The 56834-nt window shown below is 70.1% G+C and carries 53 protein-coding genes (2 of these 53 only partly in view); 34 read left to right on the top strand and 19 right to left on the bottom strand.

Translation table 11 applies throughout. The features are described 5' to 3' along the window. On the bottom strand, nt 1-171 hold the beginning of the coding sequence (locus HKK74_RS24310; RefSeq protein WP_187245636.1) for a 2-thiouracil desulfurase family protein. The gene continues 378 nt to the left of window position 1, outside the view; 171 of the gene's 549 nt are visible here — the first part of the coding sequence; its start codon is at nt 169-171; its stop codon lies off the left edge, out of view. Between the two features lie 208 nt (nt 172-379). Here HKK74_RS24310 and ctaD point away from each other — a divergent pair, with 208 nt between their 5' ends. After that, complete coding sequence (gene ctaD / locus HKK74_RS24305) at nt 380-2026, top strand: aa3-type cytochrome oxidase subunit I (RefSeq protein ID WP_187245635.1); 1647 nt, start codon at nt 380-382, stop codon at nt 2024-2026. A gap of 13 nt (nt 2027-2039) precedes the next feature. Here the strand turns inward: ctaD and HKK74_RS24300 are convergent, their stop codons facing one another. Genes HKK74_RS24300 through HKK74_RS24290 form a run of 3 tightly spaced genes read right to left on the bottom strand, consistent with a single transcriptional unit; the run spans nt 2040 to nt 4545 of the window. Next, nucleotides 2040-2861 (bottom strand): SDR family NAD(P)-dependent oxidoreductase, encoded by an 822-nt coding sequence (locus tag HKK74_RS24300; RefSeq protein ID WP_187245634.1) that lies wholly within the window; start codon nt 2859-2861, stop codon nt 2040-2042. Continuing rightward, nucleotides 2858-3880, bottom strand: coding sequence for an AurF N-oxygenase family protein (locus HKK74_RS24295; protein WP_187245633.1), 1023 nt, complete (start codon nt 3878-3880; stop codon nt 2858-2860). Before HKK74_RS24295 ends, HKK74_RS24300 begins: the two co-directional genes overlap by 4 nt. Beyond that, on the bottom strand, nt 3877-4545 hold the full coding sequence (locus HKK74_RS24290; protein WP_187245632.1) for a TetR/AcrR family transcriptional regulator: 669 nt from the start codon (nt 4543-4545) through the stop codon (nt 3877-3879). Before HKK74_RS24290 ends, HKK74_RS24295 begins: the two co-directional genes overlap by 4 nt. Before the next feature lie 143 nt (nt 4546-4688). Here HKK74_RS24290 and HKK74_RS24285 point away from each other — a divergent pair, with 143 nt between their 5' ends. Further along, complete coding sequence (locus HKK74_RS24285; RefSeq protein WP_187245631.1) at nt 4689-5900, top strand: pyridoxal phosphate-dependent aminotransferase; 1212 nt, start codon at nt 4689-4691, stop codon at nt 5898-5900. A 65-nt stretch (nt 5901-5965) separates the two neighbouring features. Here HKK74_RS24285 and HKK74_RS24280 read toward each other — a convergent pair whose 3' ends face one another. Then, nucleotides 5966-8134, bottom strand: coding sequence for an ATP-dependent DNA helicase (locus HKK74_RS24280; RefSeq protein ID WP_312881712.1), 2169 nt, complete (start codon nt 8132-8134; stop codon nt 5966-5968). A 198-nt stretch (nt 8135-8332) separates the two neighbouring features. Beyond that, complete coding sequence (locus tag HKK74_RS24270; RefSeq protein ID WP_187245629.1) at nt 8333-9538, bottom strand: PucR family transcriptional regulator; 1206 nt, start codon at nt 9536-9538, stop codon at nt 8333-8335. 1004 nt (nt 9539-10542) lie between these two features. Here HKK74_RS24270 and HKK74_RS24265 point away from each other — a divergent pair. From HKK74_RS24265 to HKK74_RS24185, 17 genes are all read left to right on the top strand, one after another. Beyond that, complete coding sequence (locus HKK74_RS24265) at nt 10543-11202, top strand: hypothetical protein (RefSeq protein ID WP_187245628.1); 660 nt, start codon at nt 10543-10545, stop codon at nt 11200-11202. Between the two features lie 469 nt (nt 11203-11671). Further along, nucleotides 11672-13156, top strand: coding sequence for a DUF6801 domain-containing protein (locus HKK74_RS24260; RefSeq protein WP_187245627.1), 1485 nt, complete (start codon nt 11672-11674; stop codon nt 13154-13156). 59 nt (nt 13157-13215) lie between these two features. After that, nucleotides 13216-14151 carry a hypothetical protein gene (locus tag HKK74_RS24255; protein WP_222722656.1) on the top strand — a complete coding sequence of 312 codons (936 nt, stop codon included), beginning with the start codon at nt 13216-13218 and terminating at the stop codon, nt 14149-14151. A gap of 37 nt (nt 14152-14188) precedes the next feature. Then, nucleotides 14189-15307: an ABC transporter ATP-binding protein gene (locus tag HKK74_RS24250; RefSeq protein ID WP_187245626.1), complete on the top strand. Its 1119-nt coding sequence runs from the start codon at nt 14189-14191 to the stop codon at nt 15305-15307. Next, nucleotides 15304-16092 (top strand): MlaE family ABC transporter permease, encoded by a 789-nt coding sequence (locus tag HKK74_RS24245; protein ID WP_187245625.1) that lies wholly within the window; start codon nt 15304-15306, stop codon nt 16090-16092. The genes HKK74_RS24250 and HKK74_RS24245 overlap by 4 nt, the downstream gene beginning before the upstream one ends. 4 nt (nt 16093-16096) lie before the next feature. After that, nucleotides 16097-16939, top strand: a complete 843-nt coding sequence (locus tag HKK74_RS24240; protein WP_187245624.1) for an MlaE family ABC transporter permease — start codon at nt 16097-16099, stop codon at nt 16937-16939. 49 nt (nt 16940-16988) lie between these two features. Further along, nucleotides 16989-18296 carry an MCE family protein gene (locus tag HKK74_RS24235; protein ID WP_187245623.1) on the top strand — a complete coding sequence of 436 codons (1308 nt, stop codon included), beginning with the start codon at nt 16989-16991 and terminating at the stop codon, nt 18294-18296. After that, on the top strand, nt 18293-19324 hold the full coding sequence (locus HKK74_RS24230) for an MCE family protein (protein WP_187245622.1): 1032 nt from the start codon (nt 18293-18295) through the stop codon (nt 19322-19324). Before HKK74_RS24235 ends, HKK74_RS24230 begins: the two co-directional genes overlap by 4 nt. Further along, the gene (locus HKK74_RS24225) at nt 19321-20331 is read left to right on the top strand and encodes an MCE family protein (RefSeq protein ID WP_187245621.1); all 1011 of its coding nucleotides are present in this window, start codon (nt 19321-19323) and stop codon (nt 20329-20331) included. The genes HKK74_RS24230 and HKK74_RS24225 overlap by 4 nt, the downstream gene beginning before the upstream one ends. After that, entirely contained in the window at nt 20331-21410 is a 1080-nt protein-coding gene (locus tag HKK74_RS24220; RefSeq protein WP_187245620.1) for an MCE family protein, read from the top strand. The genes HKK74_RS24225 and HKK74_RS24220 overlap by 1 nt, the downstream gene beginning before the upstream one ends. Further along, complete coding sequence (locus HKK74_RS24215; RefSeq protein WP_187245619.1) at nt 21410-22573, top strand: MCE family protein; 1164 nt, start codon at nt 21410-21412, stop codon at nt 22571-22573. Before HKK74_RS24220 ends, HKK74_RS24215 begins: the two co-directional genes overlap by 1 nt. Next, complete coding sequence (locus tag HKK74_RS24210) at nt 22573-23847, top strand: MCE family protein (RefSeq protein ID WP_187245618.1); 1275 nt, start codon at nt 22573-22575, stop codon at nt 23845-23847. The genes HKK74_RS24215 and HKK74_RS24210 overlap by 1 nt, the downstream gene beginning before the upstream one ends. Further along, complete coding sequence (locus HKK74_RS24205; RefSeq protein ID WP_187245617.1) at nt 23844-24377, top strand: Rv1363c family protein; 534 nt, start codon at nt 23844-23846, stop codon at nt 24375-24377. The genes HKK74_RS24210 and HKK74_RS24205 overlap by 4 nt, the downstream gene beginning before the upstream one ends. A 2-nt stretch (nt 24378-24379) precedes the next feature. Then, complete coding sequence (locus HKK74_RS24200; RefSeq protein WP_222722654.1) at nt 24380-25099, top strand: hypothetical protein; 720 nt, start codon at nt 24380-24382, stop codon at nt 25097-25099. A gap of 33 nt (nt 25100-25132) precedes the next feature. Further along, the gene (locus HKK74_RS24195) at nt 25133-25903 is read left to right on the top strand and encodes an Rv1363c family protein (RefSeq protein ID WP_222722653.1); all 771 of its coding nucleotides are present in this window, start codon (nt 25133-25135) and stop codon (nt 25901-25903) included. Nucleotides 25904-25921: 18 nt separating this feature from the next. After that, nucleotides 25922-26686, top strand: coding sequence for a hypothetical protein (locus HKK74_RS24190; protein WP_187245616.1), 765 nt, complete (start codon nt 25922-25924; stop codon nt 26684-26686). Between the two features lie 80 nt (nt 26687-26766). Further along, nucleotides 26767-27318 (top strand): DinB family protein, encoded by a 552-nt coding sequence (locus tag HKK74_RS24185; RefSeq protein WP_187245615.1) that lies wholly within the window; start codon nt 26767-26769, stop codon nt 27316-27318. Between the two features lie 39 nt (nt 27319-27357). On the opposite strand, the gene HKK74_RS24180 is transcribed toward HKK74_RS24185, so the two are convergent. Next, nucleotides 27358-28395, bottom strand: coding sequence for an aminotransferase class V-fold PLP-dependent enzyme (locus HKK74_RS24180; protein ID WP_187245614.1), 1038 nt, complete (start codon nt 28393-28395; stop codon nt 27358-27360). A 104-nt stretch (nt 28396-28499) separates the two neighbouring features. Here HKK74_RS24180 and HKK74_RS24175 point away from each other — a divergent pair, with 104 nt between their 5' ends. Together HKK74_RS24175 and HKK74_RS24170 are read left to right on the top strand one after the other, a co-directional pair. Continuing rightward, nucleotides 28500-31010 carry a penicillin acylase family protein gene (locus tag HKK74_RS24175; RefSeq protein WP_187245613.1) on the top strand — a complete coding sequence of 837 codons (2511 nt, stop codon included), beginning with the start codon at nt 28500-28502 and terminating at the stop codon, nt 31008-31010. Between the two features lie 91 nt (nt 31011-31101). Beyond that, nucleotides 31102-32205: a DUF4192 domain-containing protein gene (locus tag HKK74_RS24170; protein ID WP_187245612.1), complete on the top strand. Its 1104-nt coding sequence runs from the start codon at nt 31102-31104 to the stop codon at nt 32203-32205. Nucleotides 32206-32468: 263 nt separating this feature from the next. Here the strand turns inward: HKK74_RS24170 and HKK74_RS24165 are convergent, their stop codons facing one another. Beyond that, nucleotides 32469-32837, bottom strand: coding sequence for a hypothetical protein (locus HKK74_RS24165; protein ID WP_187245611.1), 369 nt, complete (start codon nt 32835-32837; stop codon nt 32469-32471). A 514-nt stretch (nt 32838-33351) separates the two neighbouring features. Between HKK74_RS24165 and HKK74_RS24160 the strand changes: the two genes are divergently transcribed. Continuing rightward, complete coding sequence (locus tag HKK74_RS24160) at nt 33352-34017, top strand: polysaccharide deacetylase family protein (RefSeq protein WP_312881710.1); 666 nt, start codon at nt 33352-33354, stop codon at nt 34015-34017. Between the two features lie 84 nt (nt 34018-34101). Continuing rightward, nucleotides 34102-34638, top strand: coding sequence for a magnetosome magnetite crystal formation protein family (locus tag HKK74_RS24155; protein WP_312881709.1), 537 nt, complete (start codon nt 34102-34104; stop codon nt 34636-34638). Here HKK74_RS24155 and HKK74_RS24150 read toward each other — a convergent pair. Further along, nucleotides 34628-35284, bottom strand: coding sequence for a pyridoxamine 5'-phosphate oxidase family protein (locus HKK74_RS24150; RefSeq protein ID WP_187245610.1), 657 nt, complete (start codon nt 35282-35284; stop codon nt 34628-34630). The two genes, HKK74_RS24155 and HKK74_RS24150, sit on opposite strands and share 11 nt — an antisense overlap. A gap of 102 nt (nt 35285-35386) precedes the next feature. Between HKK74_RS24150 and HKK74_RS24145 the strand changes: the two genes are divergently transcribed. Both HKK74_RS24145 and HKK74_RS24140 read left to right on the top strand, forming a co-directional pair. Next, on the top strand, nt 35387-36754 hold the full coding sequence (locus HKK74_RS24145) for an FAD-binding oxidoreductase (RefSeq protein ID WP_187245609.1): 1368 nt from the start codon (nt 35387-35389) through the stop codon (nt 36752-36754). 15 nt (nt 36755-36769) lie between these two features. Further along, a complete protein-coding gene (locus tag HKK74_RS24140) occupies nt 36770-38041 on the top strand; it encodes a class I SAM-dependent methyltransferase (protein WP_187245608.1) in 1272 nt (423 codons plus the stop codon). A gap of 96 nt (nt 38042-38137) precedes the next feature. Here HKK74_RS24140 and HKK74_RS24135 read toward each other — a convergent pair whose 3' ends face one another. Together HKK74_RS24135 and HKK74_RS24130 are read right to left on the bottom strand one after the other, a co-directional pair. Next, nucleotides 38138-39385, bottom strand: a complete 1248-nt coding sequence (locus HKK74_RS24135; protein WP_187245607.1) for a cytochrome P450 — start codon at nt 39383-39385, stop codon at nt 38138-38140. A gap of 303 nt (nt 39386-39688) precedes the next feature. Then, nucleotides 39689-40543 (bottom strand): alpha/beta fold hydrolase, encoded by an 855-nt coding sequence (locus tag HKK74_RS24130; protein ID WP_187245606.1) that lies wholly within the window; start codon nt 40541-40543, stop codon nt 39689-39691. A gap of 233 nt (nt 40544-40776) precedes the next feature. Between HKK74_RS24130 and HKK74_RS24125 the strand changes: the two genes are divergently transcribed. Then, nucleotides 40777-41415 carry a flavin reductase family protein gene (locus HKK74_RS24125; protein WP_187245605.1) on the top strand — a complete coding sequence of 213 codons (639 nt, stop codon included), beginning with the start codon at nt 40777-40779 and terminating at the stop codon, nt 41413-41415. A 78-nt stretch (nt 41416-41493) separates the two neighbouring features. Here HKK74_RS24125 and HKK74_RS24120 read toward each other — a convergent pair whose 3' ends face one another. Then, entirely contained in the window at nt 41494-41988 is a 495-nt protein-coding gene (locus HKK74_RS24120) for an aminotransferase-like domain-containing protein (protein WP_187245604.1), read from the bottom strand. Between HKK74_RS24120 and HKK74_RS24115 the strand changes: the two genes are divergently transcribed. After that, nucleotides 41962-42216, top strand: coding sequence for a hypothetical protein (locus HKK74_RS24115; protein ID WP_187245603.1), 255 nt, complete (start codon nt 41962-41964; stop codon nt 42214-42216). The genes HKK74_RS24120 and HKK74_RS24115 overlap by 27 nt on opposite strands. A gap of 2 nt (nt 42217-42218) precedes the next feature. After that, on the top strand, nt 42219-42920 hold the full coding sequence (locus HKK74_RS24110) for an HAD family hydrolase (protein ID WP_187245602.1): 702 nt from the start codon (nt 42219-42221) through the stop codon (nt 42918-42920). Between the two features lie 80 nt (nt 42921-43000). Here the strand turns inward: HKK74_RS24110 and HKK74_RS24105 are convergent, their stop codons facing one another. Further along, a complete protein-coding gene (locus HKK74_RS24105) occupies nt 43001-45163 on the bottom strand; it encodes a DUF6351 family protein (RefSeq protein ID WP_246491920.1) in 2163 nt (720 codons plus the stop codon). Between the two features lie 302 nt (nt 45164-45465). Between HKK74_RS24105 and HKK74_RS24100 the strand changes: the two genes are divergently transcribed. Continuing rightward, complete coding sequence (locus tag HKK74_RS24100) at nt 45466-46302, top strand: NAD(P)H-binding protein (protein ID WP_187245601.1); 837 nt, start codon at nt 45466-45468, stop codon at nt 46300-46302. A 253-nt stretch (nt 46303-46555) separates the two neighbouring features. Next, nucleotides 46556-47116 (top strand): TSCPD domain-containing protein, encoded by a 561-nt coding sequence (locus HKK74_RS24095; protein ID WP_187245600.1) that lies wholly within the window; start codon nt 46556-46558, stop codon nt 47114-47116. Here HKK74_RS24095 and HKK74_RS24090 read toward each other — a convergent pair. Further along, on the bottom strand, nt 47093-48070 hold the full coding sequence (locus tag HKK74_RS24090; protein ID WP_187245599.1) for an AraC-like ligand-binding domain-containing protein: 978 nt from the start codon (nt 48068-48070) through the stop codon (nt 47093-47095). The two genes, HKK74_RS24095 and HKK74_RS24090, sit on opposite strands and share 24 nt — an antisense overlap. Before the next feature lie 234 nt (nt 48071-48304). After that, nucleotides 48305-49747: an MFS transporter gene (locus HKK74_RS24085; RefSeq protein ID WP_187245598.1), complete on the bottom strand. Its 1443-nt coding sequence runs from the start codon at nt 49745-49747 to the stop codon at nt 48305-48307. A gap of 208 nt (nt 49748-49955) precedes the next feature. On the opposite strand from HKK74_RS24085, the gene HKK74_RS24080 reads away from it, so the two are divergent. Further along, nucleotides 49956-50561, top strand: coding sequence for an RNA polymerase sigma factor (locus HKK74_RS24080; protein WP_187245597.1), 606 nt, complete (start codon nt 49956-49958; stop codon nt 50559-50561). Beyond that, entirely contained in the window at nt 50554-51606 is a 1053-nt protein-coding gene (locus HKK74_RS24075) for a CU044_5270 family protein (protein ID WP_312881708.1), read from the top strand. The genes HKK74_RS24080 and HKK74_RS24075 overlap by 8 nt, the downstream gene beginning before the upstream one ends. A gap of 126 nt (nt 51607-51732) precedes the next feature. Here the strand turns inward: HKK74_RS24075 and HKK74_RS24070 are convergent, their stop codons facing one another. Both HKK74_RS24070 and HKK74_RS24065 read right to left on the bottom strand, forming a co-directional pair. Continuing rightward, nucleotides 51733-52275, bottom strand: coding sequence for a carboxymuconolactone decarboxylase family protein (locus tag HKK74_RS24070; RefSeq protein ID WP_187245596.1), 543 nt, complete (start codon nt 52273-52275; stop codon nt 51733-51735). 61 nt (nt 52276-52336) lie between these two features. Further along, the gene (locus HKK74_RS24065; RefSeq protein WP_187245595.1) at nt 52337-53158 is read right to left on the bottom strand and encodes an SAM-dependent methyltransferase; all 822 of its coding nucleotides are present in this window, start codon (nt 53156-53158) and stop codon (nt 52337-52339) included. A gap of 135 nt (nt 53159-53293) precedes the next feature. Between HKK74_RS24065 and HKK74_RS24060 the strand changes: the two genes are divergently transcribed. Further along, on the top strand, nt 53294-54157 hold the full coding sequence (locus HKK74_RS24060; RefSeq protein WP_187245594.1) for a helix-turn-helix domain-containing protein: 864 nt from the start codon (nt 53294-53296) through the stop codon (nt 54155-54157). 6 nt (nt 54158-54163) lie between these two features. Here the strand turns inward: HKK74_RS24060 and HKK74_RS24055 are convergent, their stop codons facing one another. Both HKK74_RS24055 and HKK74_RS24050 read right to left on the bottom strand, forming a co-directional pair. Continuing rightward, nucleotides 54164-54703: an RDD family protein gene (locus tag HKK74_RS24055; protein WP_187245593.1), complete on the bottom strand. Its 540-nt coding sequence runs from the start codon at nt 54701-54703 to the stop codon at nt 54164-54166. 137 nt (nt 54704-54840) lie between these two features. After that, entirely contained in the window at nt 54841-55926 is a 1086-nt protein-coding gene (locus HKK74_RS24050; RefSeq protein ID WP_187245592.1) for a sulfite oxidase, read from the bottom strand. Between the two features lie 92 nt (nt 55927-56018). On the opposite strand from HKK74_RS24050, the gene HKK74_RS40185 reads away from it, so the two are divergent. Next, a protein-coding gene (locus tag HKK74_RS40185; RefSeq protein WP_187245591.1) for a VOC family protein crosses the window boundary here: on the top strand, nt 56019-56834 show its 5' portion. The gene runs 63 nt beyond the window's last position; 816 of the gene's 879 nt are visible here — the first part of the coding sequence; the start codon lies at nt 56019-56021; its stop codon lies beyond the right edge, outside the window.

Below are 56834 nucleotides of genomic sequence, written 5' to 3'. Positions count from 1 at the left end.
TTCGGCGGGCGGCCGAGGGACGGGCAGCCCACCGGACACCTCGGGACAGCAGGACAGCAGCCGGCCCTCCGCTCGCCAGTTCGCAAGGATCTCGTCATCGCTGCGTTTCGCCGTGCCGTCGTATCGCACTGGCCGGCCGAGCAGGCAGGCGCTCACGAGGATGCGTTCCACCCCTCCACGGTAGCCCCGCTGGTCGGCGGCGGTGCCCCGGCGCTCAACGGGCGGCCGGCACTGTGCGGCGTTGCCGGGCACCGGAGGTGTAGATCCCGGCGGCGCACTTCTATGCGATGACTTGGGCATTCGCAGGAAGAGGTCGCCTTGCGGCGCGCGTCGGGCTCCGCGAATAGTGAAAAGGACCGTCTAGCCGCTGGAGTCCGCCATGGTCCTGCTCGGCCGCCCGCTGCCAGAGGCACCGCCGCGGCAGCGTCCACGCGGCTCGCTCATCGTGTCGTGGCTGACGTCCACCGACCACAAGGTGATCGGATACCTGTACCTCATCACGTCATTCACAATGTTCCTCCTCGCAGGTCTGATGGCCGTCCTGATGCGGGCCGAGCTGGCTGCTCCGGGGCTGCAACTCATGAGCGCCGAGAACTACAACGAGTTGTTCACCATCCACGGCACCGTGATGCTGTTGTTGTTCGCGACCCCGCTCTTCACCGGGTTCGCCAATGTCGTCATGCCTGTCCAGATCGGCTCTCCGGATGTCGCCTTTCCGCGACTGAACATGCTGAGCTACTGGCTCTTCCTGTTCGGCGCCGTCATCGTCCTGGCATCCTTCTTCACCCCGAACGGAGCGGCTGAATTCGGCTGGACCGCCTACGCGCCGCTCAACAGCAAGGAACGGAGCCCGGACATCGGCAGTGATATGTGGGTGATGGGCCTGGTGCTGTCGGGTGCGGGTACGATCCTCGGCAGCGTCAACTTCGTCACCACCATCATCTGCATGCGCGCTCCGGGCATGACGATGTTCCGCATGCCGATCTTCTGCTGGAACACGCTGCTGACCAGCCTTCTCGTGCTCATGGCCTTTCCGGTGCTGGCGGCGGAACTGCTGGTCCTGGCGGCCGACCGTAAACTGGGCGCGCAGGTCTTCCAGGCCTGGGCGGGCGGGGCGCTGACCTGGCAGCACCTGTTCTGGTTCTTCGGCCATCCCGAGGTGTACATCGTCGCGCTGCCCTTCTTCGGCATCGTCACCGAGATAATCCCGGTGTTCAGCCGCAAACCATTGTTCGGCTATGTCGGGATGGTGGCCGCCACCATCGCCATCGCCGGCCTCTCCATGGCGGTGTGGGCGCACCACATGTTCGCCACCGGCCGGGTCCTGCTGCCCTTCTTCGCCTTCATGACCTATCTGATCGCGGTGCCGACGGGGGTGAAGTTCTTCAACTGGGTGGGAAGCATGTGGCGGGGGCAGTTGAGCTTTGAGACCCCGATGCTGTTCTCGATCGGGTTTCTGGTGACGTTCCTCTTCGGTGGCCTGACCGGAGTCATTCTGGCGTCACCGCCGCTGGACTTCCACGTCACCGACACCTACTTCGTCGTCGGCCATTTCCATTATGTCCTCTTCGGCACCATCACGTTCGCCATGTTCGCGGGCTTCTACTTCTGGTGGCCGAAGATGACCGGTCAGATGCTGGACGAGCGGCTCGGGAAGATCCACTTCTGGACGTTGTTCGTCGGCTTCCACATGACGTTCCTCATCCATCACTTCGTCGGCGCGAGGGGCATGCCGCGCCGGTACGCGGACTATCCGAAGGAGTTCTGGGCTGAGAACGCGATCTCGAGCGCGGGGGCAGGGCTGCTCGCCTTCTCGACACTGTTCTTCCTGTACAACGTGTACATCACCACGCGGCACGCCCCGAGAATCGCCGTGGACGACCCCTGGGGTTACGGGAACTCGCTGGAGTGGGCGACGTCCTGCCCCCCGCCACGCCACAACTTCCTCTCGATGCCACGGATCCGGTCGGAGCGGCCCGCGTTCGATCTGCACTACCCGGTCCAGGAGCGCAAACAGGTGGAATGACCGTCGGGCGGGTTCACTCCACCTGGCGGCGGTAGCGGGCGACGGCGATCCGCGCGGCGCGTACGGCACCGCCGGGGGACAGCCGCGCGGCGCGCCAGGCCGCACGGCCGGAGGCGGGCGCCACGATGAGCGCCTTGTTGCGCCTGATGCCGTGAAGGACGTCCTTCGCGAGTGCCTCGGCCGAGTAGAGGCGCGGCTGGGCCTGCTTGGCGAAGGTCCGGATGTTCTTGCTCATCTCCGTCTGAGGCAGCCCCGGGTTGCCGGTGGTCAGCAGCGGCGTGTCCACGAAGCCCGGGCAGATCACGCTGACCTTCACCCCGCGGCCGGCGGCCTCGGCGCGCAGGGCGAGGCTGAGGCCGACGACGGCGAACTTCGACGCGGTGTACGGGATGCCCATCGGCATGGGCACCAGGCCGGCGAGTGACGCGGTGTTGGCGATGTGCCCGTACCCCTGTTCGAGCATGATCGGGTAGGCGGCGTGCACGCCGTGCACCACACCGCGCAGGTTGACGTCGAGGGCCCTGTTCCAGTGGTCGAGCGTGAGCTCCTCCGCAAGCCCGCCGACCGCGATCCCCGCGTTGTTGAAGACCAGGTCGAGCCGCCCGTGGTCGGCCTTGACCGACTGGTAGTGATCGGCGACGGCTTCGGCGTCGGCCACGTCCAGAACCGCCGCGTACGCCTTGCCCGGGCCGTGCTCTGTGAGGGCCTCGGCCACCTCGGCCACGCGGTCGCCATCGAGGTCCGAGATCGCCACCGTGTCGCCGCGGGCCACGAGCGCGGCCGCCAGGGCGCGCCCGATGCCGGACGCGCCGCCGGTGACGACCACCACGCTCATCGCGCCTCCCGCCCGTCGGGACGTGCGGTCTTACCGCCGGCCGTACGGGCGGCACGGGGCTCGTCCCAGATGCCGTTGGCCCGCCAGAGCCGCCGGCTCACGGGGCCGACGAGCCCGAGTTCGACGGCGAGCTCGCGGAGTTTGCCCACGCAGTCGCGGATCTCGGCCTTGGCCAGCGGGCCCTGGTAGGCCTCGCGGACGACGTCCTTGGGGATGCCGTAGTGGCGCACCATCGGGCCGGGCGGCGACAGCATGATCCGCGCCATGATGCCGAGGACTCCGGGGGTGAGCAGGCCGAGCGTCCAGCGGCGGATCCGGATCATCTTCGGTACCCGGTGCTTGAGGTAGTGCCGGGCGAAGGAGATGTGGCGCGCCTCCTCGGCGATGTGGATGCGCACGATGGTCTCGGCGAGCGGATGCATCGTGTGCCCGTTCTTCAGCATCTTGCGCTGCACGTAGTCGATCGGGTCCTCGCCGCCCAGGACGAAGATGAAGAACATCTCCGTGGACAGGCGCGGCACCCACGGGACGATCCGCGCGAGGAGGTCCAGTGACTTGGGCATACCGCGGATCGGCAGTCCGCTCCGGTTGACGAACTCCTGGAACATCATGGAGTGATGTCCCTCTTCGACCAGCTCATGCATGGCGTAGCGGTACTCGGGGGAGCCGTTGCGCAGCTTGTAGGCGTAGGTCAGCAACCCGCGCTGGAGCAGGTTCTCGAACTGCAGCCCGATCTTCATCGCGGTGGCCGTGCGCCAGAGACCGATCTCGGCTTGCATCTCGACGGGCTGGGACCGGTACCACTCGGTGGCGCCGAGCCGGTCGATCGGGGGCAGGATCCAGCGCGGGTCCTTCGGGTCGACCTGGCAGTCGGGGTCGTCCCACGGGACGTCGGCGTAGGCGTCCCAGTGCTTGTCGACAGAGGCCTTGGACAGCCGGTCGATCACGCTGACATACGACGCGCGGTCGCTCACCTTCTCGCGCGTCTCCTCGCTCAGGGCGATGGTCGGTCGGGTCATCGGAGGCTCCCTTCACCTGGGGCGGCCGGGGGGTTCGGGACGAGGACTCGGGCGACGCTCTTGATGTGCGCGAGCACGGCGGCCTGGTGGCCGTGGACGTCACCGTCGAGGGAGTTCTGCAGGGAGAGCCCGACGAACATCGCGAAGACGGCGCGCACCATCGTGTCGGCGAAGTCCTCGGGCAGCGTGGTGCCCGGGAACAGCCGGCCGAAGGTCTCAAGGATGACCTGCAGGACGCGCTCGTTGATGTCGACACAGAGCGGCTTCAGCTCGTCGTCGGTGCGGGCGGCCACCGAGAGCTCCAGCAGCGCGAGCGCCGGTGGCTGCCGGAAGACGTTCCAGAGCAGGTCGAGGGCGCCTTCGACGTTGCGCCGCTCCGGCGGCAGGATCGCGTACGCCTGCTCGTAGGCCAGCCGCTGCCGCTCCAGCAGATGTTCCATCGCCGCGGCGACCAGGCCCATCTTCGTGGGGTAGTGGTGCTGCTGCGCTCCGCGCGACACACCGGCGCGGCCGGCGACCTCGGTGGTCGAGGTGCCCGACCAGCCCAGCTCGACCAGGCAGTCGACCGTGGCGTCGAGAAGGCGCGCCCGGGTGCGCGCCCTGCGCTCCTCCTGCGTACGGCCGGTGCCGTCGTCCCTGTGGCGCCGGCGGCTGCTCAGTGGCATGGCTCGACGGTAAAGCCGTACAAACATGCAATCAAGCCTGCTTGTATGTTGCGGGCGTCACACTATTGGATCAATCGTCTATTTAGTCGCCCCTGGTGATAACCGAGAGAAGCCTGTGGCCGCGCGCGGCTATGGTTGCCTTCATGCAGGTCATCCAGTCGGACAAGCTCGCGAACGTCTGTTACGACATCAGGGGCCCGGTGCTGAAGCGGGCCAAGCAGCTCGAGATGGAGGGGCACCGGATCCTCAAGCTGCACATCGGCAACCCGGCGCCGTTCGGGTTCGAGGCGCCGGAGGAGATCCTCCAGGACGTCATCAGGAATCTGCCGGAGGCCCACGGCTACAGCGATTCCAAGGGCATCCTGGCCGCCCGCCGAGCCGTCGTACAGCACTATGAGCAGGTGGGCGTCGCCGGTATCGACGTCGAGGACGTCTACCTCGGCAACGGGGTGTCCGAGCTGATCGTCATGTCCCTGCAGGCGCTGCTCAACAACGGTGACGAGGTGCTGATCCCGGCACCCGACTACCCGCTGTGGACGGCCTCGGTGTCCCTGTGCGGTGGCACGCCGGTGCATTACGTGTGCGACGAGGCACAGGACTGGAACCCCGACCTCGCAGACATCGCCGCCAAGATCACCGACCGTACGAAAGCGCTGGTGATCATCAATCCGAACAACCCGACCGGCGCCGTCTACTCACGTGAGGTCCTGGCGGGCCTCGCCGAGCTGGCCAGGGAGCACAACCTGCTGCTCTTCGCCGACGAGATCTACGACCGGGTGCTGTACGACGGCGTGAAGCACATCAACATGGCCTCGCTCGCGCCGGACGTGCTGTGCCTGACCTTCAGCGGGCTCTCGAAGGCCTACCGCGTGTGCGGGTTCCGGTCCGGGTGGATGGCCGTGTCCGGCCCGAAGGACCACGCCGGGTCCTACATCGAGGGGCTCGAGATCCTCGCCAACATGCGGCTGTGCCCCAACGTGCCGGGCCAGCACGCGATCCAGGCGGCACTCGGCGGCCGGCAGAGCATCAAGGACCTGGTGCTGCCCACCGGCCGGCTCGGCGAGCAGCGCGATCGGGCCGCAAAACTGCTCAACGACCTGCCCGGGGTGAGCTGCGTGAAGCCTCAGGGCGCGCTGTACGTCTTCCCGCGTCTGGACCCGGAGATGTATCCGATCAAGGACGACGTGCGGTTCGCCCTCGATCTGCTCGAACAGCAGAAGCTGCTGGTCGTGCAGGGCTCCGGGTTCAACTGGCCGTGGGCCGACCACTTCCGCGTCGTCACCCTGCAGCGCGCCGACGACCTCGAAGAGGCGATCGGCCGCATCGGCGAGTTCCTCGCCGCCTTCCCCGCCTGAGGGCGCACCGTCCTTCGGTACTCCCATCGTGCGGACGGCATGGTTCCGTCCACCTCGGTGCGTGGTCAGTCCGCGTCGATACGGCGGAGCGCGGCGCGTACGACCTCGGGGTCCGTGGTGGTCCAGAAGGGCGGCAGCGAAGACTTCAGGAAGCCGCCGTATCGGGCGGTGACCAGTCTCGGGTCCAGGATCGCCACCACGCCCCGGTCGTCCATCGAGCGCAGCAAACGCCCCGCGCCCTGCGCGAGCAGCAGAGCCGCATGAGTCGCGGCGACCGCCATGAAGCCGTTGCCGCCGTGCGCCGCCACGGCCCGCTGCCGAGCCGACGACAGCGGGTCGTCGGGCCGGGGGAACGGGACCCGGTCGACGATGACGAGCTGGAGCGAGGGTCCGGGTACATCGACCCCCTGCCAGAGCGACAGCGTGCCGAACAGGCAGGTCCGCTCGTCCTCGGCGAACCGTTTGACCAGCAGCGAGGTCGAATCCTCGCCCTGGCACAGCAGTGGATGGTCGAGCCGCTCCTTCAGCTCCTCGGCCGCCTGGCGGGCGGCGCGCATCGAGGAGAACAGCCCGAGGGTACGGCCGCCCGCCGCGCCGATCAGCTCCGCGATCTCGTTGAGACAGACCTCGGGCAGACCGTCCCGGCCCGGCTGGGGCAGGTGCTTGGCGACATAGAGGATGCCGGCCCGCGGATGGTCGAACGGCGAACCCACGTCGATTCCCGACCAGCGGAGCTCCTTGGCCCGCTCCTTGCCCGGCTTCTGCGCGGCGTCCGCACCGGTGCCCTCTCCGCCGCCCGCGGACCCGCCGTCGGCCGCCGGCTCGCTCGCGGGCGTACGCTCCGGTTCCGGCTCGGGTTGCACCGTGGACGCCTCGGCGACGGCTCCGGTGGCGGATGACCCGAGCGGCGGAAGGCCCCACTGGCGGGCCAGCGGCTCGAAGGATCCGCCGAGGGTGAGCGTCGCCGAGGTCAGGATCGCCGTCCGGGTCTCGAAGAGACTCGCGCGCAACAGCCCGCCCACCCCGATCGGCGCGACGTGCAGCGTGGGCGGCCGCTTGCCCTCGAAGTGCTGCTCCAGCCACACCACGTCCCAGCGCTTGGCGAGCTCGGCCTCGAACGCGCCGAGCAGCCGTACGGCCGTGTCGTGCACGTCCTCGACCGACGACCGGGCGGCCCGCCGGGCGGCCAGGTCGCCGGGGTCGCCGTCCTTGGGCTCGGGGCCGAGCGCGCTCACGCAGGCGTGCGCGGCGTCGCGCAGGACGGCGAGGGTCTCGCCCAGCGGAGCCGAGAGCATGTCCATCCGGCCGGCCGGCTGTTCGTTGAGCAGCAGCTTGAGGCTCTCCGCGGCCTCCTGGAGGCGGTCGGCGAGGCCCTCCTCGATCAGCCGGCCGCACCTGCGCGCGGCGGTCTCGACGGCGGCGCCGCTCAGGTCGTCGGTGTCGACCGAGGTGACCTTGTCCACCAGTTCGTGCGCCTCGTCGATGACCACCACGTCGTGTTCGGGCAGGACGTGGAACTCCTCCAGCGCGTCGATGGCGAGGAGGGCGTGGTTGGTGACGACGATGTGGGCGTCGCCCGCCTCGGCGCGGGCCATCTCGGCGAAGCAGGTGGTGCCGTGCGGGCAGCGCTGGGCGCCGAGGCATTCCTTGGCGGTGACGGCGACCTGGCGCCAGGCCTGCTCACCGACGCCGGGGACCAGCTCGTCGCGGTCGCCGGTCCGCGTCTCGTCGGCCCAGTCGTGCAGCCGCTTGATCTGGCGGCCGAGGCCGGACAGCGCCTGCGGGTCGAACAGGCCCTCCTCGGGGTCCTCGGGCGCGCCGGTCTGCACGCGGTGCAGGCACAGGTAATTGCGGCGGCCCTTGAGGATGGCGAAGTTCAGTGTCTTCCCGAGCAGCGGTTCGAGGGCCTCGGCCAGGCGGGGCAGGTCCCGGTCCACGAGCTGCTGCTGCAGCGCGATCGTCGCGGTGGACACCACGACGGTGGTGTCGGCGGCGACGGCGTGCCGGATGGCGGGGATCAGATAGGCCAGCGACTTGCCGGTGCCGGTGCCCGCCTGCGCGGCGAGGTGTTCACCGGACTCGATGGCGTGTTCGACGGCCTCGGCCATGGTGACCTGCCCGGGTCGCTCCGCGCCCCCGATGGCCTGGACGGCGGCGGCCAGCAGGGTGGCCACGTCAGGGATCTCGGCATCGGAGTCGGTGAGGCGTGGGGCTGGAGCGACAGGGGCAGGCACGGCCATCCACGTTACCGTCCGTGCGGGCTCTTCGGACCGCAAGCGCCGAGGTGACGCGGATGTCAGCGCCGGATCATGGTGCATCTCATCGCCGAGTAAGCTCGGCACTTCGGTCACGCCGATCTGATTCGCGAACGAATCGATGGTTCCACCGGGATGTGACGCGCATATCGGAGGGTGGTGTGGAGGGCGGGTGGCTTACGGTGTCGATCCCGCCCTGAGCCGCGTCGCACGCAGCACGAGTTCTAAGGCGAACCGCGCGTCGGGGTCCTTGAGTTGGTCGCCGAGGATCCGGTCGAGCTGCCGGATCCGGTAGCGCACCGTCTGCGGGTGGATGTCGAGAACGTCGGCGATCTCCGCCGCGGTGCCCCTGGTCTCCAGCCACGCCCCGAGCGTCTGCGTGAGCCTGTCGCGCTGCCGCGGGGTGAGGTCGTGCATGGGGGCGAATTGCCGCCGGGCGAGTTGGTGGAGCAATGCGGCATCTGACAGTAGCCACAGTGTTACCAGGTGGTCTTCACACCACGTCACGTGGCCGTTGCCGATGGTCCCGGCCCTGTTGAGCGCGAGGGCTTGGCGGGCCCAGCGCAGCGACTCGGCCGCGTCGGTCAGCGGCACGGTGAGTCCGACAGCCGCCCGGTTTCCGGCCAGCACGGTTTCCAGGGCCGCGCGCTGGTCGGGCCCCAACGGGCCGGGGACCAGCAGATGCGGTTCGACGCAGCAGAGGTCGGTGAGCACATCGCGATCCAGCGATGTGCCCGTGCACTGGGCGCCGGTCTGTACGGCGACCAGGGTCACCTCGTCGGGCACCGGCCAATCGGCGAGTTCCGCCAGGTCACTGATCGCCCGGCGGGGTACGTCCGGGCCTTCCAGGATGACGTGCAGGAGTCGTCGGCGCCTCTCCTCCACCTCCTCGGCCGATTGCGCCTTCGCCTCCAGATAGCCCTCCAGAGACAGTGAGGCGAGCTCATCGATGTAGATGAACAGCGCGTCGGCCAGCCGCGTCATGATCGATGAGGAGAGGGTGTTGCGCATGCCGACCTTCATGGCCCGGCGCCAGGCGACATGGGCGCCGATCCGGTACGCGGCCTGCAGGTTGTCCATCGTCCTGCCTTCGAGCGCCTCGAGCTGCCCCAGCCTGCGGCACGTGTCGTCGCGCCGGTCGTGTGGCGCGGAGGGCACGGCGATCTGGTCGACGAATGTGGTGAGGGCCTGTTCCACGCCGCTCCGCAGCGCCTGGCCGTATGGTCCGTCGAGCGGGCGGGCGTATTCGGGGATGCTGCGGCGGATCTCGGTGATGATTTCGCTGCTGAGGCTGGGCAGCTCCGGCCGCAGGACGGCGGCGAGCTGAGGGGGGAGCACGCCCGGAGATTCGTCAAGGCCACCGGATTCGAGGGTCTTCGTCATCGAACTACCTCCGTCCCCGCCGCCGCGGAGCCCTGTATCCCGCGGGTCGGGCGGCGGGGGAGGCCCGCCCGCGGCAGTCCAGCCGGCACGGTCGGCGATCGCGCACGTGGACCACGGACCACTCCCTCGAGTGCGAGGGCCGGCAACGGACCTCCAGCCCAAGGCATGATTCGGATCACACTGAAGGTAACCCGGCGGCGGCCGACCCGCGAGCACAACAGAGTGACTTCACACCGCGCACTCATAAGGAAACAAAGAGTGGCATACGGGGTGCCAAGGAAGCGCGCGGCGGTTTCCCCTGTGTTCTGCGGGTCGGATGGCGGGGAGGCCCGCCCGCGGCAGTGCAACCGACACGGTTTCCGGCTGGCGCATTTATTCCACGATCGTGGCTTGGCTCGGCTCGACAGTGTCCTGGCGCCGGCCGGGCTTTGGCGCAGAAGATCGCTTTCATTCAGCTCGATCGTACGGACACAAAGAGCGATATTCGGGATGCCTGGCGGGCTGTCGACCTCGGCCGGAGCGGCAAAGTACTCACCGGCGCACAAAACCGGGCCGCGCTTGTGTTATATCCGTGATAAGAAATCTGATGATCACGAAATATTCCACAAATCTGTTGCCAGAGTGTTGATTGTCATGTTTCGGGCACGTAACGTACTCGCAAGTAAGGATCACGAATAGCAAGATCGCACCACGGTTGATTCTATCTCCTCATCGTCCGATCGTGATCATACGGCCCTCGTGTCCCGTGTGATGAATCGATCGGAGAAACCGGTGGCTCGTCCACTTATCGTGGGGAAGTCGTTGCTCATCAGTATAGGCGGATGAGCGCTGCGTAGAAAGGGTCTGCCTTTGGGAATCCGCTGATCGCCGCCCTGAGAACAGGGTTCCTGAACGCCTGTCCTTCCGAGAAACCATTGCTTCGAAAACCATCCCACCTCACTTCCACCCCTCGGCCATGCTTTGCCACGAGGCACCGGCCACAGCGATCACGAAGGAAGAAACCTATGCGTAAATTCGCCACCGCCACCCTCATCGCGGGTGCCGCCGCCGCGACGGTCGCGATCGGCGCCACGCCGGCCTTCGCGGCCACCTACACCGTCACGAACGGCGGGGTTTTCAGCTCCACGAACACGACGAACATTCAGTTCGTGAACGTGACCACCGGCGCCAGCTTCACCTGCACGAACTCGAGCGTGCCGGGCAACGCGCCCAACGGCACCGGCCTGTCCGGTGTCCCTATCGCCACCCTGGCCGGCGCTCAGGGAAACGGCACCTTCACCAACTGCACCGGAACAGGGGGCAGCACGGGGAGTGCGACTCTGACCTCGGGCAGCCTCAACCTCAACGGCTCGCCACCGGTCGGTGGCGTGACGACAGGGACGATCGCTGGGATCAATGCCAGCCTCACCCTCTCGAACCTGTTCGGGACCTGCAACGCGACAGTGACGGGAAACGTCGGCGTCAACACCGTGACGTACACCAACTCGACCTCCACGCTCAGAATCTCGGCTGACACCGCCCGCCCGACCAGCCTGAGGATCGGAACTGCCAGCGGCTCTGGCTGCGCGGGCCTGATCAACCCCGGTAACTCGACCACCTTCCAGGGCTCCTACAAAGTCACCACCAGTGGCAGCACCTCCGGCCCGGTGATCAGCAGCCCGTGACGACTGACACCGAGCTCTAGCGGCTGAGAGCCCGGCCGGGGGTTCGCCCTGGCCGGGCTTTGCGCAACAGCGGATAAAACGCCGGAGTAAAACTTATCACCCTTTGATAAAAATGCCGATATAGATTGCATTGAATGCCGGTATAGATTGCATTTCGGACACGACTACTTGCCGTGGGGGTAATCCGCAAGTAACGTACCCGCCAATAGCAACCCCAAAGCGGCGAGTCTGTCGATTTCGGATTTGTCGGCGCAGGGTTTTCGTCATTCCGGCCATCGGGGCCGCCGGCTCTTCGAGGAGGTCTTCCGATGCTCAGTCGTCGTCTTTTCGCTGCGGTCGCGAAGGCGCCTGCCACCGGTTCGGTCGGGGTGACCATCGGGTGGAAAAAGGTCGGTCCGCTGCCGGGGCCGCTGAGCTCGGCCGTGGAACCGGTTCTTTCCTGGTCGGATCGCGCGACGGGTGGCCGTGGATGAACAGCAGACGCTGGACGCCTCGCATTTGGGCGCGGATCGCCGCCGCCGGGGCGGTTGTGATCGCGATGAGCCTGATCTCGGGCCCGGAGTCGGCGGCCAGTGACCAGCCCGTGGACTCCACCCTGACCTACTCGTGCCCGTTCCCCTCCGGCACCCAGCAGATCACCGCCCGGATCGTCGGCGCCTTTCCCGCGGCAGGCACGGTCGGCCGGCCCATCCAGCCCAGCGACGTGAAGCTGACGGCGACCCTGCCGTCCGCCGCCCTCGCCGACCTCACCAGGCTGGGAGCCGCCTCGGTCGCGGCGTCGGCACGGCTGACCATCACCGTGGCGCAGAGCGGCACCTCCACCAACGTCGCCTGGCCTGGCCTGACCGCACCGTCGACGCCGATCCCCGGGTCCGGCGGGCTGTCGCTCACCGCGTCCGGCGCGGTGCCTCCGGCCACGGTCACGGCGAGCGGCGCCGCGGCCTTCATCGCGGGCCCGCTCAGGCTGGTGCTCACGCCGCGCAAGGCGGACGGCACCGCGACAAGCCCGGACGGCACCGCGACAAGCCCGGACACGCTTCCCCTCGACTGCACGCTCCAACTCGGCTCGAACATGGTCTTGGCGGCTGTTCCGGTGGGCGCACCGGCGAACTCCGCTCCGTCGTCGCCCGGTACCGGTACGGGGGTGGCCGCTCCCCGTACCGCGCGGCAACGGGCGGCAGCCGACGACCCCTCGTGTGAATTCAAGATCGACCTCCCCCCGAGGAGTGCGGACGGCTTCCTGGCCGGGTTTTCGAATGTCAACAAACTCAATGGTGCGGCGCTGATCGGCCGTGAGAATGGGCAGACCACCGGCCATGCGCAACTGAAACTTCTTCATACGTTCGTGGTCAAATTTTCCCCCTGCACCCCCCCAGGTATTTCGAGCGAAACTCACATCCTAAGTTCAGGGAGTCTTGCCTATGGTGTAAATGATCCGTTGTCGCCCGGAAAGCCTCAGTTGCCGCCTGCGAAGGCGACATTCTTGACCTTCGGCATCATGCCGACCACTGCGACAATGGAGCTGACGCAGGCGCCTGGAACCGTCATCGACATCGACGTTAGCGAGAGTGTCCCGGATGTCGGGGATAGAAAGGTAGTGACCATTCTGACGTCCAAGCTGTCTATTCGTATTCGCGATGTTCGGGTCAACGGCGTGCCGCTCGATGTGGGGCCGAACTGCGAGTCCGTAACGCCGATGGCGGTCACGCTCTTCGGAAACCCTCCGGAATACGACCTCAACACCGGTGGGCCGCTGACCGGCACGGCCACGATCCCGCCGTTCTCCGGCTGCGGCGTGGGTGAGGATCTCGATCCCCTCTTCACCGCGTCGGTCTCCGGTCCCGGCAACTTCATGAAGCTCATTCAGGGAAAGCTGTGCGTGCTGGACGAAAACGGAAACCCGGCTGACGGCGTCGGGCAATGCCCGGCGCCACGGCCGGAGCCTCAACGTTGACATTCGTTGGCAAGGACTTCGACGGCAGAGACCTGATGGCAGAAAAGGAGTGACACGCAATGAGTTCCACCAAGAACAAAGTGCGTATGGCGGCGGTCGGGGTGCTCGCGACGCTTGCCGTGGTCGTTCCGAACGGCTCGGCGTCGGCGGCGACGCTCGCCGGTCACTGGGCGCCGTTCACGCGCTGCCCGGTCGACGACCCGGCCATGCTGGCCGCGGACGGTGCGACGTCGGTGGCGCTCTGCCTGGCCTCGCACTCACCGAGCGGCTCCATCAAGCTCGGCAACACCAGCGCGGCGACAGGGGCCAGCGACCTGCAGCTGGGGGTGCTCTCCGAGCCAGGAGCGCAGTCGCTGATCGCGCCGTCCGGCGGCGGCATCGTCGCCGACCCGGCACGGATCCCCGGTGGCCTGCTCGGCCTGATGTGCCCGAGCGACGTGCCGCTGGTCTCCGCCATCTGCCGGCAGGCGACCGACAACAGCCTGAACAACGTCACGGCGACGGTCGAGCCGGCCGGTGCGCCGTCAGGCTTCAGCGTCGCCGCCGGGCTCGGCGCCGGACAGCCGATCCTGTCGCTGCCGGTCAAGATCCACCTGCGGAACCCGCTGCTCGGCTCGACCTGCTATATCGGCTCTGACGCCACTCCGATCGTGCTGAAGCCGGCAAACCTGACGGCCCCGGCCAGCAGCTTCGAACGGTTCGACGCGAACGGCACCCCCAACCCGGCGAACGGCGTCCTGCAGCGGATCACGCTCAGCGGCGCGTCCCAGGGCGACAGCACCTTCGCCGCTCCCGGCGCCACCGGCTGCGGCGCGCTCGGCCTGCTCAACCCGGCGATCAACCTCAAGACGGGCCTGCCGTCGCCGTCAGGCAACAACAGCCTGGTGCTGAACAACGCGACGACCTCACTCGCCGGCTTCAACACCCCGAGCAGCGTCGCCCCCAATCAGGGCAAGGAACTGTCGACCCTCTGGCACGCGGCGGTGACGTCCTAAGCAGGCGGAGATGGAGACGTAGGAAGAAGGCGGTGTGATGGGCATCGAAGTGGCCGTCGAGGGGCTGTCCATGTCGTTCGGCCGGCAGACGGTGTGGGAGGACGTGTCGCTCACCCTCCCGGCCGGCGAGGTCAGCGTCATGCTCGGTCCCTCGGGCACCGGCAAGACGGTCTTCCTCAAGTCGCTCATCGGACTACTCAAGCCCGAGCGCGGCCGGGTGATGGTCAACGGCGTCGACATGGTGCACGCCTCGGAGCGCCGGCTGTACGAGACCCGCAAGCTGTTCGGCCTGATGTTCCAGGATGGCGCGCTGTTCGGCTCGATGAGCCTGTTCGACAACATCGCCTTCCCGTTGCGCGAGCACACCAAGAAAAAAGAGTCCGAGATCGGCCGCATCGTGCTGGAGAAGCTGGAGATGGTCGGCCTGGCCGGGGCGGAGACCAAGCTGCCCGGTGAGATCTCCGGCGGGATGCGCAAGCGCGCCGGCCTGGCCCGGGCCCTCGTGCTCGACCCGCAGATCATCCTGTGCGACGAGCCGGACTCCGGCCTGGACCCGGTGCGCACCGCCTATATCTCCCAACTGCTCATCGATCTCAACGCGCAGATCGACGCCACCATGCTGATCGTCACCCACAACATCGACATCGCCGCGACCGTGCCCGACAACATCGGCATGCTGTTCCGCCGCAATCTGGTCACGTTCGGTCCACGAGAGGTCCTGCTCACCAGCGAGGAACCGGTGGTCGCGCAGTTCCTGAGCGGCAGCCGGGCCGGCCCGATCGGCATGTCCGAAGAGAAGGACGCTGCGACGATGGCGCTCGAGCAGCTCCAGGAGCTCGAGCGGACCGGCGGCGAGGCCGAGGGTGAGGCCGTTCGGTCGATCGCGCCGCAGCTCGAACCCACGCCGGGGCTGCCGCCCCGCGCGGCCGTACAGCGCCGCCGGGAACGGGTACGGAGCATCCTGCCCGGGCTCCCGCCGCCCGCCCGGCAGGCCATCCTCGCCGGCTTCACCGAGGCCGGGCCCGTGCGCGCCGGCTCCGGAGCCGGCCCCACAGCGGTCGGCCTCGGAGCCTACGCCCCCGAAGGCCCCGGGGCCGACCCGGAACTTCCGCCGCTGCCGCGCCGGCGGTCGTCCGGCGAGGGAGGCCGGTCGTGAGCGTTCGGGAGAGCACGTTCCCCGGCGTCGGCGCGCTGCGCCAGACCGGGCGGCTGTTCGCGCTCGCCGCGAGCGTCGTCCGGCTGACGTTCAAGCGTCCCTTCCAGAAACGCGAGTTCGTCGAGCAGTTCTGGTTCATCGCCAGCGTGACGATCCTGCCGACCGCTCTGGTGTCCATCCCGTTCGGCGCGGTGATCGCCCTGCAGGTCGGCTCGCTCACCAAGCAGCTCGGCGCGCAGTCGTTCACCGGCGGAGCGAGCGTGCTGGCGGTCATCCAGCAGGCCAGCCCGCTCATCGTCGCGCTGCTGATCTCCGGGGCGGGCGGCTCGGCCATCTGCGCGGACATCGGGTCGCGCACCATCCGGGAGGAGATGGACGCGATGGAGGTGATGGGCGTCTCGCCCGTCCAGCGGCTGATCGTGCCGAGGGTGCTCGCCGCGATGCTGGTCGCGGTCCTGCTCAACGGTCTGGTCTCGGTCGTCGGCGTGCTCGGCGGCTACTTCTTCAATGTGATCATGCAGGGCGGCACCCCGGGCGCCTATCTGGCCAGCTTCTCCGCGCTCGCGCAACTACCCGACCTCTACATCAGCGAGCTGAAGGCGCTCATCTTCGGTTTCATCGCCGGGGTGGTCGCCGCCTACCGCGGGCTGAACCCGGGCAAGGGCCCGAAGGGCGTCGGGGACGCGGTGAACCAGTCCGTGGTGATCACATTCCTGCTGCTGTTCTTCGTGAACCTCGTCCTCACGGCGATCTACCTGCAGATCGTCCCGGCGAAGGGATCGTGAGCCGATGAGCCTGATCACGCGCGAACGCGCCGCCGCGAGCCTTGACCGGCGGCTGTCCTGGCTGGACCGGCTCGGCGACCAGCTGCTGTTCTACCTGCGCGCCGTGCTGTGGACCCCGAGGGCGATCCGGCGCTATCTCAAGGAGATCCAGCGCCTGCTGGCCGAGGTCGGCTGGGGCAGCGGCGGGCTCGGAGTGATCGGCGGCACCGTCGGCGTCATGATCGCCATGACGCTGTTCACCGGCACGGTGGTCGGGCTGCAGGGGTACGCCGCGCTGAACCAGATCGGAGCCTCGGCGCTGACCGGATTCGTCTCGGCGTACTTCAACACGCGAGAGATCGCCCCGCTGGTCGCCGGCCTGGCGCTGTCGGCGACCGTGGGCGCCGGGTTCACCGCGCAGCTGGGCGCCATGCGGATCTCCGAGGAGATCGACGCGCTGGAGGGCATGGGCGTGCCCAGCCTGCCCTACCTGGTCACGACCCGCATCGTGGCCGGTGTCGTCGCCATCGTCCCGCTGTACGCCATGGGCCTGCTCAGCTCCTACCTGGCCTCGCGCCTGATCACGGTGCTGTTCAACGGGCAGTCGACGGGCACCTACGACCACTACTTCAACCTGTTCCTCACCCCGGTCGACGTGCTGTGGTCGTTCGGGAAGGTGCTGATCTTCAGTGTGATGGTGATCCTCGCGCACTGCTACTACGGCTACCGGGCCGTGGGCGGTCCGGCCGGCGTCGGCGTCGCCGTCGGCCGCGCGGTGCGTACCGCGATCGTTCTGATCAGCGTCACGGACTTCTTCCTCAGCCTGGCCATCTGGGGTGCGACGACGACGGTGAAGGTGACCGGATGAACGCGGCCGGCGGCGCGAGAGGGGACGGGCGGGGAGTGGTGACCAGGCCATGAATCCGGACCTAGGGCGGCACAAGCTCCTGCGCAGGCTGAGCGGGGTGGCCTTCCTGCTGGTGCTCGCCCTGCTGATGTGGCTTTCCGTCGCCGCCTACGACAAGCGGTTCACGCCGGTGGCGATGGTGACCCTGCGTACCGGCAGCGTCGGCAACGAGATGCACCCGCACGCCGAGGTGAAGATGCGCGGCGTGGTGGTCGGAGAGGTGCGGCGGATCTCGGCCGACGGCGGTGGCGCGCGGCTGAGACTGGCGATCCAGCCCGGCATGGTGCGCAGGATCCCGGCCAACGTGTCCGCTCAGATGCTGCCGACCACGCTGTTCGGGCAGCGGTTCGTGGCACTCATCCCGCCGGCGCGGCCGGTGCCGGGGCGGCTGTCCGACGGCAGCGTCATCGAGCAGGACCGCTCCCAGAACGCCATCGAGCTGGAGCAGGTGCTGCGCAACGTCCTGCCGCTGCTCACCGCCGTACAGCCGCAGAAGCTGTCCGCCACGCTCACCGCCGTGGCCCAGGCGTTGCAGGGCCGGGGCACCCGGCTCGGCCAGACGCTGGTCGAGATCGACTCCTACCTGCGGCGGATGAACCCGCAGCTGCCGGCGCTGAACCGCGACATCAAGGAGCTGGTACGGGTCACCCACGCCTACGCCGAGGCCGCGCCGGACATCCTGCAGGCGATGAACGACTTCACCGTCACCAGCAGGACCGTCGTGGAACAGCGGGCCGAGCTGAGCGCGCTGTACGGCACCGTGGGCGGCACGGCCCAGGACCTCGACACGTTCCTGCGGGAGAACCGCGGCAACCTCATCCGGCTGTCCGCCGACAGTCGGCCGACCCTCCGGCTGCTGGCGAAGTACGCACCCTCGTTCCCCTGCACCCTGCAGACGCTGACCGACTTCGTGCCCGCGATGGACAAGGCGCTCGGCAAGGGCACCCGCGAACCGGGACTGCACGTCACCGTCGAGGTCGTGCCGTCGCGGGGCAGGTACATCCCGGGCCGGGACCGGCCGGTCTACCAGGCCGACAGCGGCCCGAGCTGCCCCTCCGTCCCGTACGGCGGAACCGGTGGCGGCTCCGCGTCCGGGGCCGCCATGCCCGGAGCCGTGCCCGTGGCCGGGAGCGGTGGCGGGGCCGCGCCGACCACCGACCGCGGCCGCGGGCTCGGCCTGCCGAACTCGCCGGAGGAGAACCGGCTCGTCAACGAGTTGGTCGCCCCGGCGCTCGCGACGCCGCCGCTGTCCCTGCCGGACTGGAGCAGCGTGCTGGTCGGCCCGATCTACCGCGGCGCGGGGGTGAGGCTGCGATGAAGCGCAAGAGCCTCGCCGGGCCGCTCACCAAGTCGATCATCTTCGTGGTCGTGACGGTACTGGCCACCGCGGTCCTCGCCATCAGCATCGCCAACACCGGAGTGGGCCGGACGGTCGGCTACTACGCCCGGTTCACCGACGTGACCGGGCTGAACCGCGGCGACGGCGTGCGCGTGGCGGGCGTACGCGTCGGCCAGGTCGACAGGATCAGTGTCGTGGACCGCCGGGTCGCCCTGGTGCGGTTCTCGGTTCAGGCGGATCGCCGGCTGCCGGCGTCCGCGACCGCGACGATCAAATATCTCAACCTGGTCGGGCAGCGCTACATCGAGCTCGCCCAGGGCGTCGGACCGGTGGACGAGGACCTGCGGCCCGGTGCCACGATCCCGCTCGAGCGCACCACGCCCGCGCTGAACCTGACCCAGCTGTTCAACGGGTTCCAGCCGCTGTTCGAGGCACTCTCGCCCAAGGACGTCAACCAGCTGGCCGGCGGGATCATCCAGGTGCTGCAGGGCGAGGGCACCACGGTCGACAGCCTGATCACCAGCGTGGGGTCGCTGACGAGCACGCTGGCGACCAAGGACCAGGTGATCGGCCAGGTCGTCCGGAACCTGAACTCGGTGCTCGACACCGTCAACTCCCGCGACGACCGGCTCGCGACCCTGATCACCACGCTCCAGCGGCTGGTCTCCGGGCTCGCCGCCGATCGCAGGCCCATCGGCGAGGCGATCAGCGCGATGTCCGACCTGACGAACAGCACCGCCGGCCTGCTGCAGGCCGGCCGGGCGCCGCTGAAGCAGGACATCGCCGAGCTCGGCCGGCTCTCGCGCAACCTGGCGAACGACTCCCCGACGGTCGACACGTTCCTGCGGAGGCTGCCGACCAAGATGCAGACCATCACGCGCCTGGCCTCGTACGGGTCATGGCTCAACTTCTATCTGTGCGAGGCGAAGGTCACCGGGGTCGGAACGTCCGACGGAAGCTCACCGCCCACGGGCATTCCCGTCACAGAGTCGAGGTGCGAGCGATGACGCCGATCAGGGAACGCGACCCCGTCGCGGTCGGCCTCGCCGGCATCGCCCTGCTCACAGTCATCGCGCTGCTCGCGTACTTCTCCGACGACCTGCCCGTCATCGGCGGCGGCACGACCTACACCGCCGACTTCACCGAGGCGGCCGGGCTGGACTCCGGCAACGAGGTACGGGTCGCCGGGGTCAAGGTCGGCAAGGTCACCGAGGTCGCGCTGGACGGTGCCCACGTCAAGGTGTCCTTCCGGGTGAAGGACACCTGGATCGGCGACGCGAGCACCGCCGCGATCGCGATCAAGACGTTGCTCGGTGAGAAGTACCTCGCCGTCGATCCGCTCGGCGGCGCCCGGCAGAACCCCGCACGCCGCATCCCGGTCGGCCGCACGACGTCGCCCTACGACGTCACCGCCGCGTTCAACGGGCTGGCGCGCACCGTCGGGGAGCTCGACACCGAGCAGCTCGCACGGAGCCTCCAGACGATCTCGAGCACGTTCCGCGACACCCCGCCGGACGTCCGCAAGGCCCTCGACGGCCTGTCCGCGTTGTCGAGGACCATCTCCTCGCGCGACGCCGAGCTCGCCCGGCTGCTGGCCAACACCGAGCAGGTCACCGCGAGCCTGTCCGGGCAGAGCGGCCGGTTCGAGGCGTTGCTGAGAGACGGCAACCTGCTGCTGGCGGAACTGCGGCGGCGCCGGAACGCGATCGGTTCGCTCCTCACCGGGACGCGGGCGCTCGCCAGCGAGCTCTCGGGCCTGGTGGCGGACAACAACGCGCAGCTCGGGCCCACCCTGCGCGCGCTCAACCAGGTCACCACGGTGCTGCATCGCAACCAGAAGAACCTTGACCGGGCCCTCGCGCTGGCCGGGCCGTACTACCGGCTCGTCGGCAACACGCTCGGCAACGGCCGGTGGTTCGACACCTACCTCTGCGGTCTCGTGCCGCCGTCCTACCTTCCACCCGGCACCGCTCCGGACCCCGGATGCGTGCCGCCGAAGCCCGGAGGCGGCTGATGCCCACGGCCAGGCCCGGCAGACGGCTCGTCGCGATCGCCGTCACGGTCGCCCTCGTCCTCGCGACCACGTTGCTGTGGCGGACGCTCCGCGACGCCGGCAGCAAGCGGATCACCGCGTACTTCGAGGTGGCCGTCGGCGTGTACGCCGGTTCGGACCTGCGGGTCCTCGGCGTCAAGGTCGGCAGGATCGACTCCGTACGGCCGGAGGGCCGGCAGGTCAAGGTCACCATGGCCCTGGACCGCGGGGTCGCCGTGCCCGCCACCGCGGGCGCCGTCGTGGTGGCGCCGAGCGTCGTCGCCGACCGCTACATCCAGCTCGCTCCGCCCTATACCGGCGGCCCGCGGATAGCCGACGGCGCGGTGATCCCGGTCGGCCGCACCGCCACCCCGGTGGAGCTCGACCAGCTCTACGCCAGCATCAGCAGGCTGGCCACCGCGCTCGGCCCGGGCGGCGTCAACTCCGGCGGCGCGCTGTCGGAGGTGCTCAAGACCGGCGCGGCCAACCTGGACGGCAACGGCAGGGCACTGGGCGACATGATCCGTCAGTTCGGCTCGGCGACCCGGACGCTGTCGGGTTCGAGCGACGACCTGTTCGCCACGGTCCGGAACCTGCAGAAGTTCACGACCATGCTGAAGAACAACGACGGCCGGGTACGGCAGGCCGAGCGGCAGCTCGCCCAGGTCACCGGATTCCTCGCCGACGACCGGCGCGACCTCGGCGCGGCGCTGAGGGAACTGTCCTCGGCCCTCGCCGAGGTACAGCGGTTCATCCAGGGCAACCGGAGCCTGATCAAGGCCAACGTGGACAAGCTCGCGTCGATCACCCAGGTTCTGGTCGACCGGCGGGCGTCGCTGGCCGAGGCGCTCGACGTCGCGCCGCTCGCCGCCGGGAACGTGCTGAACGCCTACGACCCGGTCAACCAGACCCTGGACGGGCGCGGTGACCTCAACGAGCTGAGCATGGGGCCGGAGGAGCCGATCTCGCCGTCCGAGCTCGGATCCCGGCCACCGCTGCCGTTGCCGCCGGTGGGTTCCGTACACGGGTCGCCCCGGGGCGACCGGGCGGGGGACCGGTGATGGCGATGACGCGCGGTCCGCTGACGAGGATCACCGTGCCGGCCGTCGCGCTGGGCGCCGCGGTGGTGACCGCCGGCTGCGGCTCCGGCGGGTTCACCGGCATCCAGGACCTGCCGTTGCCGGGCGGCGCCGACGTGGGCGACCACCCCTACCGGGTGACGGCGCAGTTCGCCAACGTGCTGAACCTCGTGCCGCAGGCGGCGGTCAAGGTCAACGACGTGGCGGTCGGCCGGGTCACCCGGATCTCGCTGCCGCGGCAGGGGTGGTCCGCCAACGTCACGATGCTGGTCAACGGCGACGTGCGGCTGCCCGCCAACGCGGTCGCGCAGCTGGAGCAGTCCAGCCTGCTCGGTGAGAAGTACGTCCAGCTCGCGGCACCGGCCACGGGCTCGTCCGCGGGCCGGCTGACCGAGGGCGCGGTGATCCCGATGTCACGTACGAACCGCAACCCCGAGGTCGAGGAGGTCCTCGGGGCGCTGTCGCTGTTGTTGAACGGTGGCGGCATCGGCCAGATGCGGACCATCACCGTCGAGCTCAACAACGCGCTGACCGGCAACGAGCCGCAGGTCCGCTCGATGCTGTCGCGGGTCGACACGCTGGTGTCGAACCTGGACACCCACAAGAAGGACATCACCGACGCGCTCGACGGACTCAACCGGCTCTCGGCCACCCTCAACGCCCATGAACGGCAGATCGACACGGCGCTCGACGATCTCAGCCCCGGATTGGCGGTGCTCGAACAGCAGCGGGGCGCCCTCGTCACGATGCTCCGGTCGCTGAACAGCCTGTCCGACGTGGCGGTCGACACGATCGACAAGAGCAAGGAGGACATGGTCGCCGACCTCAAGGCGCTGGCGCCGATCCTGCGGCGGCTGGCCGACGCCGGGCGGACGCTGCCGCAGTCGCTCCAGGTCCTGCTCACCTACCCGTTCACCGACGCGGTGCTGGACGCCGTCAAGGGCGACTACCTCAACGTCTATCTGTCCATCACGGCGCCTCCGGGCACGGTCGTCATCCCGCCGCTGGTCCCGGACCTCGGGTCCGCCGGGGCGAGGGGGCGGCGGCCCGCGCTGCCGCTGCCACCGGTCGGCGGGGGCACGACACCGCCGGCCGGGACATCGCCGTCCCCGGACAGGTCGCCTCGGCCGGGAGGCGGGCACTGATGCTGACCCTCGGTACGAAGCTGAAGAATCTCGCCTTCCTCGTCCTCGGCGTCGTCGTGATCGCCTACATCGGCGCCAACTACGCCGACCTCGGGCGCTACTTCGGGATGCGCGGCTACTACGTCGTCAAGCTCGATCTCGGCGAGACCGGCGGGTTGTACCCGGGTGCCGACGTCACCTATCGCGGGGTGTCCGTCGGCCGGGTCGGCGCGCTCGACCTCACCGGGGACGGGGTCCAGGCCCGCCTGAACATCGACGACTCCGCGCCGCGGATCCCGACCGCCGTCCAGGCGGTGGTCGCCAACCTGTCCGCGGTCGGCGAGCAGTACGTCGATCTGCGCCCGTCCACGGGCAGCGGTCCGTTCCTGGCGGACGGCGCGCTCATCCCGCGGCACGTCACCCAGACGCCGGCCCCCGTGACGCATCTGCTGACCAGCGTCGACGCCCTCGCCGCCTCCGTGCCCCTCGACTCGCTCCGTACGGTGGTGGACGAACTCGGTCAGGCCTTCCAGGGGCAGGGCGCCAACCTCCAGGTGCTGCTGGACACCGGCGGCGACCTCACCCGGGCCGCGTCGGACGCCGCGCCGGAGACCACCCGGCTCATCGTCGACGGCCAGACGGTGCTGCGGACGCAGACGGAGATGTCCGACGCCCTCGTCTCGTTCGGCCGGGACGCGAGGCTGCTGGCCCGCCAGCTCAGGGAGTCCGACGGAGATCTGCGCAGGCTCATCGAGACGGGCCCGCAGGCCGCGCAGCAGGTCACCGGGCTGCTCCGGGACACCGACCCCGGGCTCAGCGTGATGCTGGCGAATCTGCTGACCACCTCGGACGTGGCCCTCACCCGGCAGAACGGGCTGGAGGAGCTGCTGGTCCGGCTGCCCGCGGTGGCGGCGGCGGGCTCGACGGCGATCAACTCCAAGGGCGCCAGGTTCGGGATGGCGTTGACCTTCTTCAACCCGCTGCCCTGCACCGCCGGATACCGCGGCACCACCTACCGCAACGGCCTCGACCTGTCGCCCGCCCCGCCGCTGAACACCTCGGCCCGCTGCACGCTGCCGCCCAGCAGCGGCGTGAACGTACGGGGCTCCGCGAACGCGCCCCGAGGCGGCCGGGTACCGGCCCCGGCGAGGCCGGGATCGCTGAGCCTGACGGCGACGGCCGGCTCGCCGCTGCCGGGTGCGCTCGGCCTGCCGGCGCTGCCCCCTGGGCCGTACGACATGGGTGGGCTGCTCGGGCTGCCGCGCGGAACCGACACGGGATCGGAGAGGGAATGACCGAACCGGAGACGACGCGTCGCGCCCGGGCCCGCCGCCCGCGGCGCCGGGCCTGGGCGCTGGTGCTGGTGGCCGTGGGGTTCGCCGCCTGGTCCGGCTGGTCGTACCTGCGGATCGACCGGGACGCCCTGGACTACGCGCAGGCGCGCGACGAGGCGCTGGCGGACGGGCGCCGGCGGGTCATGGAACTGAACAGCATGGACGGCGGCCGGATCGACGAGGGGCTGCGGCGGTGGCTCGACGCCTCCACCGGCCTGTTGCACGACGAGCTGCGCCGCACCAGCGGCGAGAGCAGACGTCGGCTGCAGAGCTCCCGGACGAGTGCCGAGGGCACCGTCACCGACGCCGCCGTCACGGCCCTGGACACCCGGGCAGGGACCGCTCAGATCATCGCGTCGGTACAGATCAAGGTGACTCCGCGGAACGGCAAGCCCAGTACCGAACGCAGGCGCTACGAAGCCGGGCTGCTCCATACCTCCACGGGCTGGAAGCTCCGATCGCTCACGGCGGTCCCGGTCAGGGGGGCCTGACCATGGGCACGGAGCGGACGACACCGGTGGGCGCCGGCGCGCGGACCGAGGACCACCCGGCGGGCACCGCCACCGCCACGGACCGGTCCCCGGAGGCGGACGCCATGGCCGGAGCCGCCGGGCCCACAGCGGAGAAGGCGCCGGTCGGAGGCGACCCGAACCCCGTGCCCGCGCGGCCGGGCCGGCGCCGGCCCGCCGGCCGGCTGCGTCAGGTGCGAGGGCCGCTGCGTCAGGTGCGAGGGCCGCTGGTGATCGCCCTCGCCCTCACGCTCCTCGGCGGGGCGGGGATGGTCCGGGCCGAGCAGTTGCGCGGCAGCCCTTCGGCCGCGAACCGGGCGCTGGTCGACACCGACGCGACGGCGCGGGTCGGCGGCGACGTCAGCGACGCGCTGACCAAGATCTTCACCTATTCCCACGAGAACACGGCGGCGACCGAGCGGGCCGCTCGGGACCTTCTCGCCGGCAACGCCTACCGCCAGTACAGCGCACTGTTCTCGCAGGTGAAGCGGCAGGCGCCGGCCCAGCGTCTGACGGTGACGACCAGTGTGGCGCGGGTCGGCGTCACGCGTCTATCCGGCGGCACCGCGCGGCTCCTGGTGTTCATGGACCAGCGGATCACGCGTGGTGGCGGGAACGGCGCCAGTGTCGCGGCGGCCCAGCTGTCGGTGACCGCGCGGCTCCAGGACGGCCACTGGCGCATCGTCGACATCCGATCCAGTTAGTTTCCCGTTCTTCGTACGTATGAGGTGAGGCACATGGCAGCCGCCCGGACGAGCGCCGAGCCCGAGATCGTTGAGGACGAGGTCGTTGAGGATCAGGTCGTTGAGGATCAGGTCGTTGAGGATCAGGTCGCAGAGGACGGGGTCGCAGAGGACGCGGCGGTCCCGGCGTCAGACGTGGACGACGCGGCGCCGGAGGGACCCGGTGCCGGCCGCTCCGGCCGCGGTGTGCGGTGGCCCCTCCGGAACCGGCGGTGGCGTGCCCCCGGCGGTTCCGATCCACTGCTCGCCGCCGCGCTCGTGCCGGCCGTCATCGCGGCGAGCTGCGCGGGCTGGTTCGGCTGGTCGTACTATCGCGCGGCGCACGACGACTCGCTGCGCTACTCCCAGAGCCGTGACGAGGTGCTGCGCGCCGGTGAGCAGGCCGTACAGAACCTCAACACGCTGGACCACCGCGATGTGGACCGTGGCCTGAACATCTGGCTGGACTCGTCCGCCGGTGAGCTCCACCAGCAGATCACGCAGGGCAGGGAGCAGTTCGAGCAGCAGGTACGGCAGGCCAAGACGATCAGCACCGCCCGGATCCTGGAAGGGGCGGTCACCGAGCTGGACGACCGCGCGGGGAAGGCCGGCGTCATCGTCGCCGTACAGATCACGGTCACCCCGCCGACGGGCACGCCCACCACCAAGCAGAGCCGCCTGCTGGGGCAGCTGACCCGGACCTCCTCAGGCTGGAAGCTCACCGCCCTGGGGCAGGCGCCCATCGGAGACACCGCCCCGAACCCCGGGTCGACTCCGCGATCCTGAGCCGAAAGGGAGCCACCCATGCCTTCGCCCCGGCAGTTGTCCCGCCACAGGCGGCGTCATGCGGCCGCCGAGCCGCCGGCGGACCGGTCGACGCGGCCGCGCCCGGATGGCGCTGACGGCGCTGCCGGTGTTGACGGTGCTGACGGCGCCGACGGCGCTCGGACCGCGGTCCGGCCGGCCCGCGACACCACGTCCGCCGCCGCGGCTGAGAGCCCCGGTGGCAAGGAGCGCGGCGCGCCGGTGGCACCCGCCAGGAACGGCCGGTCGTGGAGATCACTGCTGCCGCTGGCCCTCGGCGTGCTGACCGTGGCCCTGGGCGGCCTCGCCGTGTGGTCGGGCATGGAGGCGCACGGGCTGCGGAGCGGCGCCGCGGCCCGCAACACGGCGCTGACCGACAACGCCCGCACAAGCGAGGCGAAGGGCCAGATCACCAGTGCGGTGAACACGCTCTTCTCCTACGACTACGCCGACGTCGCGAAGACTGACCAGGCCGCGAAGCGGCTCCTCACCGGAAAGGCGGTCGGGCAGTACGAGGAGATGTTCGGGCCGGTGCGCAAGCAGGCCGCCGCGGACAAGCCGGTGCTGACGACCACGGTGACCGACAGCGGAGTGTCGATGCTGCAGGCCGATCGCGCCCGGGTGCTGATCTTCGCCGACCAGCGGAACACGCGCACGACCGGCGATCAGACCTCCTACGCCGGAGCCATGCTCGCCGTCGACGCGGTGCGTCACGGCGGTGCGTGGAAGATCTCCAACATCGACACCCTCGACGTTCCGCGCTGACCGTCCGGACGATCCGGCGGCCCGCCGGATCGTCGGTACCTCCTGGCAGACTCGGACCATTCCCCAGCAGGAGGGCAGCGATGACCGGCGCATCCGTTCCCAATCCCAAGCACTATTCGGCGACGTGGAGTGACGACACCCGCATCACCCCACCGGATGTCGGCGACGAGCGCGAGATCCTGAGTTCGGTCCTGGACTGGCACCGGGCGACCTTCGAGCTGAAGTGCGCCGGCATACCGCGGGAGCGGCTGTCCGAGTGCTCCGTGCCGCCGTCCTCGCTGTCGCTCCACGGTCTGGTGCGGCACCTGGCCGGGGTCGAGCGGTGGTGGTTCCGCCAGCAGTTCGCCGGCGAGGACCTGCCGATGCTCTACTACTCCGACGACGACCCCGATCAGGACTTCGACACCCTGGACGGCGACGTCGACGAGGCCTTCGGCGTCTGGCGGGCCGAGTGCGAGCGGTCCAGGCAGATCGTGGCCGCAGCATCCCTGGACGATACGGGGATCAGGAGGCGGACCGGCGAGCCGATCTCGCTTCGCCGGATCATGGTGCACCTCATCGCCGAGTACGCCCGGCACCTCGGTCACGCCGACCTGCTCCGCGAACGAATCGATGGTTCCGTGGGGGCGTGACCGCCTGACGCCGGCCGGGTCGAAGCGCCGCGGCGCGTCTCAGCGCGCGTCGGACAGGGCGTTCAGCGCCTCGTCGACGTCGGCCTCGGTCGTGTAGACGTGGAACGACGCGCGGAGCCGCCCGTCCCGTACGGCCGCCCGTACGCCCGCCGCGGCCAGCCGCCGCTCGGCGCCGGGCAGGTCGACGCTGACGATGGCGCTGTCGCCCGGCGGCAGGCCGAGGCCCGCGCGGAAGCGGTCGGCCAGGGCGACGTCGTGCTCGTGGACGCGGTCGACGCCGATGTCGTTCAGCAGTTCCAGCGCGGGCGCCGCCCCGACGTACGAGAACCAGGCGGGGGAGGTGTCGAGCCGTCGCGCCGACTCGGCCAGCCGCAGCGGCGGGCCGTAATAGGCGTGGACCTCGCCCGCGTACCAGCCGGCCTGCAGTGGCCGCAGCCGGTCGCGCAGCGCGGGCGCGACGTAGCAGAAGGCGGCGCCGCGCGGTGCCATCAGCCACTTGTACGCCGCGCACGCGAGCACGTCGTACCGGCTCGCGTCGACCGGCAGCCACCCGCACGCCTGCGTCGCATCGGCCACGACCAGCGCGCCGTGCGCGCGAGCCGCCGCGATGACGTCGTCGGCGGGGGAGAGCTCGCCGGTCGCCGACTGCACGACGCTGAACGCGACCAGATCGACGCGCTCGTCGATCGCGCCCGCCAGCTCGTCCAGCGGCACCGTGACGATCTCCACGCCCCGGTCGGCGTGCACGAGCCAGGGGAACAGGTTCGAGGTGAACTCGATCTCGGGCACCACGACCCGGGCGCCGTCCGGCAGTCCCGCCGCGACCACCGACAGCAGCCCGGAGACGTTGGCGCCGATCGCGACGTCGTCCGCCCCGACGCCGACGAGGCGGGCGAAGGCGGCGCGCGACCGGCCGACCGAGGCGTCCCAGCCATCCCACGAGACCGCGCCGCGCCGCCACTCGTCCAGGGCCTGCTGCAGTGCCGACCAGGCCGGTCGAGGCGGCAGTCCGTAGCTCGCGGTGTTCAGCCAGCCGGGTTCCGGCTCCCAGAGTCCTGTCGCTTCAACGATCTCCATGGCTCCAGTGTGAGCTACATGTCCGGAAGCTCCTGCAGTGGATGCTTTACTCTTCGACAACGTCTGATCGGGCATGTCCCGGGGCCGACACGAAGGGGTGTCCGATGGTCAGGTTCGCGCCGCTCGCACGACTCCCGCGGCCCGCCCGCTGGGCGGTGCGGATCTTGATCCTGCTGCTGACGATCGCACTGATCCTCGCGCTGTACGTGCGGTGGACGATCCAGCGCTCCTTCCCGGAGATGGACGGGCGGGTGACCCTCAAGGGTCTCGGCAAGACCGTCACGGTCCACCGCGACCGGTGGGGGGTACCGCAGATCTACGCCGACACCGCCGATGACCTGCTGCGGGCTCAGGGCTATGTGCACGCGCAGGACAGGTTCTGGGAGATGGACTTCCGGCGGCACGTCACGGCGGGCCGGCTGTCGGAGCTGTTCGGCGACTCCACGCTCGACACCGACAAGGTCGTACGGACCCTCGGCTGGCGGCGGGTGGCCGAGCAGGAGCTCGCGCTGCTCAGGCCGGACACCCGGCGGTACCTCGAGGCCTACGCGGCCGGTGTCAACGCCTGGCTGTCGCAGCACCCGAACACCTCCACGCAGAGCCTGGAGTACGCCGTCCTCGGCCTGCGCAACTCCGGCTACCGGCCCGAGCCCTGGACGCCCGTGGACTCGCTGGCCTGGCTCAAGGCGATGGCCTGGGACCTGCGCTCCAACATCGAGGACGAGCTCGGCCGCGGCATCGCGGCGACCAAGGTGCCCGCCGACCGCGTGGACCAGCTCTTCCCCGACTACCCGTACGAGCGGAACCCCGTGATCGTGCCGGATCCGCGGCCGGGCGGTGAGCGAAAGGGCGACGAGCGGTCTGCGGGAGGCCGGCCGGCCGGCACCGATGCCCAGCCCGCCACGGCCGGCTCACTGGAACGGGTGTCGCGGGCGATCAAGGCGATGCCGGCCATGATGGGCAACGGGGCACCCGGCATCGGATCGAACTCGTGGGTGGTCGCGGGCAGCCGCACCACCACCGGGCGGCCGCTGCTCGCCAACGATCCGCACCTCGCCCCGCACATGCCCTCGCTCTGGTACCAGGTGGGCCTGCACTGCCGGCAGTCGTCCCCCGCCTGCCCTCTCGACGTCACCGGGTTCGGCTTCTCCGGCGTGCCCGGCATCGTGATCGGGCACAACGACCGCATCGCCTGGGGTTTCACCAACCTGGCCCCCGACGTCAGCGACCTGTACCTGGAGCGGGTGAGCGGCGGGACGTACGAGTACAAGGGCAAGCGAGAGCCGCTGACGACCAGGACCGAGCGGATCGAGGTCGCCGGCGGGAAACCCGTGACGATCACCGTGCGGGCCACCCGGCACGGTCCGCTGCTGTCCGATGTGCTGGAGGACGCGCGCACGGCGGGGCGCGGCTCGGCGGTCGCGCTGAGGTGGACCGCCCTCGACCCCGGCCGTACGGCCGACGCCATCGTGCTGCTGAACACCGCGCGGAACTGGGCCGAGTTCCGCACCGCGGCGAAGTCGTTCGAGGTACCGGCGCAGAACCTCGTCTACGCCGACGTGGACGGCGGCATCGGCTACCAGGCGCCCGGGCGCATCCCGATCCGCGCGAAGGGCGACGGGCGGTGGCCCGCGCAGGGCTGGACCGGGGACCAGGAGTGGGAGAGCTTCATCCCCTTCGACGAGCTGCCCTCCGTGCACGACCCCGAGCGGGGCTACATCGTCACCGCGAACAACGCCGCCGCCGCGCCGGGCTACCGGCACCTGCTGACCAAGGACTGGTCGTACGGATATCGCGCCGCACGGATCGAGCAACTGGTCGCCGGGACGCCGAAGATGGACGTGGCCACGATGGGGCGGATCCAGCTGGACGGGCGCAACGGGTTCGCGCCGGCCCTGGTGCCGCACCTGGCGCGGGTGGGCTCCGGCGACGCGGTGGGGCTGCTGCGCGGATGGAACTTCGACCAGGGCGAGGACTCCGCTGCGGCGGCGTTCTACAACGCGGCCTACCGGCACCTGCTGCTGCGGACCTTCAACGACGAGCTGCCCGAGGGGGCCCGCCCGGACGGGGGCGACCGGTGGTTCGAGGTACTGCGAGGGCTGCTGGACCGGCCCGCTGACCCGTGGTGGGACGACGTGCGCACGGCCGGGGTGAAGGAGACCCGCGATGATATGCTGCGCGGGGCGCTGAAGGACGCCGACCGTGAGCTGCGCGACCGGCTCGGCGGCGACCCGGCGGAATGGAAGTGGGGCGACCTGCACACCCTCACCCTGACCAACGAGAGCTTCGGTACGTCGGGCATCGCGCCGATCGAACGGCTCTTCAACCGGGGGCCGATGAAGCTGGCCGGGGGTGCTTCGATCGTGAACGCCACCGGGTGGGACGTACAGGATGGCTACGAGGTCACCGCGGTGCCGTCGATGCGCATGGTCGTCGACCTGGGCGACCTGGACCGGTCACGGTGGATCAACCTCACCGGCGCCTCCGGTCACGCGTTCGCCGACCACTACTGGGATCAGGCGCCGCTCTGGGCCCGGGGCGCGACAATCCCGATGCGGTCACGACCGGACACGATCCGCCGGGAGGCCGAGCACACGCTGACCCTGACACCTTGACTCAGACACCTTGACCCTGACGCCGCGGGTTCTATCCACAGAATTCGATTCGGCCGTCGGTGCCGTCGCGTTGGGTGTCAGGCTCCGTGCCATGACCAACGACACGCGGGGTGACGACCGGTCGCCCATGGTGATCCGGACCCCGAACGACCTCATCTCCGCCGTCCCCTACCTGCTCGGATTCCACCCGCAGAGCAGTCTCGTGGCCGTCGGCTCGGGCGGCCCGCACGGCACGTGCGCGATGCGGGTGGACTTACCTCCGCCCGGCCTCTGGCCGGTTGGAGACGATCCCGAGGAGGTGGCGGCCGAGGCGATCGCTGAGCGCATCGCCGAGGCCATGGCCCGTAACGGCTTCCCACTGGCCCTGCTCGTCGGCTACGGCCCGGCGGCCCGGGTGACCCCGCTGATCGACGCGACGGTCCCCGCGCTGGCGGAGTCCGGCGTGCTCGTTCGTGAGGTGCTCCGCGTGGAGGGTGACCGTTTCTGGTCCTATCTCTGCCACGACCCGGCGTGCTGCCCGGCCGAGGGCACCCGGTTCGACATCACGACGACCGCCGTGGCCGCGCAGGCGACCCTGGACGGACAGGTCGCGCTCTCCGGCCGCGCCGAACTGGCCCGCACCGTCGCGCCCATCGGCGGGATGTCTCGCGAGTCGATGCGCCTTGCCACCCGGCGCGCCGAGGGGCGGCTCTTCGGCTGGGTGGAGGAGGCACTCGACCCCGCCGTCGTCCAGAGCCGGATCGTCGGCGACGGTCTGGTGTTCGTGCGCGACCTGATGTGCCGCGTCGACGCGGGCGGTACGGTGCCGACCGACGACGAGGTCGCGTGGCTGGGGGTGATGCTCACTCATCTGAGGGTGCGCGACGAGGCCTGGGTGCGGGTCGACATGGACCGGCTCGATCACCACATCGAGTTCTGGCGGGAAGTGCTGCGCCGGGTCGAGCGGGGCTACGCGGCGGCGCCCGCGTGCCTGCTCGCCTATTCCGCCTTCTCCCGTGGAGACGGCGGGCTCGCGAACGTGGCGCTGGAGCGGGCCCTCGACGCCGACCCCGAGTACTCGATGGCGCACCTGCTGCGCGATCTGATCAGTGCGGGTTTCCCGCCTTCGGAGGCGCGGCTGCGGATGACGCCCGCCGAGCTCGCCGAGGCGTACGGCGAGAGCGCCGGCCCGGACACCGAACGGGAGGCCGGCTGAGCACTCTCAGCACGGACGTGGTCGTCCTTCTCAGGCGTAGCGGTTCAGGTCGGCGTAGGCCGGCCGCCCGCCACTCGGCGTGGTAGGCGGCGACGTCGCGTCCGGCAGAGCGAGATCGTCCGCACGGACGGCCGGCGTCACCCGCATGACGGGCCACTCGGGTGTCCGGCCGACGTTGATCTGCGGCGTGTCGTTGGTCCGTCTGCTCGATGACCAACGACACGCCGCAAGTCAACGAGCGCGCGCGGCTTCGCCGGGAGGGCTCAGCTGACGGCGGCGCCGGGCGAGCCGGGGTCGATCCGGCGGTCGCGGTTGCGCTCGTTCCAGGCGCGCATTCGCGGGGGATAGCCGACCAGGTTGACGTCGTAGATGGGCAGGCCGAGATTCCGGGCCACCTTGGCGATCACCGACGGGGATCCCACCCGGCGTCGTGTCCATTCGCCGTCGTCGGCCACGGCGACGGCGGTGGTGTCGGTGGCGAAGGTCTCGGGCTCGACGAAGAACTCGACTCCGCGGCGGCTGCGGGCGAACTCGATCAAAGCCTCGATGTCGGCGTCGGTCGCCTCGCGATCGAACCTTGTGACCTTCGGGCCGCGGTTCTTGCGTAGCCCGAATCGGTCCCGGAACCTCATCCGCACGTCCTGTCGTCCGGTGGTGCACCGGATTCGCCCGGTGTCAGGTATGTCGGTAAGACGATAACGCCATGTCGGCCATCGGGGTTCCCGACACTCGGAGCTTTTACCGGAGCTCGCTGCGTGATCACGCATAAACTGTCGGTCACCAAGGATGATCACCGAGTCGGGAGTGCGCGTGGCGGGGGAGACAGGGCTGAAGACGAAGGTCCTGGTCAGATGGTGGGTGGCACTCGTGATGGCCCTGGTCTGCTCGGCCGCCCTCAGCGCCCTCGCGCCGGCGCCGCCGGCGCCGGCGCCGGGCCCACCCGCCAGCGCGGCCACGGGCTCGTCCGGCCCCGCGTCGCCGCACCCGGCGTCGCCCCACCCGGCGTCCTCGGGTAAGGCACCGGCGAGCACCGCTGCTTCACATTCCCCGGGTACCGGTCCGTCCGCAGCGGGCCTGCCCGGCTCCGGTTCGGCCGGCGCGGTCGCGGAAGGGGCCGGGCCTTCGTCTCCGGCGCACCATGGGCCGGTGCCCTCACTGGGGCAGCATCACCTGCCGCCCATTCCGGCGGCCCGGGCCAAGGCCGACTGCCGCGTTCACCGGTGCGTCGCGCTGACCTTCGACGACGGCCCGGTGCCCGGCACCGCGCGGCTGCTGGACATCCTCAGGGACAAAGGCGTGCGGGCGACGTTCTTCGTGCTCGGCTCGCAGGTCGCGGCGTATCCGGGGCTGCTCCGCCGCGAGTTCGCCGAGGGACACGAGATCGGCAACCACTCGTACACCCATGCCGATCTCCACCAGATGTCCAGGGCGGGCGCCGGCAGCGAGATGGACCGTACGCAACAGGCCGTCCGGCGTGTGACCGGCAGGACGCCCGTGCTGTTCCGGCCTCCGTACGGAGCCACCGACGCCCAGGTCGCCGCGGTCGCCCGCCGCAACCACCTCGCCCAGATCATGTGGGCCGTCGACCCGTTCGACTGGCAGGACCGCGATCCCGACGTCGTCGAGCGACGCGTCGTGAAGGAGACCCGCCGGGGCGCGATCATCCTGCTGCACGACATCCACGAGACGACGGTGGCCGCGGTGCCGGGCATCATCGAGGCCCTGGACCGGAAGGGATACGTGTTCGTGACCGTCTCCGAGCTCTACGGCGGCAGGCCGCTAGTGCCGGGGCGCAGGTACCCCCGGCGCTGAGGGCACGGGTGCCAGGGGCGTCTCAGGGGTCGCTCAGGGTCTTCCCCGATGGTGCCGCGATGGCACCCGGCTGACCATGAAGGGGTGAACAAAACGTACATGGCGCCGAGCGCCGGCGAGATGCGGGCCTCGAACGCAGAACGCGAGCCGGTCATCGAACACCTGAAGCAGGCCTACGCCGAAGGCCGCCTCGATCACGGCGAGTTCGATCTGCGGGTGCACCTCGCCATGACGGCGAAGACCCGCGCCGAGCTGGCCGCGATCACCCGTGATCTGGTGCCGCCGGTGGCGCCGGCCCACCGCCCCGACGTGTGGACCGGACCCGAGCCGACCGGTGAGGACCGGATGCTGGCGGCCGCGGCCCACGCGGCGGGCGGTCTCACCACGTTCGTCGGGCCGCTGGTGCTGTTGCTGCTGAGCGGAAAGCGGTCGGAGTACGTGCGCCGCCACGCGGCCGAGGCGCTCAACTTCCAGCTAACGCTGCTGCTCCTCACGATCGTGACGTTCGGTCTCGGCGGCATCGTCTATGCCGTGGCCTGGATCGTGTGCGTGGTGGCGGCCGTCGTCGCGGTGTCCGGCAAGCCGTTCCGCTACCCCTGGACTCTCCGCATCATCCGCTGATCTCCGGCGCCGTCCCCTCGGAGGCCGGTGCCGTCCCGTCCGAGGCCGGTGCCGTCCCGTCCGAGGCCGATGCCGTCCCGTCGGAGACCGGTGCCGGATGGTCCAGTTCGAGAGCCGGCAGGCCGTCGATGCTGGCCCGGTTGCCCGCCACGCGGGCGGGCCACTGGTCGGCGCTGCGCCGGGCATGCTGCTCGTCGAGCATGGGCCGCTCGCCGGCGAACTCCATGTACGGCACGGAGTAGCCGCACGAGTCCGCGATGCGGTGGACGTGGACCACGATGATCGAGCGGACGCCGACATGGCGGACGCCGAAGTGCCGCGCGAGGCCCTCCCACTCCGGGGCGTCCGGCCGGATGGCCCGCCCCGTGCCGTACAGCCGCAGGATCTTGGGCGTCCGGCCGAACGAGCAGAACATGATGGTGATGCGGCCGTTCTCCCGCAGGTGCGCGACCGTCTCGGTGCCGCTGCCGTACAGCTCCAGATAACCGACCGTATGCTCGTCGAGCACCGCGAAGGTGTCGGAGTAGCCTTTGGGCGACACATTGACATGTCCGCCGGACAGGGGCGCGGTGGCGACGAAGAACATGGACTGGTCGGCGATGAAGCCACGCAGCCGCTCATCGAGCCGTTCGTACAGCTTGCCCATCGCATTGCCCCTTCGCGCGCATGAAAATCGGCGATCCGGACCCGAGGTCTCTCTGGATGATAAGTGGGACGATCGGGTGGGGCATTGATCGGAGGGCGGGGAATGACGCAGCTGGTGACCTCGAGCGGACATGAGCGGGCGGTCGCGGCGCTACAGCGGTCCTATGAGGCGATTCCGCCGGGTGTGCCGGTGCGGCTGGCCAAGCGTACGTCGAACCTCTTCAGGTTCCGTGAGCCGTCCAACGCGCCCGGCCTCGACGTCAGCGGGATCGACCGGGTGCTGAGCGTCGACCCCGAGCGCAGGACCGCCGATGTGCAGGGCATGACCACCTACGAGGATCTGGTCGACGCGACCCTGCCGCACGGGCTGATGCCCTCGGTCGTGCCGCAGCTGAAGACGATCACTCTGGGCGGTGCGGTCACCGGGCTCGGCATCGAGTCGTCGTCCTTCCGGGCCGGCCTGCCGCACGAGTCCGTTGTCGAACTCGACGTGCTCACCGGCGACGGTCGCGTGGTCACCGCCACCCGTGACGGGGAGCACGCCGACCTGTTCCGCGGGTTTCCCAACTCGTACGGCACGCTCGGCTACGCGGTGCGGCTCCGTATCGAGCTGGCGCCGGTCAAGCCGTACGTCCGGCTGCGGCACCTGCCGTTCGACGACGCGGTGAAGTGCGCCGAGGCGCTCAGGGAGATCAGCGAGAGCGGGCAGTACGACGGCGAGCCGGTGGACTTCGTCGACGGCACCGTGTTCGCGCCGACCGATCTCTACATCACGATCGGCACCTTCGCCGAGACCGCGCCGTACACCTCGGACTACACCGGTCAGGGGATCTACTACCGGTCGATACAGCAGCGGTCGGTCGACTTCCTGACCATCCGGGACTACCTGTGGCGCTGGGACACCGACTGGTTCTGGTGCTCGGGCGCGCTCGGGGTGCAGCATCCGCTCGTACGGAAGGTCTGGCCGGATCAGGCCAAGCGCTCGGACGTCTACCGGCGGCTCGTGGCCCTCGACCGGCGGTGGCAGGCGTCCGCTCGCCTGGACCGGTGGCGGGGCAGGCCGCCGCGCGAAGACGTGATCCAGGACATCGAGGTGCCGGTCGAGCGGCTGCCCGAGTTCCTGGAGTTCTTCCACCGTGAGGTTGGGATGAGCCCGGTGTGGCTGTGCCCCTTGGCCGCCCGCGAGTCCTGGCCGCTGTACCCGCTGGAACCCGGCAGGCCGTACGTGAACGTGGGGTTCTGGGGCACGGTGCCATTGCCCCCCGGCCGGATACCCGAGCACCACAACCGGCTGATCGAGCGCAAAGTCACACAGCTTGCCGGGCATAAATCGCTCTACTCGACTGCCTTTTACTCACGTGAGGAGTTCTGGCGGCATTACGACGGGGAGACTTACCGGCGGCTCAAGGGTGCGTACGATCCCGGCGGAAGGCTGCTCGACCTCTATGAGAAGTGTGTGCGGGGGCGTTGATCAAGGAGGGATGTCATGACGCTGGCGAAGGTCTTCGAGCGGATCGTGGGGCCAGAGGCACCAGTGGAGATCGTGGCCTACGACGGCAGCAGGTCGGGGGCACAGGGGTCGGATGTGCGGATCGACGTCCGCTCGCCGTATGCGGTCTCCTACCTGCTGCACTCACCGGGTGCCCTCGGTCTGGCCCGCGCCTACGTCACCGGCCATCTCGACGTGCACGGCGACATGTACGACGCGTTGTGGCGGATGTCGCAGGTCTTCGGTGACCTCACCCTGCGCGACCGCCTGCGGGTGCTGCGCGGCGTGCTCGACGACCCGTTGCTACGGGCGGCCGCGATGAAACGGCTGGATCCGCCGCGCCAGGAGGTGCGCACCGGCCGGCTGCCGATGCTCCGGCACTCCAAGCGGCGGGACGCCGAGGCGATCTCGCACCACTACGACGTCTCCAACACCTTCTACGAGTGGGTGCTCGGGCCGTCGATGGCGTACACGTGCGCGTGTTACCCGCGGCCCGACGCCACGCTCGAGGAGGCGCAGTTCCACAAGTTCGACCTCGTGGCCCGGAAGCTGGCGCTGAAGCCGGGCATGCGGCTACTCGACGTCGGCTGTGGCTGGGGCGGCATGGTGATGCACGCCGCGCGCGAGTACGGCGTGCGCGCCCTCGGCGTGACGCTGTCCAAGCAGCAGGCCGAGTGGGCCCAGAAGGCCATCGCCGAGGCGGGCCTGTCCGAGCTCGCCGAGGTACGCCACCTCGACTACCGCGATGTGACCGAGGAGGGGTTCGACGCGGTCAGCTCGATCGGGCTGACCGAGCACATCGGCAAGGCGAACCTGCCCGCGTACTTCTCGTTCCTGTACGGCAGGCTGCGGCCGGGCGGGCGGCTGCTCAACCACGCCATCACCCGGCCGGATGACTCCGAGCCGTCAATGCGTCAGCAGGGCTTCATCAACCGGTACGTGTTCCCGGACGGGGAACTCGAAGGGCCCGGATACCTCATCTCGCGGATGAACGACGCCGGGTTCGAGGTGCGGCACGAGGAGAACCTCCGCGAGCACTACGCCCTCACCCTGGCCGGCTGGTGCCGCAACCTCGACGAGCACTGGTCCGAGGCGGTCGCTGAGGTCGGTGAGGGCACCGCGCGGGTGTGGCGGCTCTACATGGCCGGCTGCCGGGTCGGCTTCGAGCGCAACTGGATCCAGCTGCACCAGGTGCTGGGAGTGAAGCTGGCGGCCGACGGGGCGGCGGGCATGCCGCTGCGTCACGACTGGGAACCGCCGGCCAGGTGACGACCACGCGCGATCGGCGGCGGCGCTGACCCCGCCGGTCGCGTCCGGCTCGCCGGCCGGCCGGCCGGTTCGGTCGCGGTCGGCCGGTCGGCCGGTTCAGGAGATCGCGTAGGGCAGGTGCTTGATGCCGTTGATGAAGTGGGACAGCAGGCGATCCGGCTCCCCGTCGGCGCGGATCTCCGGTACCTGCCTGAACAGCTCGCGAAACATCACGGTGATCTCGCGGCGGGCGAGATGGGCGCCGAGGCAGAAGTGCGGGCCCGGGCCGCCGAAGCCGATGTGCGGGTTCGGCGAGCGGGTGATGTCGAAGCGCCCGGGGTCGGTGAACACCTTCTCGTCGCGGTTGGCCGACCAGTAGTAGAGGATCAGCTTGTCGCCGGCCTTGATGTCGTGTTCGTTCAACGTCGTGTCGCGCGTGGCCGTACGGCGCATCCAGATCACCGGGGAGGAGTAGCGCACGATCTCCTCGACCGCGCCGGGGATCCGCGCCTCGAAGCCCTCGGTGAGCAGCGCGCGCTGGTCGGGATGGTGGGTCAGCAGATTCAGCCCGTGCGCGATGGCGTTGCGGGTGGTCTCGTTGCCGGCCACCACGAGCAGGATGAAGAACGAGCCGAGCTCCTGGTCGGTCAGCGACTCCCCGTCGATGTTGGCGTTGACGAGCGCCGAGGTCAGGTCGTCGGTCGGGTGCTCGCGCCGGTACCGGCCAAGGTCCTCGACCAGGTCCTTGAGCGTCTGGCCCGCCGTGAGCAGCCCGACGGCGATCTGCTCGTAGTCGTCCGTGGGGACGAACTCGGGGTCGTTGCCGGCGAGGATGACGTTCGTCTGGTCGAGCACCGTCTGGTAGTGCTCCCGGGAGATCCCCATCATGTCCGAGATGATCTTCAGGGGCAGGCGGGCGGCCACGTCGGCGATGAAGTCCCCGGTCCCACCGGCCTTCACCTCGGCGACGATCTGCGCTGCCACGCTCTCGACCTGGTCCTCGAACCGCTGGATCATCCGGGGCGAGAACGCGCGGGAGACGATGCGGCGGATGTGCGCGTGCCGCGGATCGTCCATGCTGATCATCGAGCCGAAGTACTCGTTCATGTCGGCCGGCATGTTCGGGATGTTGATCGCGCCCTGCCCTGAGCAGAAGTCGGCCGGCCGCCGGGAGGCCTCCACCACGTCGGCGTGGTTGACCAGGGCGTAGTAGCCGGGCCCCTGCGGCACGACGACGATGTCCGGCTCCTCGAAGAAGGACAGGCCGGGCCGCTCTCGCAAGGCCCGGAAGGCGTCGTGCCGCTCGGTGAGCGGACGCCCCCAGAACTCCCAGTCCGTCAGATTGATGTCATCGACGTTGAGCACCGCGACCACCTGCCACTAGAACGGGGTTCTACGTCATCCTGTCAAAGGACGCGGTCCCTCGCAGTGGCCCCTTATTCTCTGTGATCGGCGACACACGTCATGTGGTGCGATGGGCATCGACCCGGGCGGAGGCTGCGGATGAGAAGGGCCCTGTGGCCGGCCGTGCTCGCGCTGGTGGCGGCCGGTACCGGCCACGCCGTTCACCGAGCCCGGAGGACCTCGCGCGCCGCGCGTACGGGCTGCCGTCCGGCACTCCGGTCGAGCGGCCCTAGCGTCGGTGGCACTCGGTGGCACTCGGTGGGCTCAGCCGGTGACCCAGCCGAGGATCCGGGAGTTCACCTCGACCGGCCGTTCGAGCTGCAGGAAATGGCCGGCTCCAGGGACGACCTCGACGCGCGAGCCCGCCGGCAGGTACCGCTCGGCGTCCTGGACGGCGGCGGCACCGAGGCAGCCGTCGTCGGCGCCGTGCAGGTACAGCACCGGCCGTTCCCCGACGCGGGTCATGGCGGCCTGCTCGGTCGCGTAGGCCTCGACGTGCCGGGACCCGTCGAGCATCGCGCGGTAGTAGCCGATCGCGGCGGTCGCGTGCTCCGGTGAGCGCAGGCAGTCCATCGCGTGCGCGACGTCCTCGGCCGCCTCGTACCCCGGCGACCAGTCCCGCCACAGTCCCTCGACGAACGACCGGTTCAGCGCCATCTCGGCCAGCGGCGTCTGGAAGAGGAAGATGTAGAAGGACCGTTTGAGCTGCTCGTAGTCGAAGAAGGCGGCGGCCATGGAGTTCACCGGCGGTACCGCCAGCGCGACCACCCGGCGCCATCGCCCGGGGGCGAGCGCCGAGGCCCCGTAGGCCGTGGCGGCCCCCCAGTCATGGCCGATCAGCACGGCGTCCGGGCCGCCGTCCAGGGCCTCGTGCAGCGCGTTGGCGTCGGCGGCGAGCGCGCCGGTCTGGTACGCGCCGTCGCCGGGTACCTGCGTCGGCGCGTACCCGCGCATGAACGGGGCCACGGCGCGGAACCCCGCGCGGGCGAGTTCGGGCAGCAAGTGCCGCCAGGTGTGCGCGGAATCGGGAAACCCGTGCAAGCACAGCGCGAGCGGGCCGTCGGAGGCCCCCGCTGACAGGAAACGGAACTGGAGCCCGTTGGCGGTCACGGTCTGCATGGTCGCGACGCTACAAGACCGCCGACCTTCTGTTGAGTCGTGGCGTGTCGGGGTCTTCACGCGGCATGATGCCCCGACACGCCACGACTCAACGAGCTCCCGCCCTCTTGGGCCGGCGGGCAGGGCCTGAGTGCGATGTCTGATCGCCGCCAGCGTCCTGGTCCTGATTAGCGCAGAGTCGGGGGCGTGTCATGGCGGGTCTCTCCATCTCCTGTCGCGCGAAGGGCGAAAGAATGCACGTCGTACCCGGGCTCAAGGTGCTGTACTTCGGGACTCCGGTGGTGCTGATCAGCTCACGTAACGAGGACGGCACCGCGAACCTCGCCCCGATGTCCTCCGCCTGGTGGTTGGGCCAGTCGTGCATGCTCGGTCTCGGGAACAGCGGCCAGACGACGGCCAACCTGCTGCGCGAGCGGGAGTGCGTACTGAACCTGCCCTCTTCCTCGATGGTGGATGCCGTCGACCGGCTCGCGCTCACCACGGGGAAGCCGACCGTTCCCGATCACAAGGTGAAGCAGGGTTACCGGCATGAGCCGGACAAGTTCGCGCTCGCGCGGCTGACCGAACAGGCGTCGGAGCTCGTCGCGCCGCCCCGGGTGGCGGAGTGCCCGGTCCAGCTGGAGTGCAGGGTCGTCTCGGCGCACCCGTTCGGCGGTACCTCCTCGCATGCCACGGCCTTCGAGGTTGAGGTTCTACGCGCCCACGTCGACGAGGAACTGGTCATCCCGGGTACGCACTACGTGGACCCGCTCGGCTGGGACCCACTGATCATGAAGTTCTGCGAGTTCTTCGGTGGCGGGCGGAACGTGCACCCGTCGAGGCTTGCCGACGGGTGGGAGATGCCGCATCGGCTCCACCCAGTGGTCGCCTGAAGCTCGTACACCCTCGGCCGATTCTGTCGACCGGCCCGGACAGCGCCCGTGAGTCTCGACAGTGCCTTGCGGCGCGGCTCAACCGTGATGGTGCACGGTGCGCAGGACGTTCGCGAGGGCGTCCAGCGCGGCCGGGTAGGCGTGTTCGTACGGTGTGCCGTAGCCGACGATGATGCCCTGCGGGTGGTCTCCCGGCTCGTGCCAGCGGTCGCCCAGATATCCCAGGGCGAGGTCGTGAGCGGCCGCAGCGCGCAGCACGTCGCGCTCGGTGGGGCCACCGGCGGGCAGGCCGATGAGCGCGTGGAGTCCGGCGGCGATGCCACCGATGGAGAAGCCGGACGGTGAGAGGTCCGGCCGGAGGCGGGTGAGCAGGAGGTCGCGGCGGCGCCGGTAGCGCAACCGGCATGCGCGGACGTGCCGGTCGTAGGCGTGACCGGTGATGAAGTCCGCCAGCGTCAGCTGGCCGATGGTCTCGGCCTGGCATCGTTCGGGGCGATGTGGGCGGGAGGCGAGCGGCTCGCGTGGCTCGTCGCCGGGCTCGTGCTGATGGACGTGGCGATCAGCGGTACCCACCTGCTGAACCTGAGCGTGGTCTATCGCCTGGTCGAAGGCGGCAGAGCGCGGATCGCCTCGGTCTACATGACCTGCTACACCCTGGGCGGCGTCGTCGGCTCCGCCGCCGGAACGGCGGCCTACCGGCTCGGCGGATGGCGTGCGGTGTCGTTGGCCGGCGCCGCCTTCATGGCGACCGGGCTGGCCGTATGGGCGCGTGACGCCCGTGCTGGATTCGATGGAGGATGACCATGACCATACCCATGCCGCTGCTAGTGCTCTGGGACATCGATCACACGTTGATCGATTGCGGCACTGTCGCGCATCAGGCCTATGCCACGGCGTTCCGCAAGGCGACGGGCCGTCCGCTCGAACGGCCGTGGCGGTTCGACGGCCGTACCGAACTGGCGGCCGCCACCGAGGCGTTGCGGGCGCACGGCCTGGATCCGGGCGGCGGACTGCTCGACGCCTTCACCGAACTGATCGTCGCGGAGACGCGGGACCGTGGCGCCGACCTGGCCGCCGGCGGGCAGGTCCTGCCGGGCGCGGCCGAGGCGCTGGCCGCCGTGGGAGCCGTCCCGGGCGTGCGCCAGTCGGTCCTCACCGGGAACCTGTACGACCTCGCGCTCTGGAAGCTGACCGTCTTCGGCCTCGACGGCCATGTCGACCTCCGTCTCGGCGCGTTCGGTGGTGACGCCTTCGAACGCACCGACCTGCCGGCGCACGCCTTCGACCGGACCGAGCGCCATCTCGGCCGGCGGTACGGCGGCGCCGACACCGTCATCGTCGGTGACACCCCGCGCGACGTCGCCACCGCCCGTGCGGTCGGCGCCAGGGCCGTGGCCGTCGCGACGGGCGCCGACAGCGCCGCCGCACTGGAGGCGGCCGGGGCCGACGTCGTACTGCCCGACCTCGCCGACACCGCCGCCGTCCTCCGCGCGGTCACCGGCTGAGGCCCAAGGGGCTTTCGATCAAGGATCGGGGCAGCCCAGGGTGCTCCGATCCTTGATCGTCTCGCTGCGGTCGAAGGGGCTCACCGGCCGAACGACTGCCATGTGCCGGCGAGGCCCTGCTGTTCGATCCCCGGCGCCGACCAGTCGCAGACGCCGCCGGGGAAGATCCCCCGCAACCGCCCGGCCTGCTCGGTCGTCAGTGGCACCCCGTACTCCGCCGGTTCGACCGGGCGGAGCCGGCACTTCACGATGTCGTTCGCCATCGGACCGCCGGCGACCAGCCGCGGTGAGGTCCACACGGGGTACAGCGTGTCGCAGGTGGTCGTGCCGTTGCCGGGGACCTGCGGCTCTGCCACCTTCCGTGGCTGCGCGTCCCGCGTCCAGCACGCGTCGGTGAGGTCGCCCGGCTTGGTGCGGACGACCTTGGCGATCGGGCTTCCCGGCCGGCCGTCCGCGGCGAGCGCGGTGAGCCACTGGTCCATCTGCGTCAGTGCGTGCGCGAGGACGGGGCTGGTCAGCGAGAACCCGCCGTGCCGGTCGTCCTCGACGAGCATGACCTGGTTGGCGTACGTGCCGTTCGCCTTCTCCAGCCGCTCGCGGGTCGCGAACGAATGGAACCGCATGTGGATGTCGCCGGCCGGAAGGTCGTCGGTGTACGCCCGATAGTCGATCATCGGCATGCGCGCGAGACCGGCGCCGCCGTTGAGCAGCCGCCCGCTCCGGTAGGCCGCCCGGGTCGCCGCCAGGTCGGCCGTCGTGCGCTCACCGACGTGGTTCGCGTCGGCGTCGAAGCCACCGATCTTCTCATTGAGGTCGAGGAACCGGTCGACGCTGATCGCCTTGTCCCGCAGGGCCTGCAGGCCGTACTGGATCCCGGTGTTGTCCAGCGGCCGCAGGGCGAATCCGGTCCGTGGGTCCCGGCCGTACACGTTCACGGTGTGGTCGTACACGTCGCACCGGGCGCCCGCCGGATTGGTCTCGGGGTGGTAGCGCAGGGCCGCCGGCAACCGGGCGGGGCAGAAGATCCGCGGGTCGATCCGGCCGCCGCGTTCCGCGAGGTCGGCGATGCTCTCCCATCTCCCGAAACCGGAGACGGCCTGCTGTTGCTCCTTGCCGAGTGCGCCGGGCGCGACCTCGCGGAAGTAGTGGTCGAGCAGGCGCGCGTCGCTGATCGTGTTCACCGTGCTGAACCCGACGTCCGGAAAGCTGCACCCGGAGACGATGCCGTCGAGCAGGCCCGGATAGTTGTCGCCGATCTGGTGCGTCTGGTACGAGCCGCCCGAGCAACCCCAGCCGATCGTGAACGCGGGCCGACCGTACGCCTCGACGAAGCGCTCTTTCACCATGCTCATCGTCTCGGCGGCGAGCAGGTCGTTGCAGTTGTTGCCGAACACGTTGAGCGATGACGACGCCACGGCGTATCCCTGGCGGAGCATCACGTCGTCCATCACGCCGCCGGTGCCCCGGCCCTGCACGTACCAACCGCCGGGGCAGCCGCCGCCGAAGGTGTAGATCAGCCGGCCGTTCCATCCGGCGGAGCGTTGCCACGGATCCGGCCGCGGGGTGCCGGGCTCGTGCAGCATCGACATCTCGTAGATCGCCCGGTTGATGGTCCCGGTCTCGACCCGCACGATGTACGGCACCCGCCGTCCGGTGCTCGTCGTCGTCCAGGCGAGATCGGCCGGCCGGGTCTCCGCGGCGGGGAGCGGCGTGAAGCGCCCGGCCGTGGTGCGGTAGACGTGGTCGACGCGCGTGCCGACCGAGCAGTCGGCGTCGGTCGGCGCGCCGAGCGTGCTGCCGGTCACCGTGGTGAACGCCGCCGTGTCGCAGATGAACGGTCGCTCGTGCGGCCCGGCGAACACCGGTCCGGTCAACGGGTGGTTGTCGAGTACGAGTCGACCCGACGGGACGCCGCGCGCCGTCGCGGTGAGGACATTGCGCCCGAGCCGCATGCCCTCGACCACGCCCTCCAGCGCGCGGCCGCGGTCGACGCCACGGAAACTCGTGGTCACGTCCGTTCCGTCGCGCGTCACCCGTACGTTCTCCGCGGACACGCCGCCGGGGATCCGCACCCGTACCAGCGCGTCATTGCCGGAGACGACCTGCGGGCGTGACGACACCACGGTCAGTGTCAGGCCATCGGCCCTCTCCATGGACGTCGCGGCCACGGGACCCGAGACGAGGATCGCTGTGACGACCTGGACGACCGCCAGCAACGAGGCGTAGCGCAGCGCTGATCCCATGCCTTGATCTATACCTCTGGTGCGATCATCGCGCCAGTGCGTGATGTGTCCGGAATAGATGATCATTTGGGTGTTTCGGGCAGTGTGTAGGGGATCGTTTCCGCAGCTGAGCCGACGTGGCGGACGACTCTAACCGCGGCTTCGCGCCGGCTGTCAAAACGATCGGGCGGCCCGGGTTCCTTGGCGTTTCCTCGCGGGCGGCGCGAACGCGTGGCGTTCGAGGTCGAGCGCCGACTAACCTGCGCAGGTTCGGCGGCACCCTCTGGGGGTGCTCATCACCTGTGTGCATGGGAGGGTCATTCGTGGCAGAGATCGCGGTCACCGGCGCCACCGGGAACCTGGGGCGCATCGTCATCGAGGACCTGCTCACCCGGGTCGGCCCTGAGGACCTGATCGCGATCGCGCGTACGCCCGGCAAGGCCGCCGACCTGACCGAGCGCGGGCTCGAGGTACGGCACGGCGACTACGGCGACGCCGGTTCCCTCGACGGGGCGCTCGCCGGGGTGCGGACGCTGCTCCTCGTGTCGAGCCCCGACCTGACCCCCGGCGTACGTGTCGTACAGCACCGGGCCGTGATCGACGCCGCCGCCAGGGCGGGCGTGCGGCGCCTCGTCTACACCAGCGGCATCGGCGCCGGAGACGGGCTGGACTTCGGGGCCGATCACTCCGCCACCGAGCAGGCGCTCGAGAAGTCCGGGCTGACCCGGACCGTGCTGCGCAACGCCCTCTACTCCGAGGCGTTCCTCGGTACGGCGCTGGCGCAGGCGAGCCGGACGGGCGAGGTCACCTCGGCCACCGAGGGGCAGCGGCTCAGCACCGCGCGGCTGCGCGATCTGGCGCTCGCGGCGAGCGCAGCGCTCACCGGCGATGGCCACGAGAACGCGACCTATGACCTGTACGGGCCGCTCTGGACCTACGCCGAGCTGGCCGAGACCCTGTCCGGCGTCCTCGGCAAGCCCGTGGCGCACCGGGAGGTCACCGACGCCGAGGCCGGCTGGCTCGGCGCGCTGTTCCCGCTCGTGCGCTCGGGCGCCCTCACCCGTACGGGAGGTGACCTGGAACGGCTGCTCGGCCGCCCGCCCGCCGGCCTCCACGAGACCGTCACCGCGCTCATCGAACGGCAGGCCCGATCGAAGTGACCGCGCCGGCCGCGCCCTCATCGAGCGCGCCCGCCACCATCTGCCGAACCTGACCGATCAGAGGACCTGACCTCTACCGCGCTCAAAGCAGTGCTGCTTCCTCCTCGCCGGAGCGAGTCCGGCCGGTCCGGCCGGCCCCGGCGTGCCGCGACGCGAGAATGTCACTGCCGGTCAATACGCTGTCGCAGACACCACATGTTGTACCCGAGATATCGAACGATCCCCACAGATTGTGGGCGATATGGAGGCGAAGATGGCGGAGACGGCGATCCAGCGGCACATGTCCCGGCGGCGCAGCGGCCACACCACCTCCGTCACCATCGGCGGCGAACGCTTCCGGCTGACCGCCAACGGCCGTGACGACGACACCCTCGGTGAGGTGTTCATCCAGTGGGGCAAGCAGGGCAGCACCGGCTCCGGGATGATGGACGTCTACGCGGCCGCCCTCTCGCTCGGCCTGCGGCACGGTGTGCCACTCGCCGACCTCGTCTCGCACGGCGTCGACCTGCACTTCGCGCCGAGCGGCCGCACCGACGACCCCGAGATCCCTCGTGTCCGGTCCGTCATCGACTGGATGGCCCGTCGCCTGGCCATCGACTGGTTGCCGCACGACGAGCGGGCCCGGCTGGGCATCTACACGGTCGACGAGCGGGTGGAGAAGGCCGCGGACTGGCTGACCATCGAGGCCGCCAAGATCCCCGCTCCTCGCACCGGGCGCCATGACGCCGGCGACGGCCGGGACGGCGAGCAGCAGGAAGAGGACCGCTGCGGGATCGGCACGGTGGCCGTGTCATCGCATGGGGCGGCCCAGTGAGTGCTGCCGGTACGCCTGCGGGGTGAGCCCGTATGCGGTGCGGAAGGTCCGGCTGAAGTGGGCCGCGCTGGTGAACCCCCACCGGGCCGCGATGGCATGGATCGGCCGCTCGCGGAGCGTGAAATCGCCCAGGTCACGTCGGCAGTGTTCCAGCCGCCGGCCACGGATGTATCCGGCCACCGTGTCGTCGTGATCCTGGAAGAGCAGGTGCAGCGTGCGCGGAGCGATGTGGTGGGCGGCGGCGATGGTCTTCGGCGACAGGGTCGGATCGTCGAGCCGGTGCTGGATGAATCGTTGAATCCGCTGGAAGAGAACCTCCCGGTGCGACTCCGGCGGAAGGGCGGTGTGCGTGTCGAGTTCGTGGGCGAGCACACCGCCCAGCAGGTTCAGCAGAGTGGTCGATGCCCTCAGCACGTCGCCGGGGCGGTAGCCGTCGAAGTCGCGGGTCGCCCTGGTGATGGCGGCCGACAGCAGCGCGCCGATCCCGGTCCGGCCGCAGAGCGGGGCTCCGATGAGCCGGTGGACGGCGGCACCGGGCAGTCGCAGCAACTCCCGGGGGAACCGCACGACGAGCGAGTCGTTGGTGCCCGAGGCGGACCACTCGTAGGGGCGTGAGGTGTCGATCAGCGTGAAGTCCCCCGGAAGGAGCGTGGAACGGTGGCCGTTGTGGGTCAGGACACTCGACCCGCGCTGGTTGAACGTCAGCCGGTAGCCCTCCGGGTCGGATCTTCGGATCAGCTTGGGGTCGCGGACCAGCTCACCGGGGCCCGCGTTGCGCGTGGACATGGTCAACAACGTCACCAGGCCGAGGTCGGCGCTGGCCACCCGGCCGGAGAAGCCGGTCGGCCGGTCGCACCTGACCTCGGCCGGGGTCAGCTCATGCAGGAAGGCGTCCCGGAAGAGGCCGAACCGCTCGCCGGCCGGGACATCGTCGGTATTGATCAGCACCTGCACTAGTGCTCCCTGCTCTGTTGCGGGGTGCCGCCGTGGCTGGAATCGGACACCACGCCGTGGTGCGGGCCGCCGGAGGTTGCGCGGATGGGCAACGTGTCGGCGCGGATGGGCAAGGACGGCTTCGTCCCCGCGCTTCACACTGTACGAGTTGGTGAGACGCCATCGGGGGCGTTGCCGGCGGGGAACCCGTCTCCGCCGGCACCCTGGCCGCGCCTGAGTGCACCACGCCGGCACTCAGGCGCTCATCTGGACCTTCGGCTGCCCGGCGGAGAACTGCTCGGTGACCCGGTCGGCGGTGCGCCTCGCCCGCCGGCCGGTGGTGAGGAGGCCGAGGGCGAACACGACGACACCGCAGCCGCTCATGATCCACCAGGCCGGATGGCTGGCGGGCGCGAAACCCGTCGCGAGCGGGCCGGTCACGCCCGAGGTGACCACCGATCCGAGGACGGCGACGCCGAGCGCGGCGCCGACCTGGCGGCTGGTCGAAGCGGTGGCCGCCGCGACCCCGGCCTGCGACCGGGGCATGCCCGAGATCGCGGTGTTGGTGATCGGGGCGTTGAGCATCCCGAAGCCGATGCCGAAGACCACGTACGCGACGACCAGCAGACCGATCGGGGTGTCGGCGGTCAGCCTCGTGAGGAGCAGAGCGCTGACCGTGAGTCCCGTGCCGGCGGCCAGGAGCGGCAACCGCGCACCGCGGGCACCGACGATCCGCCCCGACAACGGAGCGCACACACCGGTCACCAACGCCATCGGCAGGGTCAGCAGACCGGCGTCCAGCGGCGACAGGCCCCGGACCTCCTGAAGGTAGATCGAGTTCAGGAACAGGAAGCCGGCGAGCGCCGAGAACCCGATCAACGCGATCAGCACCGCTCCCGAGAACGGCACGCTCGCGAAGAACCGCAGATCGATCAGCGGTTCGGCGCGGCGCCGCTCGTACACCGCGATGGCGGCCAGGGCGGCGGCCGCGAGGGCGAAGCATCCGGCGATCGGCGCCGAGCCCCACCCCGTGTGCGGGCCCTCGATGATCGCGTACGTCAGGCCGCCCAGCAGGAGGATCACCAGCAGCTGGCCGACCGGGTCGATCCTGCGCGCCCGCGCCGCGCGCGACTCCGGCACGTACACCGCGGCCAGGCCGACCGCGGCGACACAGATGGGAACGTTGATCCAGAAGATCGACCGCCAGCCGATCGAGTGGACGAGTGCCCCGCCGACCACCGGGCCCAGTGCCATGCTCAGGCCGATGACACCGCCCCAGATCCCGATGGCGCGGGCCCGCTCCTTCGGCGCCGTGAAGGTGTTGGTAATGATCGACAGCGCCACCGGGTTCAGCATCGACCCGCCGATCGCCTGCACCATGCGGAAGACGATCAGCAGCTCGGTGCTCTGGGCCAGGCTGCACAGCAGTGAACCCAGGCCGAACAGCACCAGGCCGGTCTGGAAGACGCGGCGCCGGCCGATCCGGTCCGCGGTCGAGCCGGAGAGCATCAGCAGGCCGGCCACCACGAGCGTGTAGGCGTCGATCGTCCACTGCAGGCCGGACACGGACGCGTCGAAGTCCCGCCGGATCGACGGCAGGGCCAGGTTGACGATCGTGTTGTCCAGCCCGACGACGAACAGGCTGATGCAGCAGATCATGAGTACGAGCAGCCTGCGGTGGTGGCTCAGCTCGGTCACACGGCTCCAAAGGTGTGGATATCCCTCGACCTTTGTCACGTTATAACCGCGTTGTGGTGATCTATGAGGTCGGCGGCAGTGAGCCCGCTCACGCGCGGCGGCCGGTCACCGGCGACGGCGCGGCGTGATTTCGTACGGCTCTCGTGGGAACCGCATGCTCGCGAGTGGGCAAGAGGGGGTGTCCTGACCAGAAGCCGAGAGGCCGAGAATGAGCGAAACGAGCCGGGCCCCGACCGAGGCCGACGACGCCTCCGTCATCGAGCGGTCCTGGCGAGAACCCGAGGCGTTCGCCGAGGTCTTCCGTCGGCACGCGCCGGAGATCAAGCGGTACGTCATCCGCAGGCTCGGGATCGACGCGGCCGAGGACGTCGCGGCCGAGACCTTCCTCGCGGCGTTCCGGCAGCGCGAGCGCTACGACACCGCGCGCCCCGACGCTCGCCCGTGGCTGTACGGCATCGCGACGAACCTGATCGGCCGGCACAAGCGGACCGAGGTGCGGCAACTCCGTGTTCTCGCCCGTACGGGCGCCGACCCGGTGACCAGGCCGTTCACCGACCGCAGTGACGAGCGAATGAGCGCCGAGGCCGTACGGCAGCGGCTGGCCGACGCACTGGCGCGGTTGCCCGCCGGTCATCGCGACGTGCTGCTGCTCGTGACCTGGGGCGGCCTCGGTTACGCGGAGGCCGCGCAGGCACTGGGCATCCGCGTCGGAACGGTGCGCTCTCGAATCAACCGGGCCCGAAGCAAGATGCGTAAAGAACTCGGCGGGGTCGATCCGACGTCGTCTCTCAGTGAGGAACCTGCTCGTGGATGAGATCACTCAGCTCGACCGGCTGCGCTCGGAGATCCCCCTGCCGGAGCTCGCCGACCTGCGCGCCGAGGAACGGCGGCTGCTAGAGGAGATCGCCGGTCCGGCCCGGTCGCACCCGGCTCGCCGGACGGGCCGATGGGCACGGCCCCGGATCGGCCTCCGGCCGCGCCTCCTCATCGCCGGCGGGCTCGCCCTTGCGGTGGCCACGGGCATAGTGGTGGCCGGAACGGAGCGAAAGGTCGTACGTCCGGTTCCGCCGATCGCGTCGCAGCCGGTGGCGGCGGTCAGCGTGCTCGTCCACGCCTCCGACAACGCCGCCCGGCATCCGGAACTGCACCCGAGACCCGGCCAGTACCTCGTGTACGAATCCCGGACGATGAACCCCGTCGAGTCGAACACCGCCAGTGGGCATTCGCGTTACCTGGCCCGCGGAAAGCGCACGGTCTGGTATCCGGTGGCCGGTACGTCGGTCGACGGGTTCATCGCCGGTGAGACTCTGCCGTCGAAGCCGTACCCCGGCTGGCCGCTGCCTCCCGAGGCGAAGCAGCCGCCGGCCAGGACCGGCCCGGAGAAGCTCGCCGACTTCGACCAGCGAGCCGGATTCCTGCGCACGGACTACGCCTACCTCAGCCGGCTGCCGGCCGATACGGCAGGGATGCGCAGGCACCTGTTCACCCGGCTCGAGCACAGCACCAACCCGTACACCGAAGCCTGGAGCCGGGTCGCCGGCATGCTCAGGGAGGCGTACCTGCCCGCCGCGCAGCGGGCGGCGCTGTTCCGCGCGGCGGCCACCATTCCGGGGGTCGTGTCGGTACCGGTGTCGACGGACGCGGCGGGCCGCAAGGGCGTCGCGGCGGCCCTGGTCGTCAGGGAACTGGGCATCCGGGAGGAGTACATCTTCGATCCGAAGACCTACCAGTACCTCGGCGAGCGGTCGGTGGTCATCGATGCCGCCAGGGCCAAGGCGCCGGTGGGCAGCGTTCTCACCTCGTCGGCGCTGCTCAGGGTCAGCGTCGCCGACAGCGCGCCTCCGGTGAGACCTCGCTGACCGGAGGGCTGCCCGGTGGACCCGACGCGCCGGTGACCGGGCGGGCACTGATGTGCTCGCCGGTCACCGGCGTCACCGATTGCTCGATGCGGAGCGCTGTGGGTCGCGAGGCGGCCGGACGCGAGATCAGCGTGCGTAGCCGAACTCGACGATGCGCCTGGCCGCCTGCGCGTACATGTCCTGGCCGCCGGGGACCAGCGTGCCGAGGCCGTCGACGTACCGGTTGTACATGGAGAAGGCCGCCGCGATGAGCACGGTGTCGTGGATCTCGACGTCGGTGGCCCCTTCGGCGCGGGCCGCGGCGACGAGTTCGGTCGTGACCTTGCGCCCGTCCTCGCGTACGGCACCGGCGATGCGCAGCAGCGCGCGCAGTTTCGCCGAGACTGGCGCGGAATCGAGATCGCCGACAACCTGGTCGACCAGCGTCGCGTCCGAGTCGAGTTGCGCGTTGGCCGTGGCCGAATGCGAGGCGTAGCAGAAGTCGCACTCGTTCAGCCCGGAGACATATGCGGCGATCAGTTCACGCTCGCCCGGGCTCAGCGAATTCGGCGCGCGCAGCAGCACCTCCGCCAGCTCGTTGAGCGGCTTGGCGGTCTCGGGCCTGAATTTCAGCAGGCCGGTGATGCCGGGATTCGTCTGCTCGTCCACACCGAGATCGATATGCGCCATGATCGTATTCTTCCTTGATTCATCGGCCGTCGGTCACGGTATTCGCCGAGGACGTGGAGATCTAAAGCTTTCGCGCGACTCCGCAGAAGGTCATGACGTCGCCGGGCACCGCCCAGATGCTCGGATCAGGCCGCCATTTCGGGCACGACACGACGCCGGGTTCGACCAGCTCCAGCCCATCGAAGAACCGGGCGATCCCGCTCTGGTCGCGGGCTTTGATCTTGGTGGGGATGCCGCTGTCGTTGTAGGCGCTGACCGCGGTTCGCGTGGGCTCGGCGTCGGTGCAGGCGTGCGCCAGGACCAGATGGCTACCGGACGGCAAGGCTTCCATGAGCCGCCGTACGATCCCGTAGGCCTCTTCGTCGTCGGTGATGAGATGAGTGACGGCGAGCAGCATGAGCGCCACTGGCCGGCTGAGGTCCAGGGTCTTCGCCGCCATCTCGAGGATCTTCTCGGGATCGCGCAGATCGGCGTCGAGATAGTCGGTGGCACCCTCGGGAGTGCTCCTGAGCAGGGCACGGGCGTGGGCCAGGACCATCGGATCGTTGTCGACGTAGACGATCCGTGACTCGGGGGCGACGCGCTGGGCGACCTCATGAGTGTTGTCCATGGTGGGCAGCCCGGTACCGATGTCGAGGTACTGACGGATGCCCGGCTTCCCGCCGAGGTAGCGCACCGAGCGGTTGAGGAACGCCCGGTCGGCGCGCGCCGAGTCGACGATGCCGGGCACCAGCTTCGCGACCTTGTCCCCGAGGAGCCGGTCGGCGCGGTAGTGGTCCTTGCCTCCGAGCCAGTAGTTCCATACTCGCGCGGAGTGCGGCCGGCCCGTGTCGAGGCCGCGGATGGGCGCGGTCCCGGGGCGGTCGGTGCCGTCGGCGTTCATGGAACGAATCTTGCATGATCGTCAGCACTCTGCGCGCCGATGTGATGGGAGTCTCACGCCCCGGGTGACGGGGGGTCCGGTCCGCGAGAGAACGATCTCGGCGCGGACGAGTTCGAGCGCACGTACGCTTTGATCGTGAGCGACAACGAGCTGGGCCTGTTCCTTCGTGGCCGTCGCGAAGCCGTCACACCGGCCGACGTGGGCCTTCCCACCGGCGACCGTCGTCGTACGCCCGGCCTGCGCCGGGCCGAGCTGGCCACGCTCGCCGGGGTCAGCGTCGAGTACCTCGCGCGGCTCGAGCAGGGCCGCGATCGGCACCCGTCCGTCCAGGTCCTCGGGGCGCTCGCCGACGCGCTGCGGCTGTCCCCCGACGAACGCCTGCACCTGCGCCGGCTCAGCAAGGCGGCCGGTCAGAACCTCCTCTGCCCGGGCGCCGTGCCGCCGGCCAGGTCAGTGCGTCCCACCGTGCGGGCACTGCTCGACCGGCTCGAACCGGCTCCGGCCATCCTGCTCAACCGGCTGAGCGACGTGCTGGCCTTCACGAGTGGCTACGAGCGGCTCGCCCGGCCCCTCGGCCTCCTGGACGGCGAGCCGCCCAATCTCATCCGCTTCATGTTCACCGACCCCCGGGCGCGGGCCGCCTACCCGGACTGGGAGCGCGTCGCCGACGATCAGGTCGCCACGCTCAAGAGCGAGGCCTACCGCGCCGACCCGCACGTCGCCGTGCTCTCGGACGAACTCACCGTGATCGCCGGCGCACCATTCACCGACCGGCTGAAGAGGGTGCTGTCCGGCCTGCCCCCGCGCACCGGCGTCGAACGGCTGGTGCATCCGGACGCCGGCGAACTGCGGCTGGCCTACGAGACGCTCGGGCTCGGCCTACCCGACGCCGACGAACGGCGCCTGATCGTCTACCTTCCCGCCGACCAGGCCACGTCGGCGGCCCTGGACCGGATCACCGGGCTCCGACCCGGCACGCTGCGCGCGGTGACCGGCTGACGCGGCCTACTTGGTGACGACGACGATGGTCTTCGCGGCCTTGTCGTGCCAGCACTGCTTCAGCGGCTTGTCCCAGAGCATCCACAGGACGTTCAACTGCGCCAGGACGGGAATGAGATTCGGCGCGTAGTAGATCCCGGGTGAGTAGCACAGCGCCCGAACGGCGGCACGCCCCGCCGGCACCGGGCCGCCATCGGTCGCCCGGACCACCCGGAGTCCGGTGATCCGCTTGCCCGCCGTCCCGCCCCACTTGGCGACCTGCACCCACTCGTAGACGAAAGGTGTTCCGATGATCATGACCAGCATCGGAATGCCGAACTCGGCTCCCACCTGATCCAGGTCGCCCCCGTTGACGGCGCTGAAGATCCCCGTGATCAGCACGCCGATGACGATGGTGCAGCCGAAGGTGAAGAGCGTGTCGAGCAGTCGCGCGGCGAACCGGATGCCGGGATCGGCCAGCGCAGGACCTGCGGGGGACGGCCGCTCGTCGGATTGCGGGGACTGGGGGGTTTGCGGGGGCCGGGGGGTTTGAGGGGGTAGGTGCATTGTGCTCCCTTCGTCGTTGGCAATCCTCCTGTACCGCCGCCCGATCGGCAGCATGCTCGGCTGAACCGACCACGACGACATCAGAAGACGGGTGCCATCCGGGCATGGGGGCGAACACGGCTCAGGCGGACTGAGGGTCAGGAGCGGCAGGTGACGCGGACCCGGCACCACGAGTTGTTGGCGTAGCCCTTCGGATTCCACAGGTGGCGGGCGGATTCCGGCTGGGTGGCACCGGCGCTGTCCCACGCGCGCGCCGTGATGATGATGTCGCCCTCGCCCAGTTCCACGGTCGTACGCCAGAGCCGCCAGACCCACGGGCCGGCCTGCTCGCCGAGCTCGGCCTGGGTCCAGCTGCTCCCGTCGTCGAGGGACACGTCGACGCGCGCGACCGTGCGCTCCTCTCCGGCGAAGGCGTAACCGGCGACCTGCACGGGCCCCGGCGTCAGCCGCGCGCCGTCGGCCGGCCGCAGGATGGCGGTGTTGAGCAGGACAGGACCGAGCGAGATGCCCTCACCGGCCAGTGCGGGATCGGTCTGGGGCGGCAGGACACGGTAGGCGGTGGCCTGGAAGTAGTTGTCGGACGGCTCTCGCCGCGCGGTGACCCGTTCGAGCCATTTGACGCTGCGAGCGCCGATCCAGCCGGGGACGACCACGCGCACCGGAGCGCCGTGCACCCGGGGCAGCGGCCGGTCGTTCATGGCCCAGGCCAGGAGCACCTGTCCCGTCATGGCCGTTCCGGCCGGGATGGAGCTCCCGTAGGACTGCGGCGGGTCGGCCAACTCGGAGACGTCGGGGGCGGCGAACGCGATGTGCGCGGCCTCCGGGCGCTGCCCGGCGCGGGCGAGGACATCGGCCAGCAGAGCACCGCTCCAGCGGGCGGTCGAGGTGGCGCCGGGGCCCCATGGGTCCTCGCCGGGAATGTCGCGGACCGCCATGAACCCGGCCCGGCGGTTGCCCGCGCACTGCAGGGTCGCGACCAGGCTGTGCTCGGCGAAGCCGGCCCGCAGATCGTCCAGTGACAGCGTCAGCGAGCGCTCCACCAGCCCGTCGACCGTCAGGCGCCACGACTCAGGATCGACGTCGGGAACGGGCCCGTGGTTACGGCAGTAGAAGGCGTCGAGCGGGGTGAGCGGCCGGTCGGCCAGCGCCCAGAGCGCCGGCTCGGCGTTGTACGGCTCGGCCCGGTGGACCACCATGTCATCTCTCTTGCCCCACGCCCCCATGACAGGTCGATACCCGCCCACCTCGGCGTCCGACCACCCCGGGCCGGTCGGAGCGTTGGGCCGCGGACCGCCGCGCCTGAGAGGATCGAGGCATGCTGAACCTCGAGACGATCGTGCTGGGGGCGGCGGACGTGCGGCGCGCGGTGGAGTTCTGGAGCCGGGCGCTCGGATACGTTCCTCGCGGGGCGGTGCGCGACGACTGGGCCGTTCTCGTGCCCGGTGACGGCGTCGGTCCAGCGCTGGCCCTCGATCTCAGCGAGACCCCCGCGCAGGATCATCCACGCGTCCACATCGATCTGAACGCCGCCGACGCGGTTGATCAGGCGGCCGAGGTGGACCGGTTGGTGTCCATCGGCGCCGAACGGGTCGACTGGGACCTCTACCCCGAGGACCCGGACTTCGTGGTGCTGGCCGACACCGAGGGGAATCGCTTCTGTGTCATAGACCCCCTCCACGCCGGGCCGCAGTCATCAGCGCCCGCTCCGCCGCACCTGCGGGCCCTGGTCCGGCACTTCGCCGATCTGCGCGACGGGATCCACGGCGGTGAGACCACACTGCAGGGCAAGGAGGCCGTGTTCGCCAGGGCCGTCGGGTACCTCGACCCGTACGTGCGGCAGGCCCTCGCCGAGCTGAACCGCACCCTGCTGCTCGACACCGGAACCGTGGAGGGCACCGGGGTCGTACGCGGACCGGACGGAGGGCTCGAGGTGGCGTGGACCGTGACCTGGGCGCAGCAGCGGGACGCCCGGATCGACCCGGTGACCATCAAGGCGTTCTACGGCCATGCCTTCCACCACCCGCACCTGTGCGGCGGCACCGTCGGCAACTGGCCCCTCAACGTGTTCGACCAGCGCGATGCCGCGGCCGAACTGCCGACGCTCAGGAGCATCGCGGCCGCCGACCTGCAC

This window comes from Actinomadura alba, from assembly GCF_014323705.1.
In the GTDB taxonomy this organism is placed as follows: domain Bacteria; phylum Actinomycetota; class Actinomycetes; order Streptosporangiales; family Streptosporangiaceae; genus Actinomadura_C; species Actinomadura_C alba.
The sequence above is the reverse complement of the archived record's forward strand: the minus strand, read 5'-3'. Positions and strand labels throughout refer to the sequence as shown.

Coding starts and splice junctions, on each gene's coding strand:
- HKK74_RS24235 (WP_187245623.1), top strand. CDS start 16,989: ATGAATCCGGACCTAGGGCGGCACAAGCTCCTGCGCAGGCTGAGCGGG.
- HKK74_RS24300 (WP_187245634.1), bottom strand. CDS start 2,861: ATGAGCGTGGTGGTCGTCACCGGCGGCGCGTCCGGCATCGGGCGCGCC.
- HKK74_RS24265 (WP_187245628.1), top strand. CDS start 10,543: ATGCGTAAATTCGCCACCGCCACCCTCATCGCGGGTGCCGCCGCCGCG.
- HKK74_RS24230 (WP_187245622.1), top strand. CDS start 18,293: ATGAAGCGCAAGAGCCTCGCCGGGCCGCTCACCAAGTCGATCATCTTC.
- HKK74_RS24250 (WP_187245626.1), top strand. CDS start 14,189: ATGGGCATCGAAGTGGCCGTCGAGGGGCTGTCCATGTCGTTCGGCCGG.
- HKK74_RS24140 (WP_187245608.1), top strand. CDS start 36,770: ATGACGCTGGCGAAGGTCTTCGAGCGGATCGTGGGGCCAGAGGCACCA.
- HKK74_RS24175 (WP_187245613.1), top strand. CDS start 28,500: ATGGTCAGGTTCGCGCCGCTCGCACGACTCCCGCGGCCCGCCCGCTGG.
- HKK74_RS24125 (WP_187245605.1), top strand. CDS start 40,777: ATGCACGTCGTACCCGGGCTCAAGGTGCTGTACTTCGGGACTCCGGTG.
- HKK74_RS24285 (WP_187245631.1), top strand. CDS start 4,689: ATGCAGGTCATCCAGTCGGACAAGCTCGCGAACGTCTGTTACGACATC.
- HKK74_RS24080 (WP_187245597.1), top strand. CDS start 49,956: ATGAGCGAAACGAGCCGGGCCCCGACCGAGGCCGACGACGCCTCCGTC.
- HKK74_RS24185 (WP_187245615.1), top strand. CDS start 26,767: ATGACCGGCGCATCCGTTCCCAATCCCAAGCACTATTCGGCGACGTGG.
- HKK74_RS24255 (WP_222722656.1), top strand. CDS start 13,216: ATGAGTTCCACCAAGAACAAAGTGCGTATGGCGGCGGTCGGGGTGCTC.
- HKK74_RS24065 (WP_187245595.1), bottom strand. CDS start 53,158: ATGAACGCCGACGGCACCGACCGCCCCGGGACCGCGCCCATCCGCGGC.
- HKK74_RS24180 (WP_187245614.1), bottom strand. CDS start 28,395: ATGGAGATCGTTGAAGCGACAGGACTCTGGGAGCCGGAACCCGGCTGG.
- HKK74_RS24190 (WP_187245616.1), top strand. CDS start 25,922: ATGCCTTCGCCCCGGCAGTTGTCCCGCCACAGGCGGCGTCATGCGGCC.
- HKK74_RS24055 (WP_187245593.1), bottom strand. CDS start 54,703: ATGCACCTACCCCCTCAAACCCCCCGGCCCCCGCAAACCCCCCAGTCC.
- HKK74_RS24050 (WP_187245592.1), bottom strand. CDS start 55,926: ATGGGGGCGTGGGGCAAGAGAGATGACATGGTGGTCCACCGGGCCGAG.
- HKK74_RS24290 (WP_187245632.1), bottom strand. CDS start 4,545: ATGCCACTGAGCAGCCGCCGGCGCCACAGGGACGACGGCACCGGCCGT.
- HKK74_RS24200 (WP_222722654.1), top strand. CDS start 24,380: ATGGGCACGGAGCGGACGACACCGGTGGGCGCCGGCGCGCGGACCGAG.
- HKK74_RS24220 (WP_187245620.1), top strand. CDS start 20,331: ATGCCCACGGCCAGGCCCGGCAGACGGCTCGTCGCGATCGCCGTCACG.
- HKK74_RS24130 (WP_187245606.1), bottom strand. CDS start 40,543: ATGCAGACCGTGACCGCCAACGGGCTCCAGTTCCGTTTCCTGTCAGCG.
- ctaD (WP_187245635.1), top strand. CDS start 380: ATGGTCCTGCTCGGCCGCCCGCTGCCAGAGGCACCGCCGCGGCAGCGT.
- HKK74_RS24165 (WP_187245611.1), bottom strand. CDS start 32,837: ATGAGGTTCCGGGACCGATTCGGGCTACGCAAGAACCGCGGCCCGAAG.
- HKK74_RS24095 (WP_187245600.1), top strand. CDS start 46,556: ATGGCGGAGACGGCGATCCAGCGGCACATGTCCCGGCGGCGCAGCGGC.
- HKK74_RS24260 (WP_187245627.1), top strand. CDS start 11,672: ATGAACAGCAGACGCTGGACGCCTCGCATTTGGGCGCGGATCGCCGCC.
- HKK74_RS24115 (WP_187245603.1), top strand. CDS start 41,962: ATGGACGTGGCGATCAGCGGTACCCACCTGCTGAACCTGAGCGTGGTC.
- HKK74_RS24240 (WP_187245624.1), top strand. CDS start 16,097: ATGAGCCTGATCACGCGCGAACGCGCCGCCGCGAGCCTTGACCGGCGG.
- HKK74_RS24150 (WP_187245610.1), bottom strand. CDS start 35,284: ATGGGCAAGCTGTACGAACGGCTCGATGAGCGGCTGCGTGGCTTCATC.
- HKK74_RS24105 (WP_246491920.1), bottom strand. CDS start 45,163: ATGGGATCAGCGCTGCGCTACGCCTCGTTGCTGGCGGTCGTCCAGGTC.
- HKK74_RS24110 (WP_187245602.1), top strand. CDS start 42,219: ATGACCATACCCATGCCGCTGCTAGTGCTCTGGGACATCGATCACACG.
- HKK74_RS24145 (WP_187245609.1), top strand. CDS start 35,387: ATGACGCAGCTGGTGACCTCGAGCGGACATGAGCGGGCGGTCGCGGCG.
- HKK74_RS24270 (WP_187245629.1), bottom strand. CDS start 9,538: ATGACGAAGACCCTCGAATCCGGTGGCCTTGACGAATCTCCGGGCGTG.
- HKK74_RS24205 (WP_187245617.1), top strand. CDS start 23,844: ATGACCGAACCGGAGACGACGCGTCGCGCCCGGGCCCGCCGCCCGCGG.
- HKK74_RS24195 (WP_222722653.1), top strand. CDS start 25,133: ATGGCAGCCGCCCGGACGAGCGCCGAGCCCGAGATCGTTGAGGACGAG.
- HKK74_RS24170 (WP_187245612.1), top strand. CDS start 31,102: ATGACCAACGACACGCGGGGTGACGACCGGTCGCCCATGGTGATCCGG.
- HKK74_RS24215 (WP_187245619.1), top strand. CDS start 21,410: ATGGCGATGACGCGCGGTCCGCTGACGAGGATCACCGTGCCGGCCGTC.
- HKK74_RS24070 (WP_187245596.1), bottom strand. CDS start 52,275: ATGGCGCATATCGATCTCGGTGTGGACGAGCAGACGAATCCCGGCATC.
- HKK74_RS24225 (WP_187245621.1), top strand. CDS start 19,321: ATGACGCCGATCAGGGAACGCGACCCCGTCGCGGTCGGCCTCGCCGGC.
- HKK74_RS24295 (WP_187245633.1), bottom strand. CDS start 3,880: ATGACCCGACCGACCATCGCCCTGAGCGAGGAGACGCGCGAGAAGGTG.
- HKK74_RS24210 (WP_187245618.1), top strand. CDS start 22,573: ATGCTGACCCTCGGTACGAAGCTGAAGAATCTCGCCTTCCTCGTCCTC.